This is a genomic window from Microbacterium sp. WCS2018Hpa-23, from assembly GCF_031843845.1.
In the GTDB taxonomy this organism is placed as follows: domain Bacteria; phylum Actinomycetota; class Actinomycetes; order Actinomycetales; family Microbacteriaceae; genus Microbacterium.
The window spans coordinates 284,553-341,175 of the sequence record NZ_JAVTIZ010000002.1 but is presented as its reverse complement, the minus strand read 5'-3'; the positions used below and the strand labels follow the sequence as shown (position 1 = coordinate 341,175).

Below are 56,623 nucleotides of genomic sequence, written 5' to 3'. Positions count from 1 at the left end.
ATCGCCGTGTCGAGCCCACGATGGCTGCCGGAGGACTCGACGACGACGTCCGCGTCGATCGCGGCTATGTCCGCATCGTCCGGCTGTTTCAGGATGCTGTCCGCACCGAGCTCCTGCGCGATGCGGAGCGGACGATCGTGCAGATCGACGGCGGTGATGTGTCGCGCCCCGCGCGCCCTGAGCACCGCGATCGTGAGGAGTCCGATCGGCCCGCAGCCCACGACGAGTGCTGCGAGATCGGTGACGTCACCGATCCGGTTGACGGCATGCCACGCGACACTCGCGGGCTCGATCAACGCCGCCTGCTGCAGATCGACGGTGTCGGGCAGAGCGCGCAGCATCCGCGTGGGCAACGCCACCCTATGCGCGAACGCCCCGTCGCGATGAGGGAACCGAGCCGCCGAGCCGAGGTAGCCGCCCCCGGCGATGTTCGGTCGATCGGCGGGGTGACGTACGTATTCCGTCGCCGGGGTGGCGGGGTGCACGGCGACCTTGGCGCCCTCCCACGGACCGCTGCCGTCGGCAGCGGCACGACGTACGACGCCGACGACCTCGTGTCCGAGCACCATCGGGGACCGCAGGATCGATTGGCCGGCGGCGCCGTGCTGCCAGTAGTGCAGGTCGGAGCCGCAGATCCCGCCGTAGACGACGTCGATGACGGCCTCGTCCGAGGCCGGGACGGGCTCGGGGATCGCATCGATCCGCAGGTCGCCAGCCTCATGGATCACGACAGCGTGCAGTGCGTTCGCCATCAGACCACCGCCGTCATTCCGCCGTCGACGAAGACGACCTGTCCGGACACGAACCGCGAGGCGTCCGACGACAGCCAGACCACGGCTCCGCCGATGTCCTCGGGCTCACCCCAACGACCGATGGGCGTCCGCCCCAGGACCCAGGTATTGAAAGCCGGGTCGTCGACGAGGGCCTGAGTGAGCTCTGTACGGATGTATCCGGGGGCGACACCGTTCACGCGCACGCCGCTTCCCGCCCACTCGGCGGTCATCGCCTTGGTGAGGTTGCGAAGCCCGCCCTTGGCCGCCGTGTACGCCCCGATCGTCGGGCGCGCGAGGTCGGTCTGCACGGAGCAGATGTTCACGATCGCTCCGCTCCCCCGCTCGACCATGGCCCGCGCCGCGGTGCGACCGACGAGGAAGGCGCTCGTCAGGTCGGTGCGGATGACACGCTCCCAGTTCTCGAGGCTCACGTCGAGCATCGGCTCCCGATGCTGCATGCCGGCATTGTTCACGAGGATGTCGATCTGGCCGTCGGCCTCGATCGCGCGGATGCCGGTGATCACCGACTCCTCCTCGGTGATGTCGAACGCGGCCGCCGAGACGGCATCCTTCCCGAACTCGTGCGCGAACGACGCGGCGGCTGCTTCGACGACCGCGATGTCGCGACCGTGCACGACGACGTGCGCGCCGGCTTGGAGCAGCGATCGGGCGATCGCGTGACCGATGCCCCGGCTGGAGCCGGTCACCAGGGCGCGCCCGCCGGCGAGGTCGAACGGGTTGGTCATGATCTCTCCGATGGTCAGTAGAACTCGACGGTGTCGACGACGTTGCGCAGCGCGGCGCCGTCGAGGAACCGGGTGGCATTGTCGGCGAACAGCTCCGCGATGCGGCGGTCCTCGCGGGCATCGAGGGCGGCGGTGTGCGGGCTCACCAGCACCCGCGGATGCTGCCAGAGCGGGCTCACGTCGGGCAGCGGCTCCACCTCGAACACATCGAGGGCGGCAAAGCCGACGAGTCCCGACTCCAGGGCATCGAGCAGCGCGGCTTCGTCCACGACCGTCCCTCGACCGACGTTGACCAGGGTCGCCCCCGGGCGCAGACCGGCGAAGAAGTCCCGGCCGACGAAGTGGTGCGTCGCATCCGTCCCGGGAAGCGTGGTGACGACGGCGTGCACCTCGGAGAGCACCGAGGCGACATCATCGGGGTGAACCGTGCGCGAGACTCCGGGCACGGTCGCGCCGCTGCGCGACGTGCCGATCACGGTCGCACCCAATGCCGACAGCTTTGCGGCCACGGACGATCCGATGCCGCCGAGGCCGAGCACGAGGACGGTCTGTTCGGACACCTGCGACATCAGCCAGCGACCGCTCCATTCCCGGTCGCGCTGCTGGTGCGCGAGGCGGGGAAGATCCTTCGCGCCGGCGAAGACGCCGAACACCGCGAACTCGGCGAGCGCATCGCCGTGCACGCCTGCCGACGTGGTGACGACGACTCGGTCGAGCTCAGCCTCGGTGAGCTCGGCCGCACGTACCTGGCCGCCGCCCCCGGCGGCCATCGTGTGCACCCAGCGGAGCCAGGGGTTCGCACGCACTGTGCGCGCGAGGGAGGCGGGGTCGACATCCGGGATGCCGTAGAGCGCCTCCGCCGTGTCGAGGAGCTCCTCATACGCGGCCTGCTGTTCCGGGGTGCGACGGAACGACGGGTCGCCGGCGAAATCTGCCGGGTGCCGCATCGGCGGCAGCAGCGTCTGATCGACGACGAGATCGATGCGGGGTTCTCTCGTGGTGATCAGCTCGCACAGCTCCGGTGCGAGAGGAGCGGCGACGACCACGCGAAGACGTGCACTCATCGCAGCGCCTCCACGGCGGCGGCGATCTCAGTGACGGCGGCGTCGATCGTGTCGAGGTCGGTGGCGAACGAGATCCGGAAGAAGGGCGAACGACCGTAGGCCGACCCCTGGATCACGGCGACGCCCGCGTGATCGAGCAGATACAGCGTCACATCCTGGTCGTTCTCCAGAACCGTGCCGTCGGCCGTGGTACGGCCGATCAGGCCTGCGCAGTCGACATAGAGGTAGAAGGCTCCGTCCGGGATGAGCGGCGTCACCCCGTCGATGCCCTGGAGACCTGCGACGGCCGCATCGCGGCGCGCGCGGTACACCGGCACAGACTCGGCGATGAAGGTCTGCGGGCCCTCCAGCGCGGCGGCTGCAGCGGCCTGGCTGATCGACGACGGGCACGACGAGGTCTGCGACTGCAGAGTGTTGATCGCGCCGACGAGTGCGGGGTCACCCACCGCATAACCCAAGCGCCACCCGGTCATGGCGTATGACTTCGATACGCCAGAGACGACGAGCACCCGGTGACGCAGGTCGGGTGCGACGGCGGCGAGGCTCGGAGCGGGTGCACCGGTGAACGAGATCTCGCTGTAGATCTCGTCCGACAGCACCGAGACGTGCGGGTGGCGGCGCAGCACGTCGGCGAGGGCTGAGAGCTCTTCCTCCGTGTGGATCGCGCCGCTGGGGTTGCCGGGGCTGTTCAGGATCAGCCACGTCGTGCGGTCCGTGATCGCGGACTCCAGCTCGGCCGCGCTGATCTTGTACCCGTTGTGCGCGGAGGTCTCGACGATGACAGGGGTGCCCTCGTTCGCTCGCACCATGTCGGGGTACGACACCCAGTAGGGCGCAGGGATGAGGACTTCATCACCGGCATCCACCGTCGCCATCAGCGCGAGGAAGATGACCTGCTTGCCGCCGCCGCCCACGGTGATCTCGGCATCGGAGTACTCGATCCCGTGCGTGCGCAGCAGCGAGCCGCGGATCGCCTGGCGGAGTCGGGGCGTGCCGTTCACCGGCGTGTACTTCGTCTCGCCCGCCTCGATCGCAGCGTACGCGGCCTGCTTGATGTGCTCGGGAGTGTCGAAGTCCGGCTCGCCGACCGTCAGGTCGAGGATCCGGCGCCCCTGCGACTTCAGCTCCCGCACCCGCGCCGCCGCGGCGGTGCTCGGCGAGGGCTTGATACGGCCGAGGCGCTCCGCCGCGCGGAACGACGACGCGATCACGTCGGTCATGACGGGTCCTCGATGTCGGACGTGAGCCCCTTCGCCTTCAGCACCTCGGTGAGGTTGCAGAGCTCGATCGTGGTGCCTCCGGCCCAGTACTTCGTGATGAGTTCGGCCTCGTGGGCATCGCGGGCGGCCGACAGCTCGGCGGCCTCTCGCGCCTCCTCCCGTCGGACGACGACGATGCCGTCGGCGTCTCCCTTGACGATGTCGCCAGGGTGGATGATCTCGCCGGCGAAGACGACCGGCTGGTTGAGGGCGCCGAGGGTCTCCTTCACCGTGCCCTTGATCGACACGCTCCCCGAGAAGACCGGGAGTCCGAGCTCGCGCAGTTCCTGGGTGTCACGCACTCCGGCATCGGTCACGAGAGCCGCGATGCCCTTCGCCTTGCAGGCGTTGCCGAGCACATCACCGAACATGCCCGCCTCGGCGAACTCGCCCGCCGACACGATGAGCACGTCCCCGGGCTGCGCGTAGTGGATGGCGACCTGGAGCATGAGGTTGTCCCGCGGAGCGCAGACGACCGTGAAGGCCGAGCCGACGAACGACGTGTCCCGGTCGATGGGCTTGATGTTCGAGTTCAGGGCGCCGCGGCGGCCCTGTGCCTCGTGGATCGTCGCGGCGGTGAACTCGCCGAGGCGTTCGATGTCGGCGGCGTCCGCGCGCTCGATGCGGGTGGTGACGTGAACCATGGTGGTGTCCTTACTCTGCAGCCTGGAGTGCGGCGTCGCGGCGGTCGAAGGTGAGACCTCCCGGCACCTGGAAGGTGGGCATCAGCTCGACGAGTCCGATGTTGACGTGCGACGGTGCGTCGACCGCGAACTCGATCGCCGAGATGACGTCGTCGACGGTGAGCGACTCGAAGCCCTCGTAGTAGGTCGCCCAGGCCTCGGCATCCGTCTCGGGGGTTCCGCCGAGGTTGCGCGAGAAGATCTCGGTCTCGATGCGGCCGGGGCTGAGCTCGGTGACCCGCACCCGCTTGCCCAGTGCGTCGTTGCGGAGCTGACGCGAGAGCTGATGAACCGCGGCCTTGGTCGCGTGATAGGCGGTGTGGCCGAAGAAGTTGTAATGCCCGGCGATCGACGAGATGTTCAGCACATGGCCGCGATCCCGCTCCACCATCCCGGGGTAGAGCAGACGCAGGATCTGCATCACCGCGGTGAGGTTCACCTCGACCAGGTCGTCCAGATCCTCAGCGGAGGAGCTCAGCAGGTTGCCCGCGCGGCTGACACCCGCGCTGTTCAGCACGATGTCGGCCTCGACACCCTCGAGCGCGAGGGTGAGTGCATCCGTGTCCCGCACATCCAGAGCGTGCACGATGACCCCCTTCTCCGCGAGTTCGGCGAGACGCTTCTCGTCGCGGGCGATCGCGTGAACGGTGAGCCCCTTCGAGAGGAAGAGGTCGATCGCTCCTCGGCCGACGCCGCTGGTGGCGCCGGTGACGACGGCGACTCGGTAGTCGGAGAAAGTCATAGCAGGGTCCTTCCGGTGGTTGACAGGGAGAGCGCGTCGAGAGCCGCGAACACGGATCCGACGCGAAGACGAAGAGCATCGAGGGCGACGAGGTCGGCACGGGCGCGCGCAGCGGCCTCCGCCGACGAGACACGGCGGAAGCGCAGCCGCTGACCGGGACGCACCTGGGCGAGCACGTCGAGCGAGCCCGAGGTCACGACGGCGAGCACTGGATAGCCCGCGGTGACCCCACGGCCCCGATGCAGGACGAGCAGCTCATCCCCGGGCGGCACCTCGACCGCACCCACGGGCACTCCCCGCGAGAGCACCTCGCCGCGGCTGACGCGTTCGGGCAGGGGCCCCGTCATCCGCAGTCCGATGTGGTTGCTCGTCGGGGTGACGAGGTACGGCTGCTCGAAGAGGCGATCCGCGGTTCCCGCGAAGTCGTCGATGTCGGGGCCGTCCGTGACGTCGACGACGAACCCCGTGGGGATCCGCGGCACGTCGAGGCTGTAGAGCTCGGCGCTGAAGTGATCGTTGAAGACCGGCGACGTCGCCTGACGCAGATCGAGCGTCGCCCCGGCCCCGAGTCGCCCGCCGAATCCGAGGACCGAGTCCGGCGCGCAGCTGCCCAGCAGCAGGGGGACGTCGAAGGATCCGCGTACCGCGAGGTAGGCACGGAGCCCGCCCTGCAGCTGCCGCAGAGCGACCGCCTCCCCCGCACGAACCGACACCGGTTGGCCGCTGGGCCGTCCGACCCCGTCGATCGTGAGATGCCCGTCGGCGCCGGTGACCGCGATCAGGATGTCGATATCGGCGACGAACTCGAGGTCGAGCGCCGTGATCTCGAGCAGCGCCGCGTTCTCGGGATTGCCGACGAGGATGTTCGCGATCCGCGCCGATCGCTGGTCGAGGGCACCGTTCACCGGCACGCCGTAGCGCGGGCCGCGTCGGCGGCCGAGATCGGTGACCTGCGTGGAGCCGGCCTCGACGATGGTCAGGATGCCGGCACTCATCGCGCCACCATCCGCGTTCCGAGCAGCGACTCGTACTCGTCGCGGCCGATGGGCGAGAACCGGATGAGGTCACCCGGCTCGTAGGGCACGAAAGGCTCGGAATCGAGGTCGAGGACCGTCAGGGGCGTGCGTCCGATCAGCGGCCATCCGCCGGGGGCTGCGGCGGGAGTGATCGTCGCCTGGCGACCGGCGACCGAGACGACCCCCTGCGGGACATGCGCGCGGGGACTCGCGAGGCGCGGCACCGGGTTCGGGAAGGGAGGGCCGTCGAGCATCGGCGACCCACCGGGGGCCCCGAGGCACCGCACGACGTATGTGGGCTCGCTGTGCAGTCGCACGATCTCCTCCGCACTGAGACTCTGCGCCGCCGCGACCTTCTGCAGGTCGAGCTCTCCGTCGAGGTCGTACAGCACCGGCACGTCGAACATGCGCGGGGTGTCGGTGAGCGGACGATCGTGGTCGAGTCCGTCGATCACGTGGGCGAGGTAGTCGCCGAGTCGGTCGAGCGACACCTCGGCCGGATCGATCTCGATCAATGCGGCGTCATAGGTGGGGATCACGCACTCGACACCGGGCACGTGGGCCGCGTCGACGAAGCGCGCGAGGTGATGGACGAGACGCCACCCTGCCTCGCGGTCGGCCAGGACGCTGACCACGCGCAGCGCGGAGTTGCCGCTGGGTGAGATGACGACGGATGCCTCTGACATGGCGTCCCCTCACTCCAACCAGTCCGCGAGCGGCGCGATCTCGACGCCGGCCGACTCGAGGCCTTCGCGGATCTCTCGGGCGAGATCCACCGCGCCTGCGGTGTCGCCGTGCACGAGTACCGTGTCGCACGCGACCGGAATCAGCACGCCGTTGCGGCTCTCGATCACTCCGTCGACGACCATCCGCACCGTGCGGCGTCGGATCTCCTCGCCGTCGTGGATCACGGCGCCCGGCTCGCTGCGAGACACCAGAGTGCCGTCGTCCTCATACGCCCGATCGGCGATGCCGACGATGCCGACGCGGAGTCCGGCCGCCCGCGCGGCGTCGGCGAGCTTGCCGTCCTGCGCGAGGACGATGAGCTCGGGGTCGAGCCGACGAGCGGCCGTGGCGACGGCATCCGCGTAGTCCTCGCGCACCGCGACGAGGTTGCCGAGGCGCCCGTGCGGGGCGATGTGCGTCACCTTCGCGCCGTGGAAGGCTGCGATGGCCTGCAGCGCACCGAACTGGTAGAGGACGTCGGTGCGCACCTCGTCGGCCGTCAGCGCGATCTCTCGACGTCCGAACCCCTGCAGGTCGGGGAACGAGGGGTGCGCACCGATTCCGACGCCGCGCTGCACGCAGGCACGCACGGTCTCGTCCATGATCTGGGAGTCGCCCGCGTGGAAGCCGCAGGCGATGTTGGCCGACGTGAGGATGTCGAGGAGCGCCGCGTCGTCGCCCATCCGCCATGGCCCGAAGCCCTCGCCGAGATCTGCGACCAGATCGATCCTGCGTGTCATCTTCAGCTCCTCTCCTCATCGATTGCGCTGTGGGCACCAGGCTAGGACGGACGACATCGTGAGTGACGTGTTCATGCCGCTTTCGTGCCGGATGGCCGGATATTTCCCCGCCATCTCGGGGATCTGATCGATGACCTTGGCAAATTCCTTGCCGCATCTGGTGTCGTTCTGCGCTCGACCCCGGTAGCATCGTCGACATCCACACGCCGTCCCCGCTGGAGGAATCCCATGGTCGTCCCCGCCCGCCGCGTCCAGCGCCGCGTCACCCTCACCGAGATCGCGGAGGCCCTCGGAGTGGCCCCGTCGACGGTGTCCCGCGCTCTCTCCAATCCGAATCGCGTGAGCCCGGCGATGTACGAGCGCATCACCAGCAAGGCTCAGGAGATGGGCTACACCTCGGCGCTTCTTCCCACAGCCGAGAACCGCCTCGCTCGCGGGACGATCGCCCTCGTACTGCCGAACCTCACCAACCCGTTCAACCTCGACGTCACCCGCGGAGCGCAGGCTCAGATCCGCGCAGCGAGCTACCTGCACCTGCTCGTCAGCACCGAGGAGTCGCTCCCGATGGAAGAGCAGTGGCTGCGTGAGATGGCCCGCACGGTCGACGGGATCGTCGTCTCCTCCCCGCGCATCGACGATGAGACGCTGCGCGCGATCTCGCAGATCGCGCCGACCGTGATGATCAACCGGGCGGCACCCGGCCTCTCGGGCGTGGTGATCGACACTCCTGCGGGTCTCGCGCAGGCCGTGCACTACCTGAACTCGCTCGGCCACACGCGCATCGCCTATGTGCGAGGGCCCCACGGTTCCTGGACCGACCAGACGCGATTCGACGCGATCGCCGCCGCGGCGGCCGAGCGGGACGTCGATCTCGTCGCGGTCGGCCGCTACCAGCCGACGCTCGCGAACGGAGCGGCTGCGGCCGACGCGGTCGTGCTCACCCGTGCGACCGCCTGCATCTTCTTCAACGACGTGCTGGCCATCGGCGCGCTGGATCGCTTCCGCCAGCTGGGAGTGTCGATCCCCGGCGACCTCAGCGTGGTCGGCTGCGACGACATCTTCGGCTCGTCGTTCTCGCATCCCCCGCTCACCACTGTCACATCCCCCGGCGAGAGCGCCGGCCGGGCCGCGGTCGACATGCTGATCGGCAGATTCTCGACGCGCGACCGCTCGGATCGGATCGACCACATCTCGGCCCACCTCACAGTGCGTTCTTCGACCGGCCCGCTGAAGGGCTGAGGCCGGCGCTCCAGCGACAGGAGAAGGACCCCGGATGCCGTCGGCATCCGGGGTCCTTCTCCTGCGTTTCCGACTACGGGATCAGGATGGATGCCGTGACGGCATCCTTCTCCTTCTGCGTCTGCTGCACGTCGTCGACCTCGTCGAGCGTGTACCGACGGGTCTCGGTGGCGGTCAGCGCCGCGATCACCGCGATGAGCATCAGCCCGATGCCGAGGAAGGCCGGTCCGATCCAGTTCTGCAGGTCCTCACCGGCGAGCGCCGTCGAGGCGACGGGTCCGATGGCACCGGCGATCGCGAAGCCGATCTGGGTGCCGACCGCGAGACCGGACACACGCACGCGGTTCGGGAACATCTCGGCGAAGAACGCCGGCCACGCCGCGTTCGCCGTCGAGTAGAAGAAGCCGTTGCAGAGGATGCCGAGCACGAAGATCAGCGGCCAGTTGCCCTGCGTGATCGCCCACAGGTACGGGACGGTCGTGAGCCCGGCGCCCACCGCGCCGATGATGAAGACGGTCTTGCGACCGATGAGGTCGGAGACGTAGCCGGCGACCGGCGTGTAGAGCAGCGCGAGCAGACTCGCGAGCACCGGCACCCAGAGCATCGTCGCCTTGTCGAGCCCGTACCCCGTCGTCGCGAAGGCGACGGAGAAGGTGGCGAACAGATAGCTGACACCGGCGATCATGGCGCAGGCGGCGACCCGGATGATCGCGACCCAGTGGAAGCGGGTGACCTGCTTGATCGGTGCGAGCTGCACCTTGATCGCCTGGGTCTCGACGAAGGACGGCGGTTCTTCCAGGTTGCGACGGATCAGGTAGGCGACCACGACCACGACGGCGGAGAGCCAGAACGGGATGCGCCAGGCCCAGCCGAGCAGGTCCTCCTGGGGCAGCGCCGCGAACGGGATGAAGACGGCGGTCGCCAGCAGACCGCCGGAGGCGGAGCCGCTCGTCACGAAGCTCGTGGTGAACCCGCGACGGTTGTCGGGAGCGTGCTCGAGGCTCATCGAGATCGCACTCGCCTGCTCACCCGATACCGACAGCCCCTGGATGATGCGGATCACCACCAGCAGGATCGGGGCGATGATGCCGACCTGTTCGAACGTCGGCAGGCAGCCGATGATGAACGTGCAGATTCCGATGCCGAAGAGGGTCAGCATCATCACGAACTTGCGGCCGAAGCGATCGCCGAGCGGGCCGAGGATGAAGGCTCCGAGCGGACGCACGACGTATCCGACGGCGAGTGTCATCATGCTGAGCAGCACTCGGACGCCCTCGGGAAGCTCGGGCGGGAAGAACAGCTGGTTGAGCACGAGCGCTGCGGCGGTGCCGTAGACCGCGAAGTCGTAGTACTCCAGAGTCGTGCCGACCCAGGACGCGATCGCGGCCTTGGCCGGCGTCTTCTTGGGTACAGAAGTGGTCGTCATGTCGCCTCCATTGGCGGTTCCTCAGCGGGTCGGCGATCGGGATATTCGCCGGTGTCCGCTGTGCGGTACCGCTGGTCGGGTTCTCGTGGGCGGCGGTCTCGCTCGCTTGCTCGAACTGTAAGGAGGGACGCGATGAGCGAGCAAGCAATGTGCCACACAATTGCCAGAAAGGAGCTCTACTTCCTCGTTTTTCCAGCGGAGATCCTGATGCCTATGTCGCCGTGTGCCACGAACTTTGCCATCCTGTTCGAGGCGATCCGCGGTTCAGGCCGTGACGACGGCGAGCTCCTCGCGGAGCAGCGCGGCCCCAGCACTGAGCGCACGCAGCTTGCCTCGCGCGACGTCACGAGGCAGCGGCGCCAAGCCGCAGTTCGTGCTCGGGATCAGCTTGTCTGCGTCGACGAAGCGGAGGGCATTGCGGAGGGTGTCGGCGACCTCTTCGGGGGTCTCGATCGTGTCACTGGCGACGTCGATGGCTCCGAGCATGACCTTCTTGCCCCGGATGAGCTCGATGAGGTCCAGCGGGACGTGCGAGTGGTGGCTCTCCAGTGAGACGGTGTCGATGCTCGACTGCTGCAGCAGCGGGAACGACGTCTCGTACTGCCTCCATTCCGCGCCGAGAGTCGCCTTCCAGTCGGTGTTCGCCTTGATCCCGTATCCGTAGCAGATGTGCACCACGGTCTCGGCACGCAGTCCTTCGGCCGCTCTCTCGAGAACCGCGACGCCCCAGTCCTTCACATCGTCGAAGAAGACGTTGAACGCCGGCTCGTCGAACTGGATGATGTCGACCCCTGCCGCCTCGAGCTCTCTCGCCTCTTGATTGAGGATCGTCGCGAACTCCCAGGCCAGCTTCTCGCGGCTCTTGTAGTGGCGGTCGTACAGAGTGTCGATCATCGTCATCGGACCGGGCAGGGCCCACTTGATCGGCTGATCGGTCTGCTGGCGGAGGAACTTCGCGTCCTCGACGAACACGGGCTTCTCGCGGCTCACAGCACCCACGACCGTGGGCACGTTGGCGTCGTACCGGTCGCGGATCCGAACGGTCTCCCGCTGGTCGAAATCGACGCCGGAGAGATGCTCGATGAACGTCGTGACGAAGTGCTGGCGGCTCTGCTCGCCGTCGCTGATGATGTCGAGGCCGGCCTGATGCTGCTCCTCGACGGTGATGCGCAGAGCATCCTGCACGCCCTCGACCAGAGCATCGCCCTCCAGCTTCCAGGGCGACCAGAGGGTCTCGGGCTGGGCGAGCCAGGAGGGCTTGGGAAGACTGCCGACGATCGACGTGGGAAGAAGCGTGGTCATGGTGTGGAGTTCTCCGTCGGTCGGGCGAGAAAGATGGTCAGGCGACGGGTGCGAGGTCGTCGGCGGGCACACGGTCATCGGCCGTGGCGCCGTAGCTGGCGGCCCACTGCTCGAGAAGGTCGCCGTGCGGCTGCATGAGGTGCTCGTCCGTGAACCTGCCCTGCTCGGCTGCAAGTCGACTCCGCTCGTCGCGGTCGTACGCGATCTTCGTCACCGAGTAGTCCTGCTGCTCGAGGCTCGGCTGATAGATGCCCGCCGCGGCCGAGTTCGCGTTGTAGACCTCCGGTCGGTAGATCTTCTGGAAGGTCTCCATCGTGCTGATCGTGCCGATGAGCTGGAGGTTCGTGTAGTCGCTCAGCAGATCGCCGCGGAAGTAGAAGGCCAGCGGGGCGACGCTGCCGCGCGGCATGAAGTACCGCACCGAGAGACCCATCTTGGCGAAGTACGCATCGGTCAGCGATGAGTCCTTCTGCTCGTACTCGACCCCGAGGACCGGGTGATGGTTGTCGGTGCGACGGTACGTCTTGCTCGTCGAGACGCTGATGCAGATCACCGGCGACAGGGAGAACCGCTCCTGGTAGGCCTCGGAGTCGAGGAAGTGCTGGAAGAGCTTGCCGTGCAGATCGCCGAAGTCGTCGGGAAGGGCGAATCGCCCAGCGGCTTCGCTGGCGGCCGGCAGCCGCACGCTGAAGTCGTAGTCGCGCACGTACGACGAGAAGTTGTTCCCCACGATCCCGTGCGTGCGCTTGCCGGTGAGGCGGTCGACGATCTGGATGTCCAGGACCTCGAGCAGGGGGAACTCCCTGTCTTCCCCCTCCGCGGCGAACTGCACCGCGACCGAGATGATCTCGAGCTCGAGCGTGTAGCGGTCGCCGCCTGGATTGTCCCAGCGGGCCAGGTCGTTGAACCGACGGTCGATCATGGTCAGCGCGTTGCGGAGGTTCTGCTGACGGTGCTCACCGCGCGCCAGGTTGGCGAAGTTCGTGGTGATGCGCGAATCGTGCGACGGTGAATAGTCCTCGTCGAAGCGGGTCGTCGTGATGCGGAACGTGAACTCGTGTGCCATGAGGTGCCAATCGGTGCGCTGATCGGCCGGGCTCGGCCTCGCGAAAGGGGATGCCTCCATGGTGTGCTGAAAGCATCCCCATCGGGTAATGCTCCGCGACTATGCCGTGACATAGTCTGAAGCTATGGCCAAGCGTTCGAGCGGCATCACCCTGCAGCAGCTCACCTATTACATCGAGGTCGCCGCAGAGGGGTCGATCAGCGCGGCGGCCGACCTGCTGTACGTCGCGCAGCCCACCATGTCGGCGGCGATGAAGGATCTCGAGAGCAGAGTGGGGCGCGACCTGCTCCTCCGCTCGGCGCGGGGCGTGACGCTCACCACAGACGGCGTGGAATTCCTCGGATACGCGAGGCAGGTCGTCGAGCAGGTGGCGCTGCTCGAGCAGCGCTATCTCGGCCGTCCGCCGTCGCGACGTCTACTGGGCGTCTCGACCCAGCACTACTCGTTCGCGGTCGACGCGATGGTACGGATGGTGAAGGCGAGCGAGGCTGCGGAGTATGAGTTCTCGCTGCGGGAGACACGCACCTGGGACATCATCGAAGACGTCCGCACCCTCCGAAGCGAGCTGGGCATCCTCTACCGCAACGACTTCAACCGCAACGTCATCGACAAGCTGCTGCGCGACTCCGGGCTCGCGTTCCGCCCGCTCTTCGTCGCAGAACCGCACATCTTCATCTCCCGCAAGAATCCCCTGGCCTCACGGGATCGCGTGACCCTTGACGATCTCGCCGAGGTGCCGCGACTCACCTTCGACCAGGGCGCGAACAACTCCTTCTACTTCGCCGAGGAAATCCTCTCCACCCTGTCCAGCACACGGGAGATCCGGGTCTCCGATCGCGCGACCATCTTCAACCTCATGATCGGACTCGACGGGTACACGATCTCGACAGGCATCATCAGCGACGACCTCGACCCCGAGATCGTAGCCATTCCGCTCGACGTCGACGAGCGCATCGAGATCGGCTGGATCGGACACTCGGCGATCCCGCTGACGGAGCAGGCGCAGCGCTACCTCGCAGAGCTCCGAACGGTCGTCTCGGGCTTCGGCGTGACACTGCTCGGCTGAGTGCGGCGCGACGCCGCGGGTGATGTCGCTAGCACTCCGCCACCACCGTGCGCAAGAGTCAGGGCTCTTCTCGTTACACGTGCCACGATCGGCATATGAGCATCAGCCGCGTTCCTCCCCGCATCGGCGGGGACGCGGCGTGGGGCACCGAGGCCGACCTGATGATGCACATCGCGTCAGGCAGCCAGGCGGCTTTCGCCCAGCTGTACGACCTCACGTGCACTCGCGTCTTCGGACTCATCCTCAGCGTGATCGATGCCAGGGCGGCGGCCGAAGAGGTACTCCAGGACACCTACCTCCAGGTCTGGTCGCACGCGCGCGAGTACGCGACGCATCGGGGAAGCGTGAGCGCGTGGATCTCGGAGATCGCGCGAGATCGAGCAGCCGAGCGGGTCCGTTCGACCGCGGACGCGACGGCGACCGGCCCCCGCGACGGGGACTCCGATACCCCGCTCGGACTCCTGTCCGCCTGACCGTGTGGTCCGACGCCCCTAGGGCGTCTCGACCACGCGCCCCTCGACCAGCGCGATCGTGTGCTCTGCATCGCCGATGACGGCGGGGTCGTGCGAGACGCAGACGACCGCGGCCCCGCGTGCTGCCTCCTCGCGCAGCACCGCCCGAATCCGAAGGGCGCTCGACGCGTCGAGGCCGGTCGTCGGCTCGTCGAGCAGCAGGAGGTCGGCGTCCCGAGCCAACCCCTGAGCGAGCAGAGCCCGCTGCTGCTGGCCGCCGGAGAGCGACGAGAACGGCTCGCGCGCCAGTGACCGGATCTCGAGGCGATCCATCGACCTCTCGATGAGCTCGCGCGCTGTGGCATCCATGCGTCGCCACAGCCCGAGCCGACCCCACGCGCCGACGCTGACGACGTCTCTCACCGATACCGGGAGGCCGTCCGGGATGGCGGCTCGCTGCGGCACGAACGCCACTGCTCCACGCACGACGCGGATGCCGGAGGACATCGGCCGCGTGCCCCCGAGCACTTCGAGAAGAGTCGACTTGCCGGCGCCGTTCGGCCCGGTGATCACGGTGACCGCGCCGGAGGCGATCGAGACGTCGACTCCCGCGAGCGCGGCCCGATCACCGAACGAGACACGGACGTCGGTGAGATCAGCAGTCGCGCGTGGCGAGAAGGCGAAGTCGAGCACGTCTCCATCTTATGAGTTTGATAATCATTCTCAAAAAGCCCTAGGCTCATTGAATGTGACCTCCCACCCCTCCGGCGTGCTCGCCCCCTTCGCCCTCGACTTCCTGCAACGCGGGATGCTCGGCGGCGCACTCGTCGCAGTCCTCTGCGCCGTCGTCGGCACGTGGGTGGTCATCCGTGGCATGGCATTCCTCGGCGAGGCACTCGCGCACGGGATGCTCCCCGGCGTCGCCCTCGCCACCGTGCTCTCGCTGCCTGTACTGGTCGGCGGCGCTCTCAGCGCGATCGCGATGAGCCTCGGCATCGGCGCGCTGCAGCGCCGAGCACGACTGTCGTACGACACCAGCATCGGCCTGCTGTTCGTCTCGATGCTGGCTCTCGGCGTCATCATCATCTCCCACTCCGGCAGCTTCGCCACCGACGCGACAGCGATCCTCTTCGGCGACATCCTCGCGATCAGCGAGACGGACCTCGTGCTGCTCGCCGCAGCAGCCACCATCGGACTGATCACCGCCGCCATGCTCCACCGCTCGTTCGTCGCCCTGTCGCTCGATGCACGGATCGCCTCGGTGCTGGGACTCCGCCCTCAGATCGCGCAGGCCGCGCTCGTCGGACTCGTGACCCTCGCGGTCGTCGCGTCGTACCAGGCCGTCGGATCGATGCTCGTCGTCGGCCTGCTGCTCGCACCGGCCGTCGCCGCAGGGCACTGGACCACCCGCATCCCGACCCGCATGGCGCTCGCGGCACTCTTCGGCGTCGCCGCGGTCTTCCTCGGCCTGCTCGCGTCGTGGTACGCGGCGACGGCGGCGGGGGCTTCGGTCGCGGCATCCGCCATCCTGCTCGCCTGCCTCTCGTGGGCAGTGCGAGCAGTTATCGACTCCCTCGGGTCACGGGCGCAACGCGCCTGAACCCCTGTCGCGACGACGCGACCCCGCACGACTCACGACACACGACACACGACTCACGACACACGACACGAAAGGACCCCGTGCGCTCTCGCATCACCCTCTTCGCCCTCACCGGTGCTCTCACCGTCTCCTTGGTCGCCTGCAGCTCGGGTCCCGTCGATCGCTCGTCCAGCGGATCCTCGGATACCGGTCACGGCGCCGTCGCCGGCGCGGAAGAAGTGGCAGAGCCGCAGCTCGGGCTGACGTCGATCGACTCCGACGGCGCCGTGAGCCACCTGGACCTGCTCGACGAGAGCGTCGCGGAGATCGGCGAGGTCTCTTCTCCGAGCGCTCTGACGACCGACGGCCGCTACCTGTTCGCGCAGACCGACGACGGCATCGACATCGTCGACAGCGGGGTGTGGACCTGGGACCACGTCGATCACTTCCACTACTACCGGGCGGATCCGGCCGTGCTCGGCTCGGTGCCCGGTGAGGGCACGGCGACAGTCGCGACGACCAACCTGTCGACGACCGGCGGCACCGGCATCTCGTTCGCAGACTCGGGCGATGCCGTGCTGCTCGACACGCAGGCGCTGTCGAAGGGCGCGATCACCGAGCTGTTCCGCATCGAGCGGGAGCCGCACGCGGGTCTCGTCGTGCCGGTCGGCTCGTTCGCGCTCGTCACCGAGGCGGCCGATGGCGTCGGAACGAGCGTGCGGGGGTACACGGCCGACGGCGAGTCGACCGGTCTCGAAGAGCCGTGCGTCGTGCCGGCCGGCACCATCACGACACGGGTCGGCGCGGTCATCGGATGCCAGGACGGCGCCCTGCTCGCGCACGTCGACGGCGACGAACTGCAGGTCGAGCGCATCCCCTACCCTGCCGGCACGACGGCACCTGCCGCCACCTCGTTCGACAACCGCGAGGGGCGCCCGACCGTCGCCGCTCTCGCCGGTTCCGAGGGCATCTGGATGCTCGACACCCGCGCGAGGTCGTGGACCCTCCTTCCCTCCCCCGCTCCGCTCGCGCACGTCACCGCGGTCGACGACGAAGACGGCCACCTGCTCGCGCTCACTCAAGACGGTCGAGTGCTCGTGCTGAACGGCGACGACGGCACGGTGCTCGCCGAGACGGCTCCGCTCGCTGCGCAGTCCCTGTCTGCCGGCGTCCAGCCGACGCTCATCGCCGATCAGCACCGCGCCTATCTGAGCGCGCCCGCCGAACACCGCCTCTACGAGATCGACTACGCGGATGCCGCGCGCATCGCGCGCACGTTCGAGACCGCCACCGAGCCGGCGTTCGTCGCCGAGACAGGACGCTGACATGCGCTCCCCACGGATCTTCGCGACCTTCGCCGTGAGCACGCTCGCCGCCATCGGCCTCACTGCCTGCGCGACGGCGGAAGACCCCCGCCCGACCATCGTCGTCTCGACCAACATCCTCGGCGATGTCGTCGAAGAACTGGTCGGAGAGCAGGCGCAGGTCGTGACGCTCATGAAGCCCAACGCCGACCCGCATTCGTTCGAGATCTCGGCACAGGAAGCCGCCACTCTGCGCAGCGCCGACCTGCTGGTATCGAACGGTCTCGGCCTCGAGGAGGGTCTGCAGCAGCACCTCGACGCGGCCGCAGCCGACGACGTGCCCGCGTTCGTGGCCGGCGATGCGATCGAGGTGCTCGACTACAGCGAGGGCGATGCCGCCGGAATGCCCGACTCGCACTTCTGGACCGACCCCGAGCGCATGATCGACGTGGTCGACGCCATCGAACCCGTGCTCGCCGAGATCGACGGAATCGACGTCGACGGTCTCGACGCGGCCGTCGAGCAGTACCGCGCCGAGCTCCAGGCGCTGGACGCGGAGATGACCGAGGCGTTCGCGACGATTCCCGACGAACGCCGAGCGCTGGTCACCAACCATCATGTCTTCGGCTATCTTGCGGAGCGCTTCGACTTCGACATCGTCGGAGCGGTGATCCCCGGCGGCACGACGCTCGCCGCGCCCTCGGCATCCGACCTCGCCGATCTCGTCGACGCGATCGAGGAGACGGGCGTGCCCGCGATCTTCGCGGAATCGTCGTCGCCCGACCGCCTGGTGCAGGCGCTCGCGAGCGAGGCGAACGTGCAGGTCGAGGTCATCGAGCTCTTCACCGAATCGCTCACCGGCCCCGACGAGGGCGCCCCCGACTACCTGACCATGATGCGCATCAACACCGAGCGCATCACCACCGGTCTCACCTCATGAGACCCCACCACAGAGAAAGAGGAATACACATGCGAACCTCCCCCTTCCGGCGCGCGCTGATCAGCGCCGCGGCACTCGGCGCCGTCGTGACCCTGGCGTCATGCGCCGGCGGCTCGACCGCGCCGGCATCGACCTCAGACGGCAGCGCATCCGACACCCAGGCGGGCCCCCGCGTCGCGGTCGCCTACGAGGGCGGCATCCTCGTCCTCGACGGGGAGACCCTCGAGACGGTCGCCGACTTCGAGTCCGAGCCGTTCACGCGTCTCAACCCCGCCGGCGACGACCGGCACGTGATGGTCACGATGAGTGAGGGCTTCCAGGTTCTCGACACGGCCGCCGGAACGACCGACGAGCCCGAGCTCACCGACACGATCTTCGAAGCCGACACCCCCGGACACGTCGTGCGGCACGCAGACAAGACCGTGCTCTACGCCGACGGCACGAGCGACACGACGATCTTCGACACCGCAGATCTCGCGAGCGCCGACGGCCTGCCCGAGGTCGAAACCGTCCCGGGCGTCGAGGCGCACCACGGCGTCTCGGTCGTCCTCGAGGACGGCACGTTCCTGACCACCGTCGGCAACGCCGACGGACGCAACGGGATCGTGGCGAAGGATGCCGAAGGCATCGAGCTCGCCTCATCCGACCAGTGCCCCGGCGTGCACGGCGAGGGCACGGCGAAGGACGAGGCCGTGGTCTTCGGCTGCGAGAACGGCGCGCTGATCTACCAGGACGGCGAGATCACCAAGGTCGACGCCCCTGACCAGCCGTACGGACGCATGGGCAACGCGTACGTCAGCGAGACCAGCCCCATCATCGTCGGTGACTACAAGAACGACGTCGACGCCGAGGGATACCTGCTCAGCGCCGTGACCCTGATCGACACCGAGGCCAAGACGCTCGAGGTCGTCGACCTGCCTGCAGGCGTCAAGTACACCTTCCGCGACGTCGTGCGCGGACCGGAGGACCTCGCCTACATCCTCAGCAGCGACGGCGCGATCCACGTGCTCGACCCGGAGACCGGCGAGATCACCGACAGCTTCCCCGTCGTCGAGGCGTGGGAGGGGCCGGCCGAGTGGCAGGACGCCCACCCCGCGATCGTCGTCGCCGGGAACGTCGCCTACGTCACCGAGCCCGCCTCTAACAGCGTGCACGCCGTCGACCTGACCACGGGTGAGGTGCTCGCCAGCACCGAGCTCGACGTGACGCCGAACGAGATCGCCCCCGCCGCAGGCTGAGGCTAAGCGCAGTCAGGGGCCGGGGCTATTGCTCCGGCACCTGACTGCGAGGCGGTCGCACCGGTGAACCCTCCGCGATGAGCGCCGCATCTCGCGATAACCGCGTGCCTGAGCGCCGACCATCTTCAGCTCTCGGCCGGTTTCCGAGTGGCCGACTCACGCACTCGGAACCACAACGTCAGCTCCATGATCGCCCGGCCGATCATGTCGTGATCGCCCATGCGCAGGTCATCGAACGAGTCGCGATATCCCGATGCCATCCCCGACTCCGCCGCGACCAGGGACTGATACCCCATCGTCCACTCGTCGAACCGCCGCTCGTGCAGCGGCTCCTCGATCAGCACCCGCACGTCCCTGTGGCGTGGGTCCCGACCGATCGCCTCCATCAGTTCTTCGACGTCGGACCGCGGGCCTTCCAGGATCTGGACGAACTCTCCCCCGCGGTAGAGCAGCATCCCGGTGATGTCCCGAGCACTGTTGCGGGCACGACTCACCTCGAGCAGCCGGGCGAGCTCCTGCTCGTCGAACGGCCGCGTGGCACTGCTGCAGTACACGAGCGAGACGAGGGGATTCGCCGCGGTCATCCGGCATTCCCCTCGCGAGTCCCGGTGTCGCCGGACTCGGCCTCGGCGGTGACGGCAGCCATCGCCTCGTGGTGATCCGCATGGTCGCCGAGCGCGCGCGAAGCGGCGTCGAACGCGCGCCAGAGGCCGTCAGCCTGACGGTCGATGTAGCCGAGGAACGATCCGTCCCGGCTGCCGACGTAGAATCCGTCGGCAACGCTCGCCCACAGGGGACGGACGGCCGGCGGCGAGTGATCACCCATGACTTCAGCGTACATTCGGGAATGCCGGTGAGCTCGGATCATCCTCGATGATGATCCGATACCCGGAGCACCCCCGATCCCGCACGCCCCTGACCTCGGAGCTTCACGAGCTCGGCTGACGCGCGCCCCGGCCGCGGCGCTCTGACAGGATGAACGACATGATCACCGTTCACCTGCGCTACGAGATCGATCCGGACAAGCTCGACGACTTCACCGAGTACGGCCGCGCGTGGATCCGGCTGGTGGCGAAGCACGGCGGAACCCACCACGGCTACTTCATGCCGAGCGAAGGCGACAGCGACGAGGCGTTCGCGCTGTTCACGTTCCCGTCGTTGGCCGAGTACGAGGTGTACCGCACAGCCTCGAAGACCGATCCCGAGTGCGTGGCAGCCTTCGAGCTGGCGCGCAGGACCCAGTGCATCCGCCGCTACGAGCGCCGCTTCCTCAGCCCCGTCTTCTCGGCGGACGCCGGCTGAGGAGCGAGATCCTCTCGGATCATCACCGGCGATCTGCTCCCGAGACGATGTTCTCCGCCTGTGCCGGGCAGACGGACCACAGCCAGTCGAAAGCGACGGCGCTCGCTCCCAGCGAGAACATAGGAGTAGCTTCTCAGCGCGCGAACTTCAAGGGCCTAGACCAATATTTCGGACACTCTTAACGTGGTCGAAGATCTGGCGGACGACGAGCAGCCCGTTCGGTCGAGTCGCGTTCCCCACGCGCTCGCACTGCTTCTCTCCCCGACCAGGAACTGGTTCTATGAGAGTGGAGTCCCGCAGTGTCCGATCCCCGGTTCGAACTTCGCAGAGTCACTGAGACCGAGTGGCTGATCCTCGACCACAAGTACGCGCCTCACGATGCGCGTCAGACGGTCGCCTGCATCTATCAGGTCGACGGCGTCGAAGTCGACGTCGTCTGGATGCGGGACCTCCCGCTGGCGAACTGCTACATGGGAGCCGACGATGTCCTCGCCGACCTCCAGCGGTTCCACGCCGTCCCGGATCGCACCACCGCCCCGATCGTGATCCCGCACCTGCCCCCGCTCGCGACGGCGTGAGCTGACGCTGTTCAGCAGCGCGGGATTCAGCCGAGCATCAAGGAGTGAGGGTCCTCGGGCGAGACGCGAAAGGGGAGCACGGAGCCCGGCTGCCAGTTGGCGCGGGCGCTGTCGGCGATCAGCGTCTGATAGCTCGTGCGGTAGGCATCCTGCCCGTCTGTCTTGAGATCGAGTTCTACGACGTAGACGGGCGTGCCCTCCACCTCAGCGCCGGTCGGCGCGAGGCTCACGACCGTGCCGGATCCGCGACGCATGGTCGCGAACGCCGCCATGTTCGTGAAGGCATTGGCTGTGGCGGCCCCGTGCGTGCCGCTCGGAGTGTTCGGATCGTAACCGGCGTACTGCTCGGCGAGGTCTGCCGAGTGCTTCAGATTCGCCGCGTAGTCGGTGTTCGCCGACTGCTTCGCGCCGGCTTTCATCAGTCGACCGATGTCACCGAAGATGCCCATGCTCAGCTCGTGAAGGCGATGTTCTGGGCGTCTGCCGGATCGACCTTGACCGTGTGAACGCTTCCGGCCGCGTAGTTGGCGATGAACTGCGGCGCCACCATCTCGCGCTTCGACACGAGGTACGGTGCAGCGCCATCGGGTGTCACCTCCACTTCGAGCTGGAACCACGGGTTGCCCGCGATGCGTTCGCCGGTGTCGACGGCCGCACGGATGACCGCGGTGCCGCTGTGCCCGATGGCGATGATCCGGTTCAGCTCGTTGCCGTATGCCGTGAGCACCTCACGATCGGCATACATGTCACCGCCGACCTGCCCCGCGTTCGCCATGGTGACGGGAGAACCATCGGTGTAGCCCGCATCCCGGAGATGCTGACTGGCGAGTTCCTGAGCCGCCGCGGCCTGCGCGGCCCAGTCCTGCCCGCCCGCGACGTTCCGCTTCGCACGATCAAAGAGGCCCATGGATCCCCATCTCCGGTGTCGGCACAAGCCCCCCGAGCGGAAGAGCCCCGATGGGGTCGATGCCGGGGCCAGTCTGTCAAAGAACCCCGGCCACCGCCAGGATTCCGCATCGATCGGCGTGCAGCGAACGAGGCTGACGCCGACTGACTCGTGGTCGAAGCCATCGAGGCGGCACGCGTGTCCCCCGAACGGCCGATACCGCCGACCGCGGACATCCACGAGGATGGTCTTTTCTGTGGATTGCGAGCGACAGGTGGGGCGCGATGAGGGGCTCTCGATGACGGCACCCGGTCAGCCGGTGGATGGGCTGACCGATTTCGCCGAGCTCATGGCGCGCGAGCAGGAATTCAGCGGCGATCAGGTCGACCCGGCGGTGCGCACAAGACGCCGGCGGCGGGGGCTCATCATCACCGCCGTCTGCATCGTCCTACTGCTCGCCGTGACCGGAGGCTACATCGGGTGGGCTCTCACGGCGCCGGTGAATCCGCCAGCGGTGACCACTCGCACACCGGACGTTCCCGTGGGTGCCGCCGTTGCGATGGCCGCACCTCCGGTCGCGGCATCCGCGATCAGCATCGCCGGAGCCGACGCCTATCTGGGTGAGACGGCGAGCGGGACCTGGTCGGCGACAGGCACGGGCGAGCCGTTCCCGATCGCCAGCATCACAAAGCTCATCACCGCCCTCGTCATCCTCGACGCGTCGCCGCTCGCCTCAGCGGATGACCCAGGACCGACGATCACGTTCGGCAAAGCCGACCACGATCTCTACGACGTGTACTACGTGCAGGGCGCGACCATCGCTCCCATGCCCACCGGCACCTCGATGTCGTTGCATGATGCTCTGGCCGCCATGCTCATCCCCTCCGCGAGCAACTACGCCGAGGCGCTGTCACGGCAGATCTTCGGATCACAGGGCGCGTTCCTCGGCGCGACGCGTGCCTGGCTCTCATCCCACGGACTCACCGGCACGACGATCACGGAGCCCACGGGCATCAGCCCGAGCAACACGAGCACACCCGCCGACCTGCTGGCCATCGCGAAGCTCGCCGCCGCGAATCCGGCGATCGCTCAGATCGTCGCGACCCCGTCGGTCTCGATCCCCGGCGCCGGCCAGCTGCACAACACCAACGGCCTGCTCGGCATCGCCGGGATCACCGGGCTGAAGACCGGAAACCTGGGCGAGGGCACGCACAGCCTGCTGTACACGGCGACGCTCGACGTGGGCGCGGGAGCTCCGCTGTCGGTGACCGGCGTCGTCCTCGGAGGAGCATCGCGCGAGTCGGTGAACCTCACCGTGGTCGCCGCGCTCGAGAGCATCCGCTCCGGTTTCCACCAGGTGCCCGTCGCGACCGCCGGCCAGGAGGTCGGATCGATCTCGACACCCTGGGGATCCACCGCCACGCTGGTCATCGCCGAGACCGCGTCGATCTTCACCTGGTCGGACACGCCCATCGAGTCGACGATGGACATCGACTCCCCGCCCACGTACCGCGACGGCACGGTCGTGGGAAGCATCACCTGGACAGCCGGGCCGAACACCGTCACCGCTCCCGTGAAGATCATGGGGAGCATCGAGCCGCCCACCGAGTGGTGGCGGCTCACCCATCCGTCCGAGCTCGGGTCCCTGTGGGATGCCGGGGACTGAGGCTGTGAGCAGGAGGACGCCTCGGTGGGGATCGCCAGTCACGGTTGCTGCCCGCGAGGTCGGCGGGAGCGCGCTCGTGCACGGCATCCCGTTCTAGGCTGAACGTGCGGACCCGGGTTTGACCGTCGCGGCACTGCGCGGCGATCATGTGGTTCACGCGCTGACAGGGGCGCACGGGTGAGGAGCGGAATATGCAGCGTGGGTCGAACCTCCCTGCTGTGGGCGTCTACAACCAGGCGCTCGTCTTCGACCTGATCCGCCGGTCCGAGGAAGGACTCAGCCGCAGCGAGCTCGCCGAACGCACGGGGTTGTCGACGCAGACGCTCAGCAATGTCACTCGCCGACTTGCCAACGAGGGGCTGATCGAGGAGACAGGAAAGGTCATCTCGGGTCCGGGGAAGCCGCGGACGCTCCTCGCACTGCGGTCGGATTCGCGCTACGCGGTCGGTGTGCATCTCGACCCGGCGGTCGACACCGTCGTGGTCGTGGATGCGGCCGGCGCTGTCGTCGCGCGGACCGAGCAGACCCCCGGAGGCGCCGATTCATCGCCGGATGAGCTCGTGGACCGTCTCGGAGACAGCGTCCGATCCCTCGTCGTCCAGGCGCGCCTTCCGCTCGAGCGCGTGCTCGGGATCGGGGTGGCGGCTCCGGGACCGTTCGACCGCGACGCGGGTCGCCTGCTGAACCCGCCGCTCCTCCCCGCCTGGCACAACGTCTCGGTGCGCACGGAGCTGGAAAGGGTCAGCGGGTTGCCGACGCTGCTAGAGAAGGACGTGGTGGCGACCGTCGTCGGAGAGCAGTGGTTCGACGCGGGGCAAGAGCTCGCCGACGCGATGTTCCTCTACTACGGCGCCGGACTCGGCCTCGGGCTCTCCGTCTCGGGCGCGCCGGTGCACGGCCGGACGGGCAACGCCGGCAATATCGCGCACATCGTCGTCGATGCCGACGGGCCGATGTGCACCTGTGGATCGCGTGGCTGCATCGGAGTGATCATGGAGCCGCGCATGCTCCTGGCCCAGGCGGAGCGGACGATCCCGTCGAGCGGCACCTCAGATGCGCGGATGCAGCTCGAGCTGCTGTCATCCTTGGCGGCTGCCGGAGACAACGGAGTGCTTGCAGCCCTGGAGCGCGCGGGGAGGCACCTCGCGACGGCGATCGTCGAGGTGAACAACCTCCTCGATCTCGGCATCGTCGTCTTGGGGGGGCCCGCGTGGTCGCGGCTCGGAGATCGGCTCTTCCCGGTGCTGGACCACTGGGTGCGCTCCACGGCCGTCAGCACGTCCACAGAACCCGTGCATCTGCGCCAATCGCAGATCGGAGCGGACTCCGCCGCCGTCGGAGCGGCCTGCCTCGTGCTCGACGATGCGCTCACAGCGCGGGCATCGCGGCTCATGATCAGCCACTGACCCCGCTCCGTCGTCGCCGTCGAACGGCATAGCGTTCCGTGACAGAACTGTTACGTGCTCCTCTCGACCTATTTATCCCATTGGATAGGATTACCCATCGAAGGGCCTCAACAGCGAGGTCCGCATGCAAAGGAGCAAAGCAGATGCGAACGAAGCCCCTCGCCGCCATCGGCGCGATCATGGTCGGCGCGGTCGTCCTCTCGGGATGCGGTGCGTCCGGGGACGCGGAGACGTCCGACACCGGAGATCGCACCATCACCGTCGCGTATCAGAAGACGTCCGCCTTCCACCAGCTCGATGATCTCCTCCAGAAGGTCAAGCCCGAGTTCGAGGCGGCGAACCCCGGCGTGACGGTCAAGCTCCAGCCGATCGAGTCCGAGGACGAGTACTTCACGAAGCTCGCCCTGATGAACGGCTCACCCGACACCGCGCCCGACGTGATCTATGAGGACACGTTCCAGCTGCGCTCCGACGCCGCTGCCGGCTACCTGCTCCCGATCGACGACTACCTCGCCGACTGGGACGACTGGGACCAGTTCTACGATGCGGCCAAGGAGGCCGGGCTCGGTGGAGACGGCAACACCTACGGCATCTCGATGGGCACTGACACCCGTGCGATTTACTACAACAAGGAGATCTTCGCCGCGGCGGGACTCCCCACGGACTGGCAGCCCGAGTCGTGGCAGGACATCATCGATGCTGCCGAAGCCGTGAAGGCGTACGACGCCGACCTGATCCCGCTGAACATCTACGGCAGCAAGAGCGCCGGGGAGCAGACGTCGATGCAGGGCCTCGAGATGCTGCTCTACGGCACCGAATCCACGCTGTACGACGCCGACTCCGACAAGTGGGCGGTGGGATCCGAAGGACTCACCGACGCCTTCGGCTTCTACGGCACGCTCTACGAGAACGATCTGGCGACTCCTCTCGATCTCGCCCTCGACTCGACCATCGGCAGCCGCGTCTCCACGGAGCTGCTCCCCGAGGGAAAGCTCGCCATGGCGATCGACGGGTCCTGGCTTCCCGGCGGCTGGATCAGCGGTGACAGCGCCTGGGACGGCTGGGAGGACACGATCGGTCTCGCCAAGATGCCGACGCAGGACGGCGGCGACCCCGGCTTCACCTCGATGTCCGGGGGCTGGACCCTGGCGGTCGGCGCTCAGACGAAGCACCCGCAGACGTCCTTCGACTTCATCGCGATGGCACTGAACCAGGAGAACTCCCTCAAGTACGACACCGAGAACAGCCAGATCGCCGTCCGCGAGGACGTCGCGACCGACGATGCCTATCTCTCGTACAACCCGACCTTCGCGTTCTTCTCGGACCTCGTGCAGTACACGCACTTCCGTCCGACCACGCCGGACTACTCGCAGATCACCAGCGCGCTCCAGCAGGCCACCGAATCGGTGATCACCGGAGAAGCGACCCCGGAGGACGCGGCCAAGACCTACGACGATGCTCTCACCCAGATCGTCGGCTCGGACAAGGTCGAGTAGGTATCCCGCAGTGACCTCTGCATCCGCAACGCGTCGCCCGGCCCCGGTGCCCACCGGGGCCGGGCGGCGCGCCCCGCTCCGCGACCTGGCGCGCTCCGTCCCGCTTCTGCCCGCCGTGGTGCTGCTGGTCGTGTTCCTGCTCGGGCCGATCATCTACGCCATCTGGGGGTCGTTGACCAACCGCGCCCTCACGGGCTATCGGGCAGCACAGCCCGAGTACGTCGGACTCGACAACTACATCTCGCTGTTCACCGACCCGAACTTCTGGACGGCGCTGGTCCTCACGGTCGTGTTCGTGCTGTTCTCCGCGATCATCGGTCAGAACGTGCTCGGCCTCGGCGTCGCCGCGCTCATGCGCATCGGCTCCCAGTCGGTCAACAGCATGGTCGGCGCGCTCATCGTCGTCGCCTGGGTGATGCCCGAGATCGTCGCCGCCTTCGCCCTCTACGCCTACTTCTCGAAGGACGGCACACTCAACGCGCTGCTGGAGACCGTCGGCATCCCCGCGGTGAGCTGGCTCATCGAGTACCCGATGTTCGCCGTGATCCTCGCCAACGTCTGGCGTGGCACGGCCTTCTCGATGCTCGTCTACGGTGCCGCTCTCAACGAGGTGCCCCCTGAGGTGATGGAGGCTGCACAGCTCGACGGTGCGAACGCCGCCCAGCGCTTCTTCCTCGTCACCATCCCGATGATCCGCCGTTCGATCTCGACGAACCTGATGCTCACCACCCTGCAGACGCTCGGGACCTTCGGGCTCATCTGGGTGATGACCAAGGGAGGACCGGGCGTCTCGAGTTCGACTCTCCCCGTCCTCGCCTATCAGGAGGCGTTCCAGTACTCCCAGATCGGCTACGGCACGGCGATCGCTGCGGTGACCCTCGTGCTCGGCGCGATCTTCGCCATCTTCTACATCCGCATCCTCAAGCCGGAGGTCGACTGATGACCGCCACCGAAGCAATCGTCCGCCCCTCCGTCAGCCGCGGCCCGCGGATATCCGTCGCGTCGCCTGTGAAGCGCCGCTCCGCGTGGCTCGCCAACACCGTCCTGATCGTGGTCGGTGTCGTGTTCCTCGTGCCGATCGCGTGGATCGTGTTCTCTGCGGTGTCTCCGTCGGCGACGGTGTCGATCTCAGTGCCGGAGCGTCTCACGTTCGACAACTTCGTCTCGGTGTTCGACTGGTCGATGACGCTGCTGCCGTTGTGGAACTCGACGCTGATCTCGTTCGGCACCGCACTCATCACCGTCGTCGTCGGCGTGCTCGCCGCGTACCCGCTCTCGCGGCACAACTCCCGCTTCCAGCGCGGCTTCATGTACTCGGTCCTGTTCGGTTCCTGCCTGCCGATCACGGCCATGATGGTGCCGGTCTACGCGCTCTTCGTGCAGCTGAAGATGCTCGACTCGCAGGTCAGCGTGATCCTGTTCATGGCTGCCACGTCGTTGCCTATGGCGATCTGGATGCTGAAGAACTTCATGGACTCGGTGCCGGTCTCCCTCGAGGAGGCGGCATGGGTCGACGGCGCCTCCTCCATGCGGGCGCTGTGGACCATCGTGCTGCCGCTCATGCGCCCCGGTATCAGTGTCGTCTTCATCTTCGTGTTCACACAGGCGTGGGGGAACTTCTTCGTCCCGTTCGTCCTGCTGTTCAGTTCGGAGAAGATGCCGGCGGCCGTCGCGATCTTCACCTTCTTCGGTAATCACGGCGCCGTCGCCTACGGGCAGCTCGCCGCGTTCGCCGCGTTGTACTCCGTGCCGATCCTCGTCCTGTACCTGCTCGTGCAGCGTCTGTCCGGCAGCAGCTTCGCGCTGGCCGGCGGCGTCAAGGGCTGATCTCCGCACTTCGCACACCCCCGATCCAGAAAGCACCACACATGCACGACCGCACAGCGCTCATCGAGATGCGCATCGACCGATTCATCCGCGAGCGCCTTCGTCCGGCGCGTCACCGGCTGTCCCACCCGCTCGAGATCCGCGCGTGGGAAGCACCGGGGGAGCCGGTGCCCTTCACGGATGCCGTTCAGGCGGACTACACGCCCACGGCGGTGGGCTCCGCATGGGGTCGCCCCTGGGGCACGACGTGGTTCCGAGTGAGCGGGCAGGTCCCCAGCGAGTGGCGCACAGCATCCGGCGATCTGCCGGAGAACACTCGGGCAGAGCTCATCGTGGACCTCGGCTTCACGGCCGGGCAGAGCGGCTTCCAGGCCGAGGCTCTCGTCTGGGGTCTCGACGGGCGGCCGATCAAAGGCATCTCCCCGTTCAACAACGCGGTCGCCGCAGCGGTGCAGCCGGACGGGCACGTCGACGTGCTTCTCGAGGCGGCCTCGAATCCCGATGTGGGCAGCATATTCACGTTCGACCCGACCGAGCTCGGCGACCCTGAGACCACGGGTGCCGACCCGATCTACGTGCTCCGCGTCGTCGACGTGGCCCTGCGCGACCTGACCGTCGAGTCGCTGCTCGACGACACGGTGATCCTGCGCGGACTCATCGGCGAGCTGGATGCCTCCTCGCCCCGGAGGGCCGAGATCGTGCAGGCACTGGATCGGATGATCGACCTCGTCGACCCGCATGACGTCGCGGGCACGGCGGCCGAGGGCCGTGAGGCGCTCCGAGCGGTCCTGGCGAGCCCCGCCCATGCCAGCGCGCACGTGCTGCATGCCGTCGGGCACGCGCACATCGATTCGGCCTGGCTGTGGCCTGTGCGCGAGACGGCTCGCAAGGTGTCGCGGACCTTCTCGAACGTGCTCTCGCTGATGGACGAGAACCCCGACGTCGTGTTCGCCAGCTCGTCGGCACAGCAGTTCGCCTGGATCAAAGAGCGCTATCCGGAGATCTGGGAGCGTCTGGTCGCACGTGTCCGCGAAGGCCGGTTCGTCCCGGTCGGCGGCATGTGGGTCGAGTCGGACACGAACATGGTCGGCTCCGAAGCACTCGCCCGTCAGCTCATCGAGGGGAAGGGCTTCTTCCTCAGGGAGTTCGGGATCGACACCCCCGAGGTCTGGCTGCCCGACTCCTTCGGCTATAGCGGCGCCCTCCCTCAGATCATCAAGGCCTCAGGCTCCAAGTGGTTCCTCACGCAGAAGATCTCATGGAACGAGACGAACCGGATGCCGCATCACACGTTCCTCTGGGAGGGTCTCGACGGGACACGTGTGTTCACGCACTTCCCGCCCGTCGACAAGTACAACTCGGATGCCTCGCAGGCCGACCTCGCGCACGCGCAGCGGAACTTCCAGGACAAAGGCAGAGCCCGTGTCTCGCTGCTGCCGTACGGGTACGGCGACGGCGGAGGCGGTCCGACCCGTGAGATGGCTGCGCAGGTCGAGCGCGCGGGGTCGCTGGAAGGGTCGCCGATCGCCCGGCATTCCACGCCGCAGGCGTTCTTCGAGCAGGCCGAGGCCGAGTACCCGTCTCCCGAGGTGTGGAGCGGCGAGCTGTACCTCGAGTTCCACCGCGGCACGTACACGAGTCAGCTGCGCACCAAGCAGGGCAACCGTCGCAGCGAGCACCTGCTTCGCGAGGCCGAGCTCTGGGCGGCGACGGCGTCGGTCCGAACCGGACGCGCATACCCGGCCGAGCAGCTCAAGCGTCTCTGGCAGCTCGTCCTCCTTCAGCAGTTCCACGACATCCTGCCGGGAACGTCGATCGCCTGGGTGCACCAGGATGCCGAGCGCAACTACGCGGCGATCGCCGTCGAGCTCGAGCAGATCATCGCCGACTCGCTGCGCGCGCTGGTCGGCGACGGCACGCGCAGCCTCGTGGTCAACGCAGCCCCGCACGCGCATGCCTCGGTCGGCGCGCTGGCGATCGGTGAGGCGGATGCGGTCGCCCCGGTCGCACCGGTCGCGGCCGACGGCGGGTTCGTCCTCGACAACGGGATCGTGCGTGCGACGATCGATGACCGCGGCGTGCTGACGTCGATCATCGACCTGGCGAGCGGCCGCGAGGTCGTGCCGGCAGGCCAGAGCGCCGGGGTCTTCCAGCTGCACCGGGATACGCCGACGCAGTGGGACGCCTGGGACATCGACGAGCACTACCGCCGCAACGTCACCGACCTCCTCGATGTCGACGACATCGAGATCGTCGACGGTGCCGTGGTGATCTCGCGCTCGTTCGGGGCGTCGACCCTGGTGCACAGCATCCGTCTCGATCAGGGATCGCGAACCCTGAAACTGGCTGTCGACGTCGACTGGCGCGAGCGGCAGAAGCTGCTCAAGCTCAGCGTCCCCGTCGACGTGCACACCGACCACGCCTCCTCCGAGATCCAGTTCGGGCACATCGTGCGTCCGACCCACACCAACACCTCGTGGGATGCCGCGCGCTTCGAGACCGTGGCGCATCGGTGGGTCAGAGTGGGCGAGAGCGACTTCGGTGTCGCGGTCACCAACGACTCCACCTACGGCCACGACATCACCCGGCACCCGCGCGAGACGGGCGGAACCTACTCGACCGTACGGCTCTCGCTGGTCAGGGCGGCGCTGTTCCCCGACCCGCAGCAGGACCAGGGCCGGCATCATCTGGAGGTGGGCGTCGTGGTCGGCGGCGAGCTCGTCGACGCGATCGCCGAGGGATACCGCACGAACCTCGCACAGCGCCGTATCGAGGGCGCAGACGACGTGCAGCCCCTCGTCTCGATCGATCACCCGGGTGTGGTGGCCGAGGCTGTCAAGCTCGCCGAAGACGGCAGCGGCGACGTCATCGTCCGGCTGTACGAGGCGCTCGGACGTCGGGCCGACGCCACCGTCACCGTGGGGTTCCCGAGCCGTGACGCCAGCGAAGTGGACCTGCTCGAGCGCGAGATCGAGCACGCTGCACTGTCGGGTCAGGATGCCGACGGCATCCGTCTGACGCTGCGTCCGTTCCAATTGGCGACGTTGCGGCTGCCTCGATCCTGAGCAGTGGGAGGGACACCGACGCGCGGAGTCCCTCCCGCTGTGCGGCGCAGGGCGCAGGGCGCATCAGCGAATGGACGAGCCGATCGAGAGTCCTCCGTCGACGTCGCGAACCACGCCCGTGATATAGCCGGCCGCTTCTGAGGCGAGGAACGAAGCGGTTTCGGCGTTGTCCGACGGGTCTCCGATGCGCTTCATCGGCACGGTGCCGATCAGCAGCCCTCTCGCTGCGTCGTTCATCGAGTCGAGCAGCACCGGCTGCGCGCCCACGTCACATCGAGCAATCTCCCCGCTGGGATCTGGACCGGGGGCCTGACGGCGTTGTCGCGAGAGGTCTTGCTCGCGACAACGACGTCGCGAATCTGAGATCAGGTGATCGAGCCTCACTGGATACGGAAAAACCCCCGATTTCTCGGGGTTTCCATGGCGGTGACGGTGGGATTTGAACCCATGTTTGCACGGCGAAAACAAGCGGGCACCTTCGGACTTTCCCGGAATTGCGGGGATGAAGCTCACATCTGCTCACAACACATCACCAGTGGATGCATCGACTCCGTTACTGCTGCGTTACCGCTGAAGGGCGAATGAGCGCTGGCGATCCAGCGCCGTCGCGACGTCGCCCAGGTCGTCATCGAAGAGGTCCGCATACGTGTCGAGTGTCATGGATGCACTCTTGTGACCCAGCATGCGTTGCACAGCTTTAACGTTCGCGCCCGCGCTGATGGCCAACGAAGCTGCTGTATGACGAAGGTCGTGCGGCGTGATGCGCTGCATGACAGCCCGAAGCGCTTCGCCTCGAGCCCGCTCCTCCGCAGCAGCTGTAGCGTCGGCCTTCCGGGCACGCTTGCTTGCTCCTTCCCTGTCTGGCCGTTTACCGACGATAAGACCACTTATCGTTGCTATCCAGCGCAGCACTGCGGGTGCCCTGGACCGCGCACCTGCGCGCGCTACCCGGCCCGTCGCCGTCGCCGTCGAGGACGACGCGACTCACGACCTGACCGCCGCTCCGAAATTAAAAACGTCCTCGAGCACGCCTTTCGCCGACCGATCGACAAGAGGACCGCCCAGCACATCCGAGCGCTCGCCATCACGCAGGACGACGCGCCGAAGGGTCCGCCCGGCGGCCGATGGCCGTTTACCGGCGAACCATGGTCGCACGGAATCGCGGCCACTTGCCCTCCGGTGGGTGACTCTGGTGGCCCATGGGCGCGAGAAGCATGTCATGGTCCGTGCATCCACCAACCCTGTACATGGCCGCAACGGAAGCAATTGTCCAGACCACCCTGAAAACGGACGAGCCACCTCTACTGTCCCCGTCAGGACGGCAGACGAGGCGAGAACGACCCCTAACAACGCAGCGGGTCGCCCCTTCCCCCGATGAATAACGTCGGGTCTCTCTACCCTTGGACCGGTGCGACTAAGAACGCAGCGCGCAACCCTGTTCGGCGTTCACGCGCGTGAGGTCGCGGAATGGCTTCGCGAGATATGCGCTCAAGGCGGCCACGACACGCACTGGGTGCGGGGCTCAGGGGTTGCACCCAGTGCGAGCGCAGGACCGGCGACTGCCAGGATGGCAGTGTGACTTCTCTTTGGCGTTCGTTTGTCGGTTTTTTCGTGGTTGCGGGGATCTTGGCATCTACGACGGCTTGCTCCTCGCAGGTCACGAGGCTTGAGCCCGCGCCCGTGCAGACAGCGGAGCTTTCGTCGGGGAATGTCGAAGCGTGGTTGGACGCGGTGCTGCCGGCCGCTTTGGAGCGCGAAGGCGTGGTCGGTGCCACCGTCTCGGTCGTCGCGAATGGGGAGATCATCGCCGCGCGAGGATATGGGAGCGTCGGCACTGCGGACGACGCTGCCCAGACCGTTGATGCCGAGTCATCGCTTTTCCGGATCGGTTCGATCTCGAAGGTGTTCACGGCGACCATCGTGATGCAGCTCGTCGAGGAAGGAGAACTGCACCTGGATGCTCCGGTGCAGGACGTCTTGGACTTCTCGCTGCCCACGAGTTTTGACGAGCCGATCACGATGCGTCATCTGTTGACGCACACGGCAGGCTTTGAGGACGAACTAGCCGGGCTCATCACCGCCCCCGGCGGTGAAACGGTATCCCTCCGTGATGCGGTGGCGATCGATCCACCCGCTCAGATCTTCGAACCTGGCTCGACTCCCGCGTACTCGAACTACTCCAACGGGCTTGCGGCGTATGTCGCTGAACGTGTGACGGGGGTCCCTTTCGAGGTCTTGGTGCAGGAGCGCATTTTCGACACGATCGGGATGACGACCGCGACCATGGCACAGCCCCTTCCCGCGGATCTTCAAAGGAACATGTCGGCCGGATATCGCTTCGCGGGTTCTCCCGAGGTTCCGTTCGAGGTCGTCTCGCCGGCTCCCGCGGGAGCGATCTCAGCGACCGCCATCGACATGGGCCGGTTCATGCTCGCCCAGCTTGGCGACCCAGACGCGGGTCTGATGCAGCCGCAGAGTCTGGCCCTGATGCATGAGCCCGCTCTGACGAGTGGAGACCTCGGAGGCCTCGCGAAGGGCCCGGTGATGACCCTCGGGTTCTTCGAGCGCGATCGAAACGGCCACCGTGTCCTCAGCCACGGCGGCGATCTCACCGCATTCCACGCACAACTGGAGATCTACCCCGACGATGGCGCCGGAATCTTCGTTTCGCTGAACAGCTCCGGTCTTCACCCGGATTCCTCCACAGTGATCCGAGACGAACTCACCAGAGACTTCGCCGATCGTTACTTCCCCGATGATCGACCGGATCAGAAACCGACCGGCACGACTGCTGCCCATGCGGAGGCGATTGCGGGAACCTATCAGCTCTCCCGTCGCGGGGAAACAACGTTCATCCGAGCGTTCTTCATCCTCTCGAGCATCGACATCACCGCGGACGGCTCCGGCGGCGTGACGATTTCTGCGATCGTCGACCGAACAGGGACACCAGTGCCTTTCGTCGAGACCGAGTCTTGGGTGTGGTCGGAAGTGGGGGGCCACCGGATCATTGCAGTGGACCAGCGAGATGGTGAAGTCATCGCGATCGGGTTCGATCCCGCGTTCACGTTGCAGCCCATGCCGGCAGAACGGAGGGCGTTGCCGATCGTCGCTGGCCTCTCACTCGTCATCCTTGTGACGTACCTCGTCGCGCACCCTGTCATCGCGCTCGTGCGCCGTCTCCGTCAGCGGCAGGACGACCAACCAACTGCGTGGAAACGTACGGGATGGGCGGCGTGGACAGGCGCACTCAGTTTGCTGCTGTCAGCCCTGCCCTGGTCAGCAGTTGCCGGCGCACTGCTCACAGACGGCCCGGCTCCCGATGCTCTCATCATCCGAACCGGGCAGGCCCTCCTCGCAGTCGCGGCGCTGGGGATCGTTCCCGCGGCCTGGCGCACCGTGTACTCCTTCAAACGACGCCGACACCGCTGGCTACACGTGATGGGAGCGATCAGCCTCACCGCTGCCTTCGCGGGCCTAATCTTCACGCTGCTCGTCGGTGGGATCCTGCAACCCAGCCTCAGCTACTGAGTTTCCACGCCACAACAGAGGACTGCTTACGGCAGAGCCGGGACCTCCCCGCCGGGTACTCGGACGGAAAGTGCGGTCACGTTGCTTCATCCCGCGTCGATCTCAACGATCCGAGGCAGGCGGCGTGCCATTCGGCCACCGCGTAGCGCCGCTGCTACTGGGCCGTCTCGAGCGCGCGTGATCGTTGAAAGTTCAGCCGAAATCCCTCGCCGAGACTCGGTTGCGACGAGCGCTTGCGGCGGGGTTCCGAGCTCCTCCTCCGAACCGCGCCACAAACGTTCGTTTGAGCCCGGCGCTGAATGCCCCCCCGGTTCCTCTCCGGTTTGACTCACCCGCTGCGTCTTTCCGAGCCAGACAGCTGGAATGCCGTCGCTAGTCCCCGGAGACTACTTCTCCGCCAGTCGCACGCCAGTCGACGAGACCGCGTGCCATTTTGCGACGTTATAGCCCCCCTCCACAAGGTCCGTCGCTCGCAATATCGCCGGATCTAGTGTGTGCATGTAGAACCGCGAGACCACGGGAAGCGCTTCCGCCGTTATGATGGGCAACATCATGCGGAGACCGAAGCCCCGAACCACGGAGGGATGAAGATGGTGAGAGTGGTCCCGCGCACCCCCACCATGGATGACGTCGCCGAGCTTGCGGGGGTGTCGCGCACCACCGTCTCGCGGGCGTTCAGCAACACGGTGACCGTCGACCCCTTGCTGTCGAAGAAGGTTCACGATGCCGCGGCGAAGCTGCGCTACTCCCCCAGTCAGATCGCGCGCGGTCTCGCTAAAGGACGAACGCATTCGGTAGGAATCCTCGTGCCTGAACTCGACAACCCCATCTTCCAGCGCACCCTCACCGGACTCTCGCAGGCGGCGGGCGAGGACAGCTATCAGGTGCTGATCGCCGACTCGTCGGAACGACTCGCGAACGAGGCGGAGCTGATCACCGAGCTGCGGCGCCGATGCGACGCGATCGTGCTGTGCTCGCCGCGGATGGATGACGCCGAGCTTTCAGAGCTCGTCGCGCGTCTCGGTCCGGTCGTGATGATCTATCGCTCCGTGCCCGTTCGCGGAGTCCCGGTCATCGCTGTCGGCCTGGAGCACGGTGTGAGATTGCTCGCAGAGCACTTGCACGGGCTCGGACACCGTCACATCGCCTTCCTCGACGGCGGCGAGAAGTCCCGATCGGGCGCGCGGCGATTCGCCGCTCTCGAGGAGTTCTGCGCCGCTCACCCCGATGTGCGTGTGAGTCGCGTGACAGGCGGGGGAACGATCCAGGCGGGATACGCCGCAGCAGACGACGTGCTGGCCACCGAGGCGACAGCGGTGATGGCCTTCAACGACGTCGTCGCGATGGGCCTGCTCAGCGCGCTGCAGCGTCGCGGCGTCGCTGTTCCTGATCAGCTCTCGGTGACCGGCTTCGACGACATCACCTTCAGTGAGTTCACCAACCCGCCGCTCACGACGGCGGCGATTCCGGCCGAGGAGCTCGGTCGTCTCGCCTGGGAGCGGCTGCACGCGTTGCTGGTCGAGGGCGAGACGGATGACGGAACGACGGTCGTCCCGACCGTGCACCTGCGAGCCTCGACATCCTCGGTGCTTCGGGGCTGACACAGGGCGCCGCTGTCCGGGCCCGGTCGACGCCCCCTCCCGTCGACTATCTGTCGCACTTCAGGACGGCGACTGCCGCGGCTTCGAGATTCAGAGTGTCCCCTGCAGCGCGGACCGCTCCCCCCGCGAGCAGATCCGTCGCGTTCCGAGGAAGATCGATCTCCACAACGCGCTGCCCATGATTGAGGAGGAAGAGATACGACACCTCCGGTCCGTGCCTCTCGACCGCCTCGACGCCGGCCGGCGTCTCGAGCACAGGGCGCACCTGCGCATCGTCGAGCACGGTGTCGAGCACGCGGTGCATGCCCGCTTCACTCAACTGGGTGCCCAGGTACGTCACCACTCCGTCTCCGAGCTCGTGACGCAGCGCCGCCGCCTGTCCCTCGAGATGTCCATCGGCGTACGTTGCGAGCACCGTCGCAGCAGCCGAGACGAGGTCGTCCTGCCACAGACCGGCATCCGCCTCTGATCCGCTCAGGTTCACGCGAATCCGCTCCTCCGATGGCAGTGGCGAGATCTCGCGCACGCGTCCGCCGATGAGCGACAGCAGACGGCCGGGGTAGCCGCCGGGGATCACCCGATAATGCTCGTCCACGATGCCCGAGAAGAAGGAGATCAGCACGTGTCCGCCCGACCTCACGTATGCGTTTTCCTTACTCTCGCCAGACACGCAGTCTGAACAAGTCATCCCCGAAACTGGTACGCCCTCCGAGACCGCACCCGTGACAGTCCCGGAATAGTGATGGAGTCAACACACTCGTGCATCTGGCGCTCGCGGCTTTGAGGCGAAGCTCGATGCGATCAGTCATGGTGCACTCGTTCACGAGTCCGAGTCTGTCCGAAAATACCGATAATGGGATCATCCGGCGGGCGCTGGGTAAGAGTTCGCCGTGGAGAAGGTCCGTGGAGCCAACGAGGCGATCGCCCCGCCCGCTCATAGTCGCTAGGTCGAACAATTCTCATCGGAACTGCGTGGCGATATGACCGGGTTCACTTCATCCAAACGATCGATGCGCTTCAACTGCGTATACCGTCGAGACATGGACTATGGCAGCATCGGGAAACCTCGTGTCACCAGCGCGGACGTTGCGGCACTCGCAGGCGTGTCCCAGAGCACTGTCTCGTACGTGATGACAGGAAAGCGAACCATCTCGGACGACACCCGAGAGCGCGTGCTGGCCGCCATGAAGAAGCTCGGCTTTCAGCCGAACGCCGGTGCGCGCGCACTGGCCGGGCGTCGCAGCAACGTGATCGGACTGCTGATCCGACTGGACACGACCACCGACATGGAAGGCACCCTGCCGTTCATCGACACCATCACGCGCGTGGCCCGAGAATTTGACTACGACGTGGTGCTGGTCACCGGCGAGGATGGGGCGGCAGAGATGGAACGTCTCGCCGGCCGCTCGGTGGTTGACGCGATGATACTCATGGACATTCGCGATGTGGATCCACGCCTCGATGCCGCGTCGGACCTCGGCGTACCGGTGGTCCTCATCGGCGTCCCCGGTGGGACTACTCTGTTCGATGCCTTCGACTTCGACGTGACGGCCGCCGCAGAGATGGCCGTCGAGGAGCTGGTACGAGATGGGGCCGACCACATCACTCTTGTCGGAGAACCTCCAGCTGTCTCGTCTGAAGGCTACGGATTCATTCGCGGATTCGAAGAGTCCGCGCAGCGCGCGGCTGACTCTGCCGGCCTGCCCCTGCAGATCGTCCGGCCTCCCGTTCCGGGAGTCGCCGGCTTTCACGCGGTCGCCGATCAACTGCTTTCCGAGCCGGGCAGAGCAGGGATCATCGCGCGGGCTCCGCAGGTGGTGAGCTGGACGCTTCATCACCTGAGTTCCCTTGGAGTGACGCCCGGACCCGACGTCGGGTTGGTCGGTCTATGCACGGACGAGGCAGCGACTGCGTTCACCGAGGAAGTGACCAATGTCTCGCCGGAGCCGCGAGCCGTGTCGCGAGCAGCAGTCGAGCGATTGGTGCAGCGATTGGCGGGCATTGAACCTGCGCACACCCCTCGGGCCACTCTCCTTCCTCCGCGGCTGACCAGACGCGCCACTACGCGCGGTCACGAACAGGCAACGAACGCTCGCTAGTCGACGAAGCGACGTGTTACTGTCGATGCGCATCGATTCGATGCGCATCGACAGTCGAAGTTGACTCTGGAGGACCCGAAATGACTCAACGGCGAGCAGCATGGACCGCTGTCCCACTTGCCCTCTTCACCATTGGAGCACTCGCTCTGTCCGGTTGCAGCGGTAGTAACGCCGCCGCACCAGGCGACGACGCCGACAGTATCCTGTTGGAGCGTCCCGCTGGCTCGACCAACGACAAGAAGGTCTACGACGACGTTCTCGCCGCCTGCGAGGAGACCACTGGCGTCACCATCGAAACGCAGGACGTCCCCTACGACGGATACCTGGCGAAGGTGCTCCAGCAGGTGTCGTCCAAGACAATGCCCGACGTTCTGATGCTGGACAACGGGGACCTTCCGCAGATCGCATCATCCGGCGCCCTCGCCCCGCTGTCAGACTTCGACATCAACGTCGACGGATACGCCGACGGCGTCATCGAGGCATCCAGTTACGATGGCGATCTCTATGCCGTGCAACCAGTCGCGAACACCATCGCTTTGTTCGTGAACACGGATATGCTCGCTGCAGCAGGTGTCGACGTCCCGACCACGTGGGACGAGCTGAAGACCGCGGCCGCGGCGCTCAGCGGGAATGGCAAGTACGGCATCGCATTCTCCGCCACCGCCACCGAGGAGGGGACGTTCCAGTTCCTACCGTTCTTCTGGTCCAACGGCGGCGACGAAACGGACATCGCCACCGAGGCCGGAGCGGAAGCGCTGCAGCTGTGGGTAGACCTCGTCGACAGCGGTTCGGCCTCTGAGTCGGTGCTCACCTGGACGCAGGCTGACGTCAACGACCAGTTCGTCGCCGGCAACACCGCGATGATGGTCAACGGCCCCTGGCAGTTCCCGTCGCTTGACGAAGCCGGTGTCCCCTACGAGGTCGTCTCGATCCCCGCCCCGCAAGATGGCGACGAGATCATCTCTCCTCTGGGCGGAGAAGTCTGGACGATTCCGCAGACCGGCAACGAAGCCAAGATGACCGCAGCAGCCTCGGTCGTCGAGTGCCTCGGCAGCGACGAGAGCCAGATGGCGCTCGCCTCCGGTCGCGATCTGGTTCCCACCAACACTGAGCTCGTGGATCAGTTCATCGCTGAGAACCCGAAGATGGCCGGTTTCGCCGAGCAGGTCCCCGGCCTGCGCGCGCGCACCGCCCAGCTCGGCGCGGATTACACCGCCGCCAGCGAAGGCATCTACACCGCCATCCAGACGGCCCTGACGGGCGGCGCAGACCCTTTGACCGCGCTGCAGCAGTCTGCACCGAACAAGTGACCTACATGCAGGCAGGGGCCATGCGGCCCCTGCCTGCAGTATGCAGGGAGACCCCGTGACCTCGACAATCGCGTCCTCGACGCCCCCGCGCCGCAGACGAATGACACTACGCGCCGAACGATGGCTTCAGTTGGCTTTCGTCGTCCCGGCAGCGCTCTATCTCGTTCTGTTCTTCGGCTACCCCATCGTGCAGAACGGCGTGATGAGCTTTCAGGAGTTCACCACTCGCACGTTCTTCACCGGTGAAGCGCCGTGGGTGGGATGGTACAACTACGTCGAGGTGATCTCTTCCCCCGGCTTCGGCCGAGTCATGATGAACACCGCGATCTTCACTGTCGTCTCCATCGTCGCTCAGTTCGTCATCGGCCTCGCACTCGCCGTCTTCTTCCGACGACGCTTTCCGCTCAGCGGTGTCGTGCGCTCGCTCCTCCTGCTTCCCTGGCTCATACCTCTCATCGTGTCGAGCGCGATCTGGCGCTGGATGCTCGACAAGGACTCAGGGGTCATCAACCAGGTGCTGTCTGGTCTCACGGGATCAGACGTGTCCATCGGATGGCTGACGGACGTGAACATCGCCCTGCCCGCGGTCATCCTCGTGAACGTCTGGCTGGGCATCCCGTTCAACATGACGATCCTCTACTCGGGTCTGCAGGACATCCCCGAGGAGTTGTATGAGGCAGCGGCGCTCGATGGCGCGACCGGATGGCGAGCCTTCTGGGCCATCACCTGGCCCATGCTGCGTCCAGTCACCGGAGTGGTCGTGCTCCTTGGTGTCGTCTACACGTTGAAGGCCCTCGACATCATCCTCGGTCTCACAGGCGGCGGCCCCGCCGGGTCGACAGAGACGCTGGCCACAGAGGCTTACCGTCTGTCGTTCGGCCAGTTCGACTTCGGTGCGGGTGCCGCTGTCGGCAACATCCTCATCGTCATCTCTCTCATCTTCGCGGTCCTGTATCTGCGAGCAAACAGGAAGGCGGTGGACGAATGAGCTCCGCCGGACTCATCGGTGCCAGCCGCGGTTGGCGCCGCCCCGTCGACGCAGCCGTCGGCATACTCATCCTCGCGGTGCTGCTCTTTCCCGTTTACTGGATGGTTAACGTCTCGCTACAGCCCGGAGGCCGCGCAGTCGGCACCCCGTGGTTTCCGCTCAACCCAGACATCGGCGGCTACGTTCAGGCACTCGAAGAACAAGGCGCGAACCTGATCACCAGCATCATCGTGTCGTTGGGCAGCGTCGTCTTCTCTCTCGCCGTCGCCGCCCCCGCGGCCTACGCACTCGCCAAGTTCCGCTCACGCTGGCTGACAGGCCTGCTGTTTGCGATCCTCGTCAGCCAGATGGTGCCGGGCATCGTCGTCGCCAATGCTCTGTACTCGATGTACAACCAACTCGGACTGCTGAATTCCATCGTCGGGCTCATCATCGCCGACTCCAGCGCCGGTATACCCTTCGGAATCCTCGTGATGCGCGCGTTCATGATGAACATCCCGCAATCCATCGTCGAAGCAGCACGCGTCGACGGCGCGGGAATCATCCGCACGTTCTGGTCCATCGTGCTGCCGGTGAGCCGCAACGCGCTCATCACCGCAGCGATGTTCACCTTCCTCTTCACCTGGGGCGATTTCCTCTTCGCCCTCACTCTCACCACGACCGCGGATGTTCGTCCCGTCACGCTCGGGCTGTACTCATATCTCGGGTCGTACGTCAACGATTGGAGCGCTGTCATGGCGACCGCCGTGCTCGCTTCCATCCCCGCTATCGCAATGCTCGTCGCCGCCCAGAAGTTCATCGCTGCCGGCGCCACAGGAGGTGCCGTCAAATGACGCTCATGGCCGACCGTACAGTCGCAACCCGCCAGTTCATCCTCGGAGCCGGCAGTTTCACTCTCGACGAGCGCACAGGAGCTCCCGTCCAGTTCATCGATGCAGAGTCACCAGACCGCCAGTTCCTTCTCGAGTTGACCTCTTCGTGGCACTCGGACGAGCACCAGTGGGGCTCCGGATTCGTCATCACCGACAAGGGTGCCGTCCGATGGAACGCACCGTCAGACCTGGAGTGGACAGAAACCTCCAACCGCGCAATCCACGCCGCGTCCCAAGGCCTGCGCATCGTCGTCGAACGCGACTGGGAGAACGAGCAACTGCGCGAGCGTTACACATTCCGAAACATCTCTGACAGTCCGATGTCTCTCCGCTCCGTGGGGATCCAGACCCCGTTCAACGATGTCTACGAAGGCGCGAGCGACGCACTGGCCCAAGCGGTTCACGCCCACGTGTGGACAGGCGGATCATGGGCCTGGGTTCTCGCCCAACCTATGAGCGGTCAAGGCCGCACTCTCGGGCTGATCGTGCGACAGGGGGCACTATCCGCGTACTCGGTCGAATCGCGGAACCCCAATACGCTGTCCAACGCACGCGGTCACATCGTCCTCCACCCCACCGACGCTGGTCGGAACCCCTCAGCATTCGGTGGACAGACACCGATCCTTCTCGCACCCGGCGAATCATGGACGGTCGAATGGACGGTCGGCTGGTACGACCACACCGAGGCGTTCGTCGAGGACACTGCCCCGCCCGCACTCCTCGAAGATGTCGCCGTCCCGTGGACCCAGCCGCTCTTGATCAAGACCTCGCAACCCGTCCTCTTCGAATCGGGCGAGGTTGCCCTCACACGCGACGGTGTGGTCCTTCGTGCGGCGACGCCCGGCCTGCACGCCGTGAGAATAGGAGACTCAGCCACAGAGCTGCTTTTCCACGCTCCAGTATCCGAAGTCGTCAGCGACCGAGTGCGCTACATCCTCACGCATCAGACCGCTATCGAGCGGTCCGGCACGTTGTCCCACGCGTTCGTGCCTGTGAACACGGAAACCCTTCTCACACAACTCACCAACGGGTGGAGTGACTGGACCGATGGGTCCGAACGCATCGGCATGGCGATCCTCATCCAGCAGGCTCGTCTGCGCGGCCTCGTCGCAGACGACGCGGACGCTGCGTTGGACGGTTGGGCCGCATTCGCTCGACAGCATCTTCTCGATTCCACCGCGGCCCCGCGGCGAGGCTCTCAGGACCACCACACCGGTCCTCGTCTCTACGACGCACCATGGCTGGCGCTGTTCTTCGCCATGCGCGCTGAGCACCTTCGCGCCCAAGGTGCGCACGACAGGGCCGCCTCCGAACTCGACCTCGCAGCACGCATCCTCGAACGCGCCTACGAGCTCGGCGCCGAGCGATTCCTCGCCATTCTGCAGAGCGACGCCGTCGAGCGCGTCGCGAACGATCTGGAGCAGACAGGAGACTCTCACCGCGCAGCCTCGTTGCGCGACCTTCTGGTGGCGAGCGCCCGTAGTTTCGTCGCCGCGGGCCGGGATCTGCCTGCCCACGAAGTCCACTACGAGCAATCCATCGTCGCCCCGCTCACGAGCCTCCTTGCCAGCGCCTATCGGCTCACGGGTGATGAGGTCTTCCTCCCGGCCCTCGAGGAGCGCATCGATTGGATGATGGCCTTCGGCGGCCCGCAGCCTCACGCGAGGCTTCGAGACGTCAGCATCCGCCACTGGGACGGATATTGGTTCGGACAGCGCCGACAGTGGGGCGACATCTTCCCTCACTACTGGAGCACACTCACCGCCGTCGCCCTTCTTCGACTACCCGAGCACATGGTGACACCCGACCGCAGACGTCATGCGGACAACATCCTGGCAGCGAACATGGCTAACTTCGGCCGAGACGGGTGGGCGACATGTGCCTTCATCTTCCCGTCCACGGTCGACTCCGAGCCTGCTCACACGGCCGATCCTCTGGCCAACGACCAGGACTGGCACCTGGTCATGTGGCTCATGCTCGACGAGTGGGGCCTCGCGCCCCTCCGCTGAACACCACCGACTCGAGAGGAAACCGTGTACTACGGCGCAGACTACTACCCCGAGCAGTGGCCCGAGGAGGTGTGGGAAGAAGACGTCGCACTCATGCGAGAAGCGGGCGTCAACCTCGTCAACGTCGGCATCTTCGCGTGGTCACGCATCCAGTCGGCCGAAGGCCACTACGACTGGGGGTGGCTCGACCGCATCCTCGATCTGCTTCACCGCAACGGCATCGGCGCGGGCCTTGCGACGGCAACCGCGTCGCCGCCCCCCTGGGCTACAGCTGCGTACCCGGAGATGCTCCCCCACGATGCCGACGGCACCGTATTCTCCCCCGGTGCGCGCCAACACTTCTCCCCGACGTCTCCGGACTACCGGCGCTTGGCCTCAGAGCTCGTCGAGGCCATCGCGACGCGCTACGCCACCCATCCCGCCGTCAAGCTCTGGCACGTCGACAACGAGTTGGGGTGCCACCTGCATTACGACTACTCGAATCACGCTGCGCGCGCGTTCCGAGAGTGGTTGCAAGAGCGCTTCGGCACCATCGACGCACTGAACCGAGCATGGGGGACGACGTTCTGGTCGCAGATCTACACGGACTTCGAGCAGATACTCCCCCCGCGCAAGGCCACGTACGGCGTGAACCCCGCGCACCTGCTCGATTTCAAGCGCTTCACCTCGGATGCTCTGCTCGGGCTGTTCACGATGCAGCGCGACATCATCCGCAGCGCTGGCGCGATGCAGCCCGTGACCACGAACTTCATGGGCGCCTTCCCCCCGGCTGACTATTGGAAGTGGGCGAAAGAGATGGACGTCATCGCCGATGACAACTATCCCGACCCCAATCTTCCGGAATCGTTCCGGGATTCTGCTTTTGCCCGCGACCTGATGCGCTCCCTCAAGCCCGGGGTGCCATGGATTCTGATGGAACAGAGCACGAACGCCGTCAACTGGCGTCCGACCAACGCGCCCAAGAAGCCCGGCCAGATGGCGGCGTTGTCGATGCAGGCAGTGGCGCACGGCGCCGATGGCATCATGTTCTTTCAATGGCGGCAATCGCAGCGAGGCGTCGAGAAGTTCCATTCGGCGATGGTTCCGCAGGTGGGGACAGACTCGCAGGTGTGGCGCGATGTCGTTGCGCTCGGCACCCAGCTCCGAGCCCTCCCCGAGACGGCTCCCGACAGCCATGCGCGGATCGCGCTCGTCTTCGACTGGGAGTCGTGGTGGGCTCTCGGTTCCGGTCATCACCCGGTCAGTATCCGATATGACGAGGTGGTGCAGCGGTGGTACAACGCTCTGCACCGCCTGCACTACTCCATCGACTTCGTCCATCCGCGCAGCGATCTCGGCGCGTACGCGCTGGTCATCGCGCCGACCGTGTACTTGCTCGACGATCTCGGCGCAGAGAACCTCGCCGCTTTCGCGCGCAGCGGTGGGACCCTTCTCGTCTCCGCGTTCTCGGACGTCGTCGACGAGGACGACGCGTTCATCCACGGCGGGTTCCTGACTCGCCTCAGCAGCACGCTCGGCATCCGCCTGGAGGAGTTCGGCGCCCTGGTGCCACCACCCGCGGCAGTCTCGTCGAAGTCCGCCGGAGAGCCCGCCTCTGCGACCGGCTCAGAAGGCGTCGGCGAGCGCGAAGCCCCGTTCGACGGTCCCAGCGGAGGCGGCAAAGGCCAGTACCTCGCCGAGGTCATCCACCCCACCACAGCATCGGTGATCGGACGGTTCACAGCAGGAAGAAATGAGGGCAGAGCCGCATTGACCGCCAACAAGGCAGGCCGGGGAAATGCCCTGTATATCGCTACGATCCCGGACGACGCAGGCATGACCGGACTGGTGCGCTATGCGGCCGGCATCGCAGGCATAGATCCGGAGATCTCTCACGGGTCTCCGTGGCTCGAGGCCGCACGTCGAGGAGGCATGCTAACCGTCCTCAACCATGGGGACATCCCGCACACCTTCACTCACGCTGACCGCACGTTCACCGTGGATCCGTTCGCATGGGTACAAATCGAGGACGCAGCGCTGGATCGGCGAGTCTCCCTACCGGCGTCGCCTGGACATAGCCAGTTGTGACCACCGTCGCCCGGCCTTCAATAGTTGCAACGACGGCAACGGCGCATCGTTGCGCTAGGCCGTGTTGATCAATTGGTTCCGCCACCGGCTGGGTGAGTCTTGAACTGTGACGCGGCAGGAGATCTCTGATGAGGTGTGGTCGGTTACGGAAGCGTTGAGGCCGACGGTGACCGGGCGGTCGCGGCCGTGGACAGATCATCGACTCGCTCTCGACGGGATGGCGTGGAAGTACCACACCGGGGCGCCGTGGCGGGACGTGCCGGAACGGTTCGGGAAGTGGAACTCGATCTACAAGCGGTTCAATCGGTGGGCCGAGGACGGCACCTGGGAGAAGCTGCTTGCCGAGGTGCAGAAGCAGACCGACGCTGCCGGGAAGATCGACTGATTGTCTCGATCGACTCGACCATCGCGCGCGTGCATCAGCACGGTGCGACTTTTACAGCGGGACACAGGGGGCTCTGTCGAATCACAAGAATCCGTGTTTCGAGCCGCCTGATCACGGCATCGGCCGCTCCCGTGGCGGGCTGACGACCAAGCTGCACCTGGTCTGTGACGGCCGCGGTACACCGCTGGGGATGATGGTCACCGGCGGGAATGTCAACGACACGACGATGATGACCGCTGTGCTCGAGGACAGCTGCGTGTTGCGCTCCGGGAAGGGCAGGCCCCGCACCCGTCACGACCGGCTGCTCGCCGATAAGGGATACCCGTCGAAGGCGAACCGCGCATGGCTCCGCGACCGCGGGATCGCCGCGACGATTCCTGAGTGCGACAACCAGATCGCTCACCGTCGCAAGAAGCCGGGCCGGCCGATCAACTTCGGCGACCAGCAAAAGACCCGCTACCGCGGCCGGAACGTCGTCGAGCGCTGCTTCAACCGGCTCAAGCAGTGGCGCGGCATCGCGCTGCGCTCATACAAGACCGCACGCAGTTACCGCGCCGCGATCACCCTCGCCGCCACCCTGATCTGGATCAAGACGGACCTGTCCCGTCCGGCCTGAGCACGGGCCGGACGGGACCGCAAGGATGAGGCAGGATGACGCAATGAGTTCCTACGTCCGCCCCTTGATCGACGCGCCGGTATTCCGCGATGCTGACGGTGCCGTGATCAGCTACGGGAATCGGTGGCACGAGTCACCTCCGGAGGAAACCTACTCGGTCGACACACATCCCGAGCGGTTCGCACCGCTCCACGTTGTCGCCAATGCCCTGATCGCGCACCTCCGAGAGACGTACGACGTCGAGGTCGATGAAGGTGTTGAGGCGGCGGGCGATCTGCTGCGTCCCGCATTTCATGATGTGGTGCGCGCTGTGCGGATACGGCCCAATGATCCGAAGTGCGCCTCCTTGGCGTTGGTTTTCACCGCCTACCCGGGGATCTACATGCACCCGGGCCTGTTGCACGACTTCCACTACCCAGTCTGCGGTTGCGACGCATGCGACTCGAACTGGCAGGCCGAAGCCGATGAACTCGAGCAGCAAGTGTTCGCGACCGTCAGCGGCAACTACCGAGAGACGATTGAACGCGGACTTCGCCCCTGGGTCGACTACGCCTTCACCTATCCCGACGGCGCGAGCTCCGGAAGGTCCCGCTCCCAAGATCTTCCTGCCCAGCGCCTCAAAGAGGCCAAACCCATCCTCCGAGCCCTTCCCGAGGGATGGGATTCCTGGCCGCGCTCGGCCTCAGCCTCTTGATCAACACGGCCTAGGCGTACACGAGCCTGTCGGATAGGCCCGCAGCACGGAACGCGTCGGTGAGGTCGTCCCGAGTTCCTTGGAAGTGTGCCCAGCCCTCGAAATGCGCAGGGATCACACGGCGAGCGCCCAAAGCCCGTGCCACCCACGTTGCTTGGTTGTTGTCGAGGGTAACCAGCTGTGCGTCGAGCATGGGCTTGTGACGCACTCCACCGAGGAACAGGATCGCCGTGTCGATAGGGGCGCGCCGGTCGGAGATCTGCTGGACGTAGTCCAGCGATGCGTTATCGCCGCTGATGTACACGCTGGGATGCCCCGGCGCGGTAAGTAGGAATCCGATGACGTCTCCGGAGATTGCCTCACTCCCTTCCGGACCGTGGCGCGCCGGCAAACCCGTCAAGGTCACGAGGGTACCGCCAGGGGCGGTGAGGCTGGCTTCGTCCCAGAACTCCAGCCCGTGGGCGTTTGCGCCGAGGCGGCCCGCGCCGCTAACTGTGGTGAATACGACGCGTGCTCGCGGGAGGAAGGCGCGGCCACCGCGATCGAGATTGTCGTCGTGCTCGTCGTGGGAGAGCAGAACAGCGTCAATCTGACCAATTTCGTTCGGGCCGAGCGGGGACGCACCGGTCTTAGTCATCGAGTAGCCGGGCATCACGGGGTACTCGCCCGGGCCGTCGAAGGTGGGATCGGTGAGGAATCGGAGACCGGCGTACTCGATCAGCACTGTCGGTCCGCTGAGCACTCGGATGGAAAAATCAATCGGGGCGGGTGTGGTGGTCATGAGGCTATCCTTCGGAAGTACAATGTTTCTTTTGTAGAAAATTCCATGGAAACAATGCTTGCTCCATGTCGGATCGGATCAACACGGTAATGAGGCGAGGAATGACCGACTTGCAGGTTCTGTACCACGATCTGGTGCGATTCGAGACCGAGTTGTGGGCGGCGCTGGATGCGCGCCTGCGCTCGGATTGCAATCTGCCGCTGACGTGGTTCGAGATCATGAAACTGCTGCGGCATCGCGACGGGCAGCGGGTCCATGACGTGGCAGAGGAGTTCGTGATCACGGTAGGCGGGGCCAGCAAGATCATCGACCGGATAGAGCTCGCGGGATTGTGCCGCCGTGTTCCTAACCCAAGAGATCGTCGGTCGGTGTTGATCGTGTTGACACCTGAGGGGACCGGGAAGGTCGACGCAGCAACCGCGGTATTCGATGATGAACTCGCCCGCCGCTTCGGCGCTGTCCTTGGTCCGGTCGAACTCGACCGGATGGCGGCCGGCCTTCGGCTTCTGCGGTCCGCGCCCCAGGAGAACTCCGCTGGCCGGGCATAAAGCAGCAGTGCGCACGCGAAGCCGCGCGGGCGGAAAGCCTCGCAAACGGCGATGGTTCCCGCCCCCGGGCGATCCCGCTCAGACGGCGGGGGCCGGCATCGAATACACGCCGAAGTGATGACCCTTCGCGTCGTGCAAACGCGCGAAACTCACGCCTGAAGCATCGGTGACGGGCTCCATCGTGACCGCGGCACCGAGCGCCTTGGCCTTCTCCAACGTCGCCGCTATGTCCTCGACGAGGACATAGAAGACGGCGTAGTCGTCGAAACGACCAGCGTGATCGAAGATCCCGCCTACCGGGCCGGGCGCCCCCGGGGTGATCGCGGCGTGGTAGTCAACCCCCGCGAGGTCGGTGTTTAGTTTGAACCGCCACCCGAACAGCTCGCTGTAGAACTGTTTAACTTCCTCGGGCTTCTCACTACCTATCTCGAACCACGACACGGAACCGATTGCGGGCATACTCATGACTTTCTCCCATCTCCCCTGGCGGGAACTTGCTGACCTGTCACGAAGCGCCGCGACAGGTGTTCTAGCCTAGCGGATATAGTTAACACGGAAGATAAATTGAGAGAATGCGCGGGCTGTAGACGGCTGGGAGGTGCGATGGACGGCGAAAACCCCGACGGCCCTGATGTGGCGGCTCCGTCGGCGACCGAGGTGCGCGGAGCGTGAGTGCACAATCTCCGTGGCGTCGATGTCGATGTACCGCCGCAGCAGCTTGTCGCCATTGCCGGGGTCTCGGGGTAGAGGAAGTCATCGCTTACGGTGGGGGTTCTCTACGCTGCGGGCTCCCGGCGGTACATCGAAGCGTTGTCCACCTACACGCGCCGGCCTATGTTCCTTTCGGTGCGCGCGAATATAGACTCGGCGCGGCACATTCCCGCCGCGTTGGCGCTACGGCGGCGGACCAGCGTGCCCGATGTGCGATCGACGTTCGGAACCTCGACGGAGCTGCTGAACATCCTGCGGGTCGTGTACTCGCGGCTTGGCTCACACCTTTGCCCGAAAGGTCATCGCCTGTCTCTGACGACCGACGTCGCCGCGAACCCAGATCTGATCCGACCGGTATGTGGAGCGGAGTTCTAACCGCCAGGGGTGGAGTCGCTCCCGTTCAAACTCGGATGGGGCGTGCCCGACGTGCACAGGAACAGGCACGATGCGCGACATCGGCGAAGCGACTCCGATCCCGTCCCATCACGATCGAATGCTGCCGGATGGCACCTTGCTGGCGGTCATTGCCTCCGTGACGACCGCGCTCGGAATCGCCGGCATTGCGGTCGTGCTGCTGCGAGCCCTCGTCTGAGACTGGGAAGGATGCGGTTGCGTGTCGACGACCATTCTTCGCCAACCGGGATCCCCCTCCGATGAGCACAAGCGAGGCCGCTACAGCACCCCCGAAGGAGGGCTGTAGCGGCCTTTTCATCTCAGCGGTGAGATCAGCGGTACGACTGGACCTCGACTTCGCGGATCGGAGCGGGCGAGTTCCGACTGCGAAGGGCACGAATCTGCCCGTTGATGATCACGCCGGCGATCCCGGTGATGTCACCCCGGTTGAGGGCCTTGATCGGGTGATCTGCCGGGCCGCCGACCGGCTGCTGCACCAGCACCAGGTCGGCAGGACGTCCTTCTTCCAGCACGCCCTCCTCTCGGCGCAGAACGCGGGCGGCGTTGCTGGTGGCGTAGGCGATGACGTCCGTCGCGGGTACGCCACCAATCGACGACAGCTCGGCGATCGTCTTGATGATCGCCAGCGGCATCACGCCGGTGCCTGACGGGGTGTCGGAACCAAGGATGACCCGGTCCAGTGCGCCATGTTCCGCCGCCATGCGCTGAATGTTGAGGCTTGCGGAGAGATTGCCGGCCTGCACGAGCTGCAGCGCAGCATCCGACTCCTTCACCAGGCGCTCGACGTCGGCCTCCGGGAGGCTGGTCGTTCCCCCGTTGATGTGACCGGCGATGTCCGGGCGCATCGCGATCAGGTCGTCGACCGTGATCGGCGCGACGCCGGGAACCGAGGATGCTCCGCCCGAGTGCGACATCACCACGAATCCGGCCTCCTGGGCCCAGCGCACATGCGGAACGGCATCCTTCGGGACGTTGAATCCGCCGAATCCGACCTTCATCAGCCAGATTCCCTGACTTGCGAGCTCGGCGTAGTCCTCCTGCTCCATGTAGGGGCCCGTCATCAGGGACCCGCCGTGGATGCGCACGCCACCGGGACGATTGTTGGTGAACGAGCGGTTCGCTGCGACGGCCACCGCCTTCACTCCATGGCGATCCATCGGCCGCCCGGGGAAGTGCACTTCGCCGGCGGACATCATCGACGTCACCCCTCCGTGCATGTAGCTCTCGATGAAGCCGATCGTGTTCTGCTTCGGGTTGAAGTCGCCGATCGAGAAGTGGGTGTGCGTGTCGAACAGTCCAGGAAGTGCGACCGCGCCCTTCGCATCGATCACGACGTCGGCCTCCGCATCGGCCGAACCACCGATCTCGACGATGCGGTCGCCCTTGATGAGCACCGTCTCGACTTCGCGCAGCGTGTCTCCCAGCCGCCCGGTGACGACCCCACGCAGATTCTTGATGAGGAGCGTTCCCTCTGTCGGTCCGAAGAACTTCTCCGGGTAAGTCTCATCCCACGTCATCTGTATTCCACCTATCTGTATCGGCGCCCGCGATCTTTCGCGAGCAGGGTGTCTCTGTCGTGTGTGTCAGCGCGTCGCGTGTCAGGCCGTATCTGCGCGCAGAAGGGCGATGACCTCGACCTCCACGGGGCTGTCCTTCGGGAGCGAGGCCACCCCGACGGCCGAGCGTGTGTGCACTCCGGCGTCGCCGAACACGGCCTTCAGGAGAGAACTGGCGCCGTCGAGCACCTTCGAGTGGTCGGAGAAGTCAGGGTCGCTGGCCACGAAACCGGTGACCTTGACGATGCGGGCGATACGACCCAGATCGCCGATCTCACCCCGGAGTGCGGCGATCGCGTTCACCGCGCACTGGGCAGCGAGGCCGGCAGCGGCATCGAGGCTGACGAGCCCGCTGCCCTCCCCGACCTTTCCGGTCGCGGAGATGACTCCATCGCGCAGCGGAAGCTGACCCGAGGTGAAGATCAGATCTCCCGCGACGAGTGCTCCGGTGTATGCGCCGAGGGGTGCGGGAGGCGCATCGGGGAGAGCGTATCCCGCGTCGCGGAGACGTTCGATGATCTCCGCGTGCCGGGAGGAGATCATTCGCGAGCCTCCGTCGCAGAGAGCGTCGGAGTGTCACGGGAGGACTCCCGCGCGATCATCACCGAGACAATGGTGATGATCAGCATGCCTGCGACATAGGCGGCGATCGGGATCCAGCTCTCGAAGCGCCCGTAAAGCGCGACCGCGATGATCGGCGCGAGTGCGCCACCGAGGATGCCCGAGAGCTGGAACCCAAGGGAGGCGCCGCTGTAGCGCACGTTTGCAGGGAACAGTTCCGTGGTGAACGCCGCCAGCGGCCCGTACATCGCTGCCCAGCACAGCATCCCGACGAAGTCCGCCAGCAGGATCAGCGCGATGTTCTGGGTCTCGAGGAGCGGGAAGAACGCGAATACCCAGAGCATCGCACCTACTGCGCCGCCGATGTACACGGGCCGCCGGCCGACCCTGTCCGACAACGCGCCGAACAGCGGGATAAAGAGGATCATGGTGGCCGCGCTGACCAGAACGACGAGAGTCGCCGTGGTCTGCTCGATGCCGACCATCTGAGTCAGGTAGGTGACGACGAAGAGAACGAAGATGTAGAACGCCACGTCCGTACCGATGCGCGACCCCGTCGCGATCAGCAGTTCACGACGCTGGGTGCGCAGCACCTCGAGGATGGGGTGCTTAACCCGGTGTCCTTCGGCGGCAAGTTTCTCGAACTCCGGCGACTCGGTGACGTTGAGCCGGATCCAGAGACCGATCGCGATGAGGACTGCGCTGAGAAGGAACGGCACGCGCCATCCCCAGGCCAGGAACGCCTCATCATCGGTCAGCCAGAGCATGAGGGTGAGCGCGCCGTTGGCGAGCAGCAGTCCCAGCGGCACACCGATCTGCGGCCAGCTGGCCGCGAGACCACGGCGCTTCGGGTCACCGTGCTCGAGAGACATCAAGACAGCACCGCCCCACTCGCCACCGAGACCGAAGCCCTGCACGAACCTCAGCACTGTCAGCGTGATCGGGGCCAGGATGCCGACCGTGTCATAGCCCGGGAGCAGACCGATGAGCATTGTCGAGATACCCATGATCATCAGCGTGATCACGAGGATGCGCTTGCGGCCGATCCGGTCACCGTAGTTCCCGAACACGATCGCCCCGATCGGGCGAGCGACGAAACCGACTGCGAAACTCCCGAAGGCGAGAAGCGTGCCGGTGAGCGGATCCAGCGTGGGAAAGAACACCGTATTGAACACGAGGGCTGCGGCGGTGCCGTAGAGGAAGAAGTCGTACCACTCGAGGGCCGTGCCGATGACGCTGCCGCCGATGGCGCGTCTCCGGATGCCGCGGTCGTGCGAGCGGGTCGTTGTCTGTGAAGCCATCTTTCCGTTCTCCTTGGAAAAGCTCGGGCCTGCGTTCGCACAACTGATCGCTGGGCTCCTGATACCGCTCGGGTGATGCGGTTCTCTCATCATCACGAGAGCACGATCAAATGCAAACCATGTTTCACTTGCGCTAGTCAAACATCTGCTTATACTTCAGCCATGCTCGACACCCAGAAGCTCCTCACTTTCGCCGCGGTCGTTCGACTCGGCAGCTTCGCAGCAGCAGCGCGTGAACTCGGGTACACACAGCCAGGCGTGAGCCAGCAGATGAAGGCACTCGAACGCGAACTCAAGACGACCCTCTTCTCGCGCGAGGGCCGCGGACTGAAACTCAGCGAACAGGGTGAGGTACTCGCGTCGCGCGCTGAATCCCTCATCACCGACCTTCGGGCCACGGAGGAGCGAGTCGCTGCGGTCGCTCGCCTCAAGGAGGCCCGCGTCCGCGTGTGCGCATTCCCGAGCGCGAATGCGACGCTGATCCCCTCGGCGATCTCACGGCTGCGGGCACGCCATCTCGGCATCGAGATCGAATTGTTCGAGGCGGAGCCACCTGAATCGCTCGACGGTTTGGAAAGCGGCGAGTACGACGTGGTGGTGGCATTTCGATACGACGATCAGCCCGTCCCGGACATCGGAGACAGCGTCGTGTCGATCGAGCTGATCGACGAGCCGATGGTCTTGATGCTGTGGGATGACCATCCGCTCGCACGCAGGAAACAGATCGAACTCGCCGAACTTCGGGACGAGCGTTGGGTGGCCGGCTGTGTCCGTTGCCGCCATGAGTTCGTCAGCGCCTGCGCCGTCGCCGGATTCGAGCCTCGCATCGACATCACCACCGACGACAATCTCGCTGTTCAGAGCTATGTCGTCGCCGGGCTGGGCCTCGCGATGATGCCGCGGATGACCCAGTCCTTCGTGAAGCACCCCAAGCTGCGCACGCGCCCCCTGCTGCCTGAGCGTCACCGTCACGTGACTGCGACCGTCCTGCGCTCGCAGCGGCAGAAGCCGGCGGTGCTGCGGGTGCTCGAGTCGCTGAGAGAGGCGGCCGAATCCATGGCTCTCGCCGTCCATACATAAGCTCAGCTTTGTGATGTCACATCTTCTCTAGCTTCTCGTTTGTTCTCGCCGCGCTCACACTGTGAATGTGCGCGCAGCGTGAGTGCGTGGCGCGTCGACAGCGAGAAGCGAGAAGCGAGACCATGATGTACAGCGAGTCCCCGATCACTAGTGCGACTGATGCGAGCGATGTCATCCGACCGCGCCGAACAGATCGACGGTGGGTGACTCATGCGCTGGAACTCCTCACCGCCGAAGCCGGGCGCAGCGGATGGACCCCGCTCATCCCTTTCCACGCTCCGGGGCTTCGAGAGATCGACATCTACTTGAAGGATGAATCCCTGCATCCGACCGGCAGCCTCAAGCACCGCCTCGCCCGATCACTTTTCACCCACGGTCTCTGCAACGGCGACATCGGCCCGCAGACCACGATCGTTGAAGCATCGAGCGGTTCCACCGCGGTCAGCGAAGCGTACTTCGCTCAGATCCTGGGGCTGGACTTCATCGCCGTCATCCCGGCCGCCACGAGTCGCGAGAAGATCGCGCTGATCGAGCGACATGGGGGCCAGGTACTCATGGTCGAAGCTTCCGCAGACGTGGTCCGCACCGCCCAGACGGTCACTGTCCAGCGCGGCGGACACTTCATGGATCAGTTCACATTCGCGAGCCAGGCGACTAACTGGCGCGAGGGCAATATCGCCAGTGAGCTCTTCCATCAGATGCGCCGAGAGAAGCACCCTGTGCCGGAGTGGATCGTGGTCGGCGCTGGCACCGGTGGAACGAGCACGTCGATCGCGCGATACGCCCGATTCACCGGCCTCGCTACCCGTATCGCCGTCGTGGATCCGGAGGGCTCAGCCTTCTACGAGGGCTGGCGCCGGAACGACATCTCCTACGTGACCTCGACACCGTCGCGGATCGAAGGCATCGGGCGCACCCGTGTCGAACGATCGTTCGTCCCGAACCTGATCGATGAGGTCCTTCCCGTGCCCGATGCGGCGTCGATCGCCACCATGAGATGGGCATCCCGCATCATCGGGAGACGCGTCGGAGCCTCCACCGGCACGAACATCTGGGGCACTCTCCAACTCGTCCAGCGTCTCGGGACCAGCCGACGCACCGGAAGCATCGTGAGCCTCATCTGCGACACGGGCGACCGATACTCCTCCACCTACTACAACGATGAGTGGCTTGCAGCGCAGAACATCGACATCGCTCCGTTCGAACGCACCCTCGAGGACTTCACCTCCACCGGGGTGCTCCGGGCCGCGTGAGTGCTCGACGGCCACATCGGCTCCGGCGATACAGTTCTCACGGACCCTGTCGAAGGGGAGTCGAATCTGAGGGAGACACCAGATGAGCAGCGCCGGTCATGACGAACCTAGATCCGCATCACCCGATGTCGTGCAGATCCGCGGGGCACGGGTCCACAATCTCAAGAACATCGACGTCGACGTACCGCTGCGCGGTCTGGTCGCGATCGCCGGGGTGTCCGGCTCGGGCAAATCGTCGCTGGCGATGGGGGTGCTCTACGCGGAGGGCTCGCGCCGCTATATCGAAGCGCTCTCTACCTACACCCGGCGACGGATGTCCCAGGCAGCACGCGCGGATGTCGACTCGGTGCGCCACGTTCCCGCCGCGCTTGCCCTCCGCCAGCGACCCGGCATACCGGGAGTTCGATCGACCTTCGGTACGTCTACAGAACTGCTGAATGTGATCCGCGTGATGTTCTCCAGGCTCGGCTCGCATGTGTGCCCGAACGGACATCGGCTGGAGCCGACCATCGATGTCGCCGCGAATCTCGACCTGGTCTGCCCCGAGTGCGGAGCGGTGTTCTACCCACCCGGCGCGGAATCCCTGGCGTTCAACTCGGAAGGTGCCTGCCCGACCTGCGCAGGAACAGGCATCGTACGTGCGGTCGATGACAGTTCTCTCG

The 56,623-nt window shown here is 66.1% G+C and carries 52 protein-coding genes and 3 pseudogenes (2 of these 55 only partly in view); 30 read left to right on the top strand and 25 right to left on the bottom strand.

Features of this window, described 5'->3' with window-relative positions:
* The 9 genes in view from RQG77_RS05145 to RQG77_RS05105 are tightly spaced (at most 14 nt apart) and all read right to left on the bottom strand, a layout consistent with a single transcriptional unit that may run on beyond the window.
* On the bottom strand, positions 1–752 hold the 5' portion of the coding sequence (locus RQG77_RS05145; RefSeq protein WP_311243743.1) for an L-idonate 5-dehydrogenase. It extends 289 nt beyond the left edge of the window; only the first 752 of its 1,041 coding nucleotides appear in the window; its start codon is at positions 750–752; its stop codon lies off the left edge, out of view.
* Entirely contained in the window at positions 752–1,519 is a 768-nt protein-coding gene (locus RQG77_RS05140; RefSeq protein WP_311243742.1) for a glucose 1-dehydrogenase, read from the bottom strand. The genes RQG77_RS05145 and RQG77_RS05140 overlap by 1 nt, the downstream gene beginning before the upstream one ends.
* 14 nt (positions 1,520–1,533) lie before the next feature.
* Entirely contained in the window at positions 1,534–2,583 is a 1,050-nt protein-coding gene (locus tag RQG77_RS05135; RefSeq protein ID WP_311243741.1) for a D-2-hydroxyacid dehydrogenase, read from the bottom strand.
* Complete coding sequence (locus RQG77_RS05130; RefSeq protein ID WP_311243740.1) at positions 2,580–3,803, bottom strand: aspartate transaminase; 1,224 nt, start codon at positions 3,801–3,803, stop codon at positions 2,580–2,582. The genes RQG77_RS05135 and RQG77_RS05130 overlap by 4 nt, the downstream gene beginning before the upstream one ends.
* The gene (locus tag RQG77_RS05125) at positions 3,800–4,486 is read right to left on the bottom strand and encodes a 4-carboxy-4-hydroxy-2-oxoadipate aldolase/oxaloacetate decarboxylase (protein WP_311243739.1); all 687 of its coding nucleotides are present in this window, start codon (positions 4,484–4,486) and stop codon (positions 3,800–3,802) included. The genes RQG77_RS05130 and RQG77_RS05125 overlap by 4 nt, the downstream gene beginning before the upstream one ends.
* A gap of 10 nt (positions 4,487–4,496) precedes the next feature.
* Positions 4,497–5,267, bottom strand: coding sequence for an SDR family oxidoreductase (locus tag RQG77_RS05120; protein ID WP_311243738.1), 771 nt, complete (start codon positions 5,265–5,267; stop codon positions 4,497–4,499).
* A complete protein-coding gene (locus RQG77_RS05115) occupies positions 5,264–6,262 on the bottom strand; it encodes a biotin-dependent carboxyltransferase family protein (protein WP_311243737.1) in 999 nt (332 codons plus the stop codon). The genes RQG77_RS05120 and RQG77_RS05115 overlap by 4 nt, the downstream gene beginning before the upstream one ends.
* Complete coding sequence (locus RQG77_RS05110; RefSeq protein ID WP_311243736.1) at positions 6,259–6,969, bottom strand: carboxyltransferase domain-containing protein; 711 nt, start codon at positions 6,967–6,969, stop codon at positions 6,259–6,261. The genes RQG77_RS05115 and RQG77_RS05110 overlap by 4 nt, the downstream gene beginning before the upstream one ends.
* 9 nt (positions 6,970–6,978) lie before the next feature.
* Complete coding sequence (locus RQG77_RS05105; protein WP_311243735.1) at positions 6,979–7,749, bottom strand: 5-oxoprolinase subunit PxpA; 771 nt, start codon at positions 7,747–7,749, stop codon at positions 6,979–6,981.
* Positions 7,750–7,977: 228 nt separating this feature from the next.
* On the opposite strand from RQG77_RS05105, the gene RQG77_RS05100 reads away from it, so the two are divergent.
* Positions 7,978–8,988, top strand: coding sequence for a LacI family DNA-binding transcriptional regulator (locus RQG77_RS05100; protein WP_311243734.1), 1,011 nt, complete (start codon positions 7,978–7,980; stop codon positions 8,986–8,988).
* Positions 8,989–9,061: 73 nt separating this feature from the next.
* On the opposite strand, the gene RQG77_RS05095 is transcribed toward RQG77_RS05100, so the two are convergent.
* From RQG77_RS05095 to RQG77_RS05085, 3 genes are all read right to left on the bottom strand, one after another.
* Positions 9,062–10,414 (bottom strand): MFS transporter, encoded by a 1,353-nt coding sequence (locus RQG77_RS05095; RefSeq protein ID WP_311243733.1) that lies wholly within the window; start codon positions 10,412–10,414, stop codon positions 9,062–9,064.
* Positions 10,415–10,678: 264 nt separating this feature from the next.
* Positions 10,679–11,716: a methionine synthase gene (locus RQG77_RS05090; RefSeq protein WP_311243732.1), complete on the bottom strand. Its 1,038-nt coding sequence runs from the start codon at positions 11,714–11,716 to the stop codon at positions 10,679–10,681.
* A 37-nt stretch (positions 11,717–11,753) separates the two neighbouring features.
* Positions 11,754–12,782 carry a DUF1852 domain-containing protein gene (locus tag RQG77_RS05085; RefSeq protein ID WP_311243818.1) on the bottom strand — a complete coding sequence of 343 codons (1,029 nt, stop codon included), beginning with the start codon at positions 12,780–12,782 and terminating at the stop codon, positions 11,754–11,756.
* Positions 12,783–12,906: 124 nt separating this feature from the next.
* Between RQG77_RS05085 and RQG77_RS05080 the strand changes: the two genes are divergently transcribed.
* Both RQG77_RS05080 and RQG77_RS05075 read left to right on the top strand, forming a co-directional pair.
* On the top strand, positions 12,907–13,848 hold the full coding sequence (locus RQG77_RS05080) for a LysR family transcriptional regulator (protein WP_311243731.1): 942 nt from the start codon (positions 12,907–12,909) through the stop codon (positions 13,846–13,848).
* Between the two features lie 95 nt (positions 13,849–13,943).
* Complete coding sequence (locus tag RQG77_RS05075) at positions 13,944–14,321, top strand: sigma factor (protein ID WP_311243730.1); 378 nt, start codon at positions 13,944–13,946, stop codon at positions 14,319–14,321.
* An 18-nt stretch (positions 14,322–14,339) separates the two neighbouring features.
* Here RQG77_RS05075 and aztA read toward each other — a convergent pair whose 3' ends face one another.
* Complete coding sequence (gene aztA, locus RQG77_RS05070) at positions 14,340–14,993, bottom strand: zinc ABC transporter ATP-binding protein AztA (protein WP_311243729.1); 654 nt, start codon at positions 14,991–14,993, stop codon at positions 14,340–14,342.
* A 55-nt stretch (positions 14,994–15,048) separates the two neighbouring features.
* Between aztA and aztB the strand changes: the two genes are divergently transcribed.
* The 4 genes from aztB (at position 15,049) to aztD (ending at position 19,361) form a co-directional block, all read left to right on the top strand.
* Positions 15,049–15,900 (top strand): zinc ABC transporter permease AztB, encoded by an 852-nt coding sequence (aztB, locus tag RQG77_RS05065; RefSeq protein ID WP_311243728.1) that lies wholly within the window; start codon positions 15,049–15,051, stop codon positions 15,898–15,900.
* Between the two features lie 80 nt (positions 15,901–15,980).
* Positions 15,981–17,204 (top strand): ABC transporter, encoded by a 1,224-nt coding sequence (locus RQG77_RS05060; RefSeq protein WP_311243727.1) that lies wholly within the window; start codon positions 15,981–15,983, stop codon positions 17,202–17,204.
* A 1-nt stretch (position 17,205) separates the two neighbouring features.
* Entirely contained in the window at positions 17,206–18,123 is a 918-nt protein-coding gene (gene aztC / locus RQG77_RS05055) for a zinc ABC transporter substrate-binding protein AztC (protein ID WP_311243726.1), read from the top strand.
* A 29-nt stretch (positions 18,124–18,152) separates the two neighbouring features.
* The gene (gene aztD, locus RQG77_RS05050) at positions 18,153–19,361 is read left to right on the top strand and encodes a zinc metallochaperone AztD (RefSeq protein ID WP_311243725.1); all 1,209 of its coding nucleotides are present in this window, start codon (positions 18,153–18,155) and stop codon (positions 19,359–19,361) included.
* Between the two features lie 125 nt (positions 19,362–19,486).
* Here the strand turns inward: aztD and RQG77_RS05045 are convergent, their stop codons facing one another.
* Together RQG77_RS05045 and RQG77_RS05040 are read right to left on the bottom strand one after the other, a co-directional pair.
* Positions 19,487–19,945 (bottom strand): BLUF domain-containing protein, encoded by a 459-nt coding sequence (locus RQG77_RS05045; protein WP_311243724.1) that lies wholly within the window; start codon positions 19,943–19,945, stop codon positions 19,487–19,489.
* Positions 19,942–20,187, bottom strand: a complete 246-nt coding sequence (locus RQG77_RS05040; protein WP_311243723.1) for a hypothetical protein — start codon at positions 20,185–20,187, stop codon at positions 19,942–19,944. Before RQG77_RS05040 ends, RQG77_RS05045 begins: the two co-directional genes overlap by 4 nt.
* Before the next feature lie 158 nt (positions 20,188–20,345).
* Between RQG77_RS05040 and RQG77_RS05035 the strand changes: the two genes are divergently transcribed.
* Both RQG77_RS05035 and RQG77_RS05030 read left to right on the top strand, forming a co-directional pair.
* Positions 20,346–20,663, top strand: coding sequence for an NIPSNAP family protein (locus RQG77_RS05035; RefSeq protein ID WP_311243722.1), 318 nt, complete (start codon positions 20,346–20,348; stop codon positions 20,661–20,663).
* A gap of 299 nt (positions 20,664–20,962) precedes the next feature.
* Entirely contained in the window at positions 20,963–21,241 is a 279-nt protein-coding gene (locus tag RQG77_RS05030) for a hypothetical protein (protein WP_311243721.1), read from the top strand.
* 26 nt (positions 21,242–21,267) lie between these two features.
* Here the strand turns inward: RQG77_RS05030 and RQG77_RS05025 are convergent, their stop codons facing one another.
* Together RQG77_RS05025 and RQG77_RS05020 are read right to left on the bottom strand one after the other, a co-directional pair.
* Positions 21,268–21,690: a hypothetical protein gene (locus RQG77_RS05025; protein WP_311243720.1), complete on the bottom strand. Its 423-nt coding sequence runs from the start codon at positions 21,688–21,690 to the stop codon at positions 21,268–21,270.
* A 2-nt stretch (positions 21,691–21,692) separates the two neighbouring features.
* Positions 21,693–22,148, bottom strand: a complete 456-nt coding sequence (locus RQG77_RS05020; RefSeq protein WP_311243719.1) for a hypothetical protein — start codon at positions 22,146–22,148, stop codon at positions 21,693–21,695.
* 277 nt (positions 22,149–22,425) lie between these two features.
* On the opposite strand from RQG77_RS05020, the gene RQG77_RS05015 reads away from it, so the two are divergent.
* From RQG77_RS05015 to RQG77_RS04990, 6 genes are all read left to right on the top strand, one after another.
* Positions 22,426–23,793, top strand: coding sequence for a D-alanyl-D-alanine carboxypeptidase (locus RQG77_RS05015; protein ID WP_311243718.1), 1,368 nt, complete (start codon positions 22,426–22,428; stop codon positions 23,791–23,793).
* 191 nt (positions 23,794–23,984) lie between these two features.
* A complete protein-coding gene (locus RQG77_RS05010; RefSeq protein WP_311243717.1) occupies positions 23,985–25,199 on the top strand; it encodes an ROK family transcriptional regulator in 1,215 nt (404 codons plus the stop codon).
* A 143-nt stretch (positions 25,200–25,342) separates the two neighbouring features.
* Positions 25,343–26,695 carry an extracellular solute-binding protein gene (locus RQG77_RS05005; protein ID WP_311243716.1) on the top strand — a complete coding sequence of 451 codons (1,353 nt, stop codon included), beginning with the start codon at positions 25,343–25,345 and terminating at the stop codon, positions 26,693–26,695.
* A 10-nt stretch (positions 26,696–26,705) separates the two neighbouring features.
* Positions 26,706–27,635 (top strand): sugar ABC transporter permease, encoded by a 930-nt coding sequence (locus RQG77_RS05000; protein ID WP_311243715.1) that lies wholly within the window; start codon positions 26,706–26,708, stop codon positions 27,633–27,635.
* Positions 27,635–28,522, top strand: coding sequence for a carbohydrate ABC transporter permease (locus tag RQG77_RS04995; protein WP_311243714.1), 888 nt, complete (start codon positions 27,635–27,637; stop codon positions 28,520–28,522). The genes RQG77_RS05000 and RQG77_RS04995 overlap by 1 nt, the downstream gene beginning before the upstream one ends.
* A 41-nt stretch (positions 28,523–28,563) precedes the next feature.
* Positions 28,564–31,587, top strand: coding sequence for a glycoside hydrolase family 38 C-terminal domain-containing protein (locus tag RQG77_RS04990; RefSeq protein ID WP_311243713.1), 3,024 nt, complete (start codon positions 28,564–28,566; stop codon positions 31,585–31,587).
* Positions 31,588–31,650: 63 nt separating this feature from the next.
* Here RQG77_RS04990 and RQG77_RS04985 read toward each other — a convergent pair.
* Positions 31,651–31,788 (bottom strand): annotated as a pseudogene (locus tag RQG77_RS04985) (SDR family oxidoreductase); the annotation flags it as partial.
* Between the two features lie 363 nt (positions 31,789–32,151).
* Positions 32,152–32,364 (bottom strand): annotated as a pseudogene (locus tag RQG77_RS04980) (tyrosine-type recombinase/integrase); the annotation flags it as partial.
* Between the two features lie 690 nt (positions 32,365–33,054).
* On the opposite strand from RQG77_RS04980, the gene RQG77_RS04975 reads away from it, so the two are divergent.
* Positions 33,055–35,115 (top strand): serine hydrolase domain-containing protein, encoded by a 2,061-nt coding sequence (locus RQG77_RS04975; RefSeq protein ID WP_311243711.1) that lies wholly within the window; start codon positions 33,055–33,057, stop codon positions 35,113–35,115.
* Between the two features lie 590 nt (positions 35,116–35,705).
* The gene (locus RQG77_RS04970; protein WP_311243710.1) at positions 35,706–36,716 is read left to right on the top strand and encodes a LacI family DNA-binding transcriptional regulator; all 1,011 of its coding nucleotides are present in this window, start codon (positions 35,706–35,708) and stop codon (positions 36,714–36,716) included.
* Between the two features lie 46 nt (positions 36,717–36,762).
* Here the strand turns inward: RQG77_RS04970 and RQG77_RS04965 are convergent, their stop codons facing one another.
* Complete coding sequence (locus RQG77_RS04965; RefSeq protein WP_396653389.1) at positions 36,763–37,404, bottom strand: beta-galactosidase trimerization domain-containing protein; 642 nt, start codon at positions 37,402–37,404, stop codon at positions 36,763–36,765.
* Between the two features lie 352 nt (positions 37,405–37,756).
* On the opposite strand from RQG77_RS04965, the gene RQG77_RS04960 reads away from it, so the two are divergent.
* From RQG77_RS04960 to RQG77_RS04925, 8 genes and pseudogenes are all read left to right on the top strand, one after another.
* Positions 37,757–38,815: a LacI family DNA-binding transcriptional regulator gene (locus RQG77_RS04960; protein WP_311243708.1), complete on the top strand. Its 1,059-nt coding sequence runs from the start codon at positions 37,757–37,759 to the stop codon at positions 38,813–38,815.
* 206 nt (positions 38,816–39,021) lie between these two features.
* Positions 39,022–40,125 carry a sugar ABC transporter substrate-binding protein gene (locus tag RQG77_RS04955; protein ID WP_311243707.1) on the top strand — a complete coding sequence of 368 codons (1,104 nt, stop codon included), beginning with the start codon at positions 39,022–39,024 and terminating at the stop codon, positions 40,123–40,125.
* A gap of 40 nt (positions 40,126–40,165) precedes the next feature.
* Complete coding sequence (locus RQG77_RS04950; RefSeq protein WP_396653388.1) at positions 40,166–41,113, top strand: carbohydrate ABC transporter permease; 948 nt, start codon at positions 40,166–40,168, stop codon at positions 41,111–41,113.
* Positions 41,110–41,946: a carbohydrate ABC transporter permease gene (locus tag RQG77_RS04945; protein WP_311243706.1), complete on the top strand. Its 837-nt coding sequence runs from the start codon at positions 41,110–41,112 to the stop codon at positions 41,944–41,946. The genes RQG77_RS04950 and RQG77_RS04945 overlap by 4 nt, the downstream gene beginning before the upstream one ends.
* Positions 41,947–41,951: 5 nt before the next feature.
* Positions 41,952–43,994: a hypothetical protein gene (locus RQG77_RS04940; RefSeq protein ID WP_311243705.1), complete on the top strand. Its 2,043-nt coding sequence runs from the start codon at positions 41,952–41,954 to the stop codon at positions 43,992–43,994.
* A gap of 24 nt (positions 43,995–44,018) precedes the next feature.
* Positions 44,019–46,061, top strand: a complete 2,043-nt coding sequence (locus tag RQG77_RS04935; RefSeq protein ID WP_311243704.1) for a beta-galactosidase — start codon at positions 44,019–44,021, stop codon at positions 46,059–46,061.
* Between the two features lie 106 nt (positions 46,062–46,167).
* A pseudogene (locus tag RQG77_RS04930) lies at positions 46,168–47,062 on the top strand (IS5 family transposase).
* 43 nt (positions 47,063–47,105) lie between these two features.
* Positions 47,106–47,756, top strand: a complete 651-nt coding sequence (locus tag RQG77_RS04925; RefSeq protein ID WP_311243703.1) for a DUF6226 family protein — start codon at positions 47,106–47,108, stop codon at positions 47,754–47,756.
* A gap of 10 nt (positions 47,757–47,766) precedes the next feature.
* Here the strand turns inward: RQG77_RS04925 and RQG77_RS04920 are convergent, their stop codons facing one another.
* Positions 47,767–48,537, bottom strand: coding sequence for an MBL fold metallo-hydrolase (locus RQG77_RS04920; RefSeq protein ID WP_311243702.1), 771 nt, complete (start codon positions 48,535–48,537; stop codon positions 47,767–47,769).
* A gap of 101 nt (positions 48,538–48,638) precedes the next feature.
* Between RQG77_RS04920 and RQG77_RS04915 the strand changes: the two genes are divergently transcribed.
* The gene (locus RQG77_RS04915; RefSeq protein WP_311243701.1) at positions 48,639–49,085 is read left to right on the top strand and encodes a MarR family transcriptional regulator; all 447 of its coding nucleotides are present in this window, start codon (positions 48,639–48,641) and stop codon (positions 49,083–49,085) included.
* Positions 49,086–49,163: 78 nt separating this feature from the next.
* On the opposite strand, the gene RQG77_RS04910 is transcribed toward RQG77_RS04915, so the two are convergent.
* Positions 49,164–49,544, bottom strand: a complete 381-nt coding sequence (locus RQG77_RS04910; RefSeq protein ID WP_311243700.1) for a VOC family protein — start codon at positions 49,542–49,544, stop codon at positions 49,164–49,166.
* Positions 49,545–50,241: 697 nt separating this feature from the next.
* Between RQG77_RS04910 and RQG77_RS04905 the strand changes: the two genes are divergently transcribed.
* A complete protein-coding gene (locus tag RQG77_RS04905) occupies positions 50,242–50,388 on the top strand; it encodes a hypothetical protein (protein ID WP_311243699.1) in 147 nt (48 codons plus the stop codon).
* Between the two features lie 133 nt (positions 50,389–50,521).
* On the opposite strand, the gene RQG77_RS04900 is transcribed toward RQG77_RS04905, so the two are convergent.
* From RQG77_RS04900 to RQG77_RS04890, 3 genes are all read right to left on the bottom strand, one after another.
* Positions 50,522–51,727 (bottom strand): amidohydrolase family protein, encoded by a 1,206-nt coding sequence (locus tag RQG77_RS04900; protein ID WP_311243698.1) that lies wholly within the window; start codon positions 51,725–51,727, stop codon positions 50,522–50,524.
* Between the two features lie 81 nt (positions 51,728–51,808).
* Positions 51,809–52,309: a RidA family protein gene (locus RQG77_RS04895; protein WP_311243697.1), complete on the bottom strand. Its 501-nt coding sequence runs from the start codon at positions 52,307–52,309 to the stop codon at positions 51,809–51,811.
* Positions 52,306–53,628, bottom strand: a complete 1,323-nt coding sequence (locus RQG77_RS04890; RefSeq protein WP_311243696.1) for an MFS transporter — start codon at positions 53,626–53,628, stop codon at positions 52,306–52,308. The genes RQG77_RS04895 and RQG77_RS04890 overlap by 4 nt, the downstream gene beginning before the upstream one ends.
* A gap of 75 nt (positions 53,629–53,703) precedes the next feature.
* On the opposite strand from RQG77_RS04890, the gene RQG77_RS04885 reads away from it, so the two are divergent.
* From RQG77_RS04885 to RQG77_RS04875, 3 genes are all read left to right on the top strand, one after another.
* A complete protein-coding gene (locus tag RQG77_RS04885; protein ID WP_311243695.1) occupies positions 53,704–54,708 on the top strand; it encodes a LysR family transcriptional regulator in 1,005 nt (334 codons plus the stop codon).
* 203 nt (positions 54,709–54,911) lie between these two features.
* Entirely contained in the window at positions 54,912–55,961 is a 1,050-nt protein-coding gene (locus tag RQG77_RS04880) for a PLP-dependent cysteine synthase family protein (RefSeq protein WP_311243694.1), read from the top strand.
* A gap of 82 nt (positions 55,962–56,043) precedes the next feature.
* Positions 56,044–56,623, top strand: the 5' portion of a protein-coding gene (locus RQG77_RS04875) for an excinuclease ABC subunit UvrA (RefSeq protein WP_311243693.1). It continues 1,973 nt past the right edge of the window; only the first 580 of its 2,553 coding nucleotides appear in the window; it begins with the start codon at positions 56,044–56,046; its stop codon lies beyond the right edge, outside the window.

Bases quoted from the DNA above. Each gene is read 5' to 3' on its own strand.
- RQG77_RS05140 (WP_311243742.1), bottom strand. From the start codon at position 1,519: ATGACCAACCCGTTCGACCTCGCCGGCGGGCGCGCCCTGGTGACCGGC.
- RQG77_RS05135 (WP_311243741.1), bottom strand. From the start codon at position 2,583: ATGAGTGCACGTCTTCGCGTGGTCGTCGCCGCTCCTCTCGCACCGGAG.
- RQG77_RS05130 (WP_311243740.1), bottom strand. From the start codon at position 3,803: ATGACCGACGTGATCGCGTCGTCGTTCCGCGCGGCGGAGCGCCTCGGC.
- RQG77_RS05125 (WP_311243739.1), bottom strand. From the start codon at position 4,486: ATGGTTCACGTCACCACCCGCATCGAGCGCGCGGACGCCGCCGACATC.
- RQG77_RS05120 (WP_311243738.1), bottom strand. From the start codon at position 5,267: ATGACTTTCTCCGACTACCGAGTCGCCGTCGTCACCGGCGCCACCAGC.
- RQG77_RS05115 (WP_311243737.1), bottom strand. From the start codon at position 6,262: ATGAGTGCCGGCATCCTGACCATCGTCGAGGCCGGCTCCACGCAGGTC.
- RQG77_RS05110 (WP_311243736.1), bottom strand. From the start codon at position 6,969: ATGTCAGAGGCATCCGTCGTCATCTCACCCAGCGGCAACTCCGCGCTG.
- RQG77_RS05105 (WP_311243735.1), bottom strand. From the start codon at position 7,749: ATGACACGCAGGATCGATCTGGTCGCAGATCTCGGCGAGGGCTTCGGG.
- RQG77_RS05100 (WP_311243734.1), top strand. From the start codon at position 7,978: ATGGTCGTCCCCGCCCGCCGCGTCCAGCGCCGCGTCACCCTCACCGAG.
- RQG77_RS05095 (WP_311243733.1), bottom strand. From the start codon at position 10,414: ATGACGACCACTTCTGTACCCAAGAAGACGCCGGCCAAGGCCGCGATC.
- RQG77_RS05090 (WP_311243732.1), bottom strand. From the start codon at position 11,716: ATGACCACGCTTCTTCCCACGTCGATCGTCGGCAGTCTTCCCAAGCCC.
- RQG77_RS05085 (WP_311243818.1), bottom strand. From the start codon at position 12,782: ATGGCACACGAGTTCACGTTCCGCATCACGACGACCCGCTTCGACGAG.
- RQG77_RS05080 (WP_311243731.1), top strand. From the start codon at position 12,907: ATGGCCAAGCGTTCGAGCGGCATCACCCTGCAGCAGCTCACCTATTAC.
- RQG77_RS05075 (WP_311243730.1), top strand. From the start codon at position 13,944: ATGAGCATCAGCCGCGTTCCTCCCCGCATCGGCGGGGACGCGGCGTGG.
- aztC (WP_311243726.1), top strand. From the start codon at position 17,206: ATGCGCTCCCCACGGATCTTCGCGACCTTCGCCGTGAGCACGCTCGCC.
- aztD (WP_311243725.1), top strand. From the start codon at position 18,153: ATGCGAACCTCCCCCTTCCGGCGCGCGCTGATCAGCGCCGCGGCACTC.
- RQG77_RS05045 (WP_311243724.1), bottom strand. From the start codon at position 19,945: ATGACCGCGGCGAATCCCCTCGTCTCGCTCGTGTACTGCAGCAGTGCC.
- RQG77_RS05040 (WP_311243723.1), bottom strand. From the start codon at position 20,187: ATGGGTGATCACTCGCCGCCGGCCGTCCGTCCCCTGTGGGCGAGCGTT.
- RQG77_RS05035 (WP_311243722.1), top strand. From the start codon at position 20,346: ATGATCACCGTTCACCTGCGCTACGAGATCGATCCGGACAAGCTCGAC.
- RQG77_RS05025 (WP_311243720.1), bottom strand. From the start codon at position 21,690: ATGGGCATCTTCGGTGACATCGGTCGACTGATGAAAGCCGGCGCGAAG.
- RQG77_RS05020 (WP_311243719.1), bottom strand. From the start codon at position 22,148: ATGGGCCTCTTTGATCGTGCGAAGCGGAACGTCGCGGGCGGGCAGGAC.
- RQG77_RS05015 (WP_311243718.1), top strand. From the start codon at position 22,426: ATGACGGCACCCGGTCAGCCGGTGGATGGGCTGACCGATTTCGCCGAG.
- RQG77_RS05010 (WP_311243717.1), top strand. From the start codon at position 23,985: ATGCAGCGTGGGTCGAACCTCCCTGCTGTGGGCGTCTACAACCAGGCG.
- RQG77_RS05005 (WP_311243716.1), top strand. From the start codon at position 25,343: ATGCGAACGAAGCCCCTCGCCGCCATCGGCGCGATCATGGTCGGCGCG.
- RQG77_RS04995 (WP_311243714.1), top strand. From the start codon at position 27,635: ATGACCGCCACCGAAGCAATCGTCCGCCCCTCCGTCAGCCGCGGCCCG.
- RQG77_RS04990 (WP_311243713.1), top strand. From the start codon at position 28,564: ATGCACGACCGCACAGCGCTCATCGAGATGCGCATCGACCGATTCATC.
- RQG77_RS04975 (WP_311243711.1), top strand. From the start codon at position 33,055: ATGGCTTCGCGAGATATGCGCTCAAGGCGGCCACGACACGCACTGGGT.
- RQG77_RS04970 (WP_311243710.1), top strand. From the start codon at position 35,706: ATGGTGAGAGTGGTCCCGCGCACCCCCACCATGGATGACGTCGCCGAG.
- RQG77_RS04965 (WP_396653389.1), bottom strand. From the start codon at position 37,404: ATGACTTGTTCAGACTGCGTGTCTGGCGAGAGTAAGGAAAACGCATAC.
- RQG77_RS04960 (WP_311243708.1), top strand. From the start codon at position 37,757: ATGGACTATGGCAGCATCGGGAAACCTCGTGTCACCAGCGCGGACGTT.
- RQG77_RS04950 (WP_396653388.1), top strand. From the start codon at position 40,166: ATGCAGGGAGACCCCGTGACCTCGACAATCGCGTCCTCGACGCCCCCG.
- RQG77_RS04945 (WP_311243706.1), top strand. From the start codon at position 41,110: ATGAGCTCCGCCGGACTCATCGGTGCCAGCCGCGGTTGGCGCCGCCCC.
- RQG77_RS04940 (WP_311243705.1), top strand. From the start codon at position 41,952: ATGGCCGACCGTACAGTCGCAACCCGCCAGTTCATCCTCGGAGCCGGC.
- RQG77_RS04925 (WP_311243703.1), top strand. From the start codon at position 47,106: ATGAGTTCCTACGTCCGCCCCTTGATCGACGCGCCGGTATTCCGCGAT.
- RQG77_RS04920 (WP_311243702.1), bottom strand. From the start codon at position 48,537: ATGACCACCACACCCGCCCCGATTGATTTTTCCATCCGAGTGCTCAGC.
- RQG77_RS04915 (WP_311243701.1), top strand. From the start codon at position 48,639: ATGACCGACTTGCAGGTTCTGTACCACGATCTGGTGCGATTCGAGACC.
- RQG77_RS04910 (WP_311243700.1), bottom strand. From the start codon at position 49,544: ATGCCCGCAATCGGTTCCGTGTCGTGGTTCGAGATAGGTAGTGAGAAG.
- RQG77_RS04905 (WP_311243699.1), top strand. From the start codon at position 50,242: ATGCGCGACATCGGCGAAGCGACTCCGATCCCGTCCCATCACGATCGA.
- RQG77_RS04900 (WP_311243698.1), bottom strand. From the start codon at position 51,727: ATGACGTGGGATGAGACTTACCCGGAGAAGTTCTTCGGACCGACAGAG.
- RQG77_RS04895 (WP_311243697.1), bottom strand. From the start codon at position 52,309: ATGATCTCCTCCCGGCACGCGGAGATCATCGAACGTCTCCGCGACGCG.
- RQG77_RS04890 (WP_311243696.1), bottom strand. From the start codon at position 53,628: ATGGCTTCACAGACAACGACCCGCTCGCACGACCGCGGCATCCGGAGA.
- RQG77_RS04885 (WP_311243695.1), top strand. From the start codon at position 53,704: ATGCGGTTCTCTCATCATCACGAGAGCACGATCAAATGCAAACCATGT.